Genomic DNA, 42,873 nt, shown 5'->3' with positions numbered 1-42,873 from the left:
GGAGGTTTAATTTTTTTTGAATTTTAGTAAGTTTTTGGCATTGTTAGTTGTTTGTGCTGTTTTTTTAAGTGCGAATGTTGTTTTTGCTAGTGATGTTAGTGATTTTAATGCTACTGATGCAGGTATTAATGATCATATTGGTGCAGTACCTGTTTCTAAGGATGTTGATTCGTATAGTAATTTTGTTAATGTTTCTTCATCTGGTGATTTTAAGAAGGCTATGGGTGATGCGCATAGTGTGCATGTTAAATATGGAAATCATGTTCTTAATTTAACTAAAAAGAATTATAATTTTAACACTGGTGATGACGTTTTATTCCATATAGATCATGGTGATGTGGTTGTTATGGGTAATGGTGCGACTTTGTCTTGTAATGGTAAGACTTTTTTTAATGTTGGTAAAAATGTGAGGTTGTCTTTGTGTAATCTTACTTTTACTGGTTGTAAGCCTGCTATTCGTTCTTATGGTGAAGTTGTAGCTTATAATGTTACTTTTGTTGATAATCAGCGTAGTGATACTCTTAATTCCCATGGTTTGATGCGTGAAGGAGGAGCAATAGATAATTTCGCGGATTTAACCTGTGCTAACTGTACTTTCAAAAACAATAAAGGTAGTTATGGTGGTGCAGTTTGCGGAGAAGACGGATCAGTAAACAAATTCCTTGACTGTAAATGGGGAGGAAATACGGGTACAGGTGAAGATCTCTATATGAGTAACGGTGCTAGTGCGTATGTATTTTTAAATCATGTTAATCAGGTACCATTGTTTGAATGTAGTGATACTGGTCTTGTACGTGTTTTAAACACAAAAAACAACAATTCCAATTTCACTAAAGTAATAAACGTTAGAAACAGTGAAGAACTTAGTAAAGTTTTAGTTCAGTTGACTGCTGCGTCTAAGTATAATTATGCGGATGTTGTTATTAATTTAACTGGTAATAAGGAGTATACTTTGAGTCCTGAGGATTATGGTGGTTTATGGAAAAGAATTGTGAATCATGTTAATGATTTGGATTCATTTTTAGACATTGGTGGTATGTTAGGTGGACTTAAAGACTGGGGTGTAAGTCTTTTCACTAATACTAAAAAAGATGAAGCTGATAAGTTTGTTGATGCTCACTTCTGTAAAATTAAAGGTGGAATGAATGTCCATCTTGTTGGTAATGGTGCAACTATAAGGTGTAATGGTGATAAAAATGCTAATTATCACTTGTTTTATGTTACATCTTCTGGTGTTTTAACTCTTGATAATGTAACTGTTAAAGGTTTTAATAGTGCTATTATTAATCATGGGCGTGTTTTGGCGAATAATACTGATTTTGTTGGTAATGAGATTTCGTTATTTCTTTGCAGAAGACGATAATGGTGGAGCTGTACGTAATTTTGGATCATGTGATTTTGTTAACTGTACTTTTGGCGATAATAGTGCTAAATATGGTGGTGTAATCTACAATGAAGGTAGTGCTAATTTATTAGATTGTATTTTTAACAATAATCGAGGTTACAATAAAGAAGGAAGCGCAATCTACGACTCAAAACTCGGAAGATCTAATATTATTTATTCAGATAATAGTACGGCTTTTAACGGAACTTATTTCTTGGATAAGGGTATTAGTCAGATAAAGAATTGTGTTTTGTCTTATACTGCTAATTGGATGTCTGTTGCTACTATGATTGCAGGTATTTTCTTTGCTCCTTTGGAAGGTGTTTCTGCTGTGATTTCTGGTGCTGTTAGTGTTGGTGCTGCTAGTGCTGCTAGTACTTGGATTAACTCTTACAAAGCAGTATGTAACCATGATGTACATGTTGGTAACTTAGTTTGGAGTTCTGTAAATACTGCAATTGGACATTTAATGATGTATGGATTAGGTAAAACAATCGGTAAAAAATTATTCAAACAAAATAAAGGTGATGTTAAAGCTCCTAAGGAGAAATATGCTAAACGTGATGTGCGTATTAAGGAGGCTGATCCTTATGAAGATATTGGTGAAAAAAACCCTAATGAAAATCCACAAACATCTAGTAAGATAAGAACTATATTGGATGAGGAAAGAGAAAATCCAGTTAGTGAAAGTAAGAATCCTGTTAGTAAAAATAAAAATCCAAAGCCTGTCAAAATTAGTTTATCTGATAGTGATATGGAGTTAGGTAATAACATTATAATGAAAGGTGAACAAATTAAGTGGGAAGATCCTACCGGTGTGGTGGATAAGTTAATGCCAAATTATAATTTGGCAAGTATAAAAAATTATGTTGGACAATATAATGATTTAATACGTGGAGGGTGTAAAAATCCTGCTAGGTTAGTTAATGTTGTTAAAAATATCAATATGTTTTAATAATATTAAATCCGTTTTATCAAGTAGAGGGATTAGTGTTTCTCACGTGAGTAATTTCATGTCATTTTCTGCTGTGGATTCAATTTTTGAACCTCTTTGTGTATATTTAGACAATATGATGAATAGTATAAATATTGAATTTTGTAGAATTGGTTATTACCCATACGGTTAAGGTATTGAGAAATAGAAAGTAATATTATCCTTTGATTAAGGGGTTAATATTGCTTTTAAATACTTAAAATTTAGGTAGTGTTTTGAATAATTCTTTTTTTGTTATTCAAAACTAATTATTTTTTTTTGTAAAAATTAGAACTTTTTTTTAGTTAATTTTAAAATAAAAAAAGAAGGTTTTTGTAATTTAGTCATTTGCTAAATTATCAAAATATCCTTGAATAAATACAACTGGTGTTCCTTTATCCCCAGAACCACTAGTTAAATCACATAATGAACCTATTAAGTCGGTTAATTTTCTAGGAGTTGTTCCCTGGGTAATCATTTGACCAGTTAAATCTTTATCTTTGTGTTTTATTTCTTCTTTAATAGCTTCTTTTAATTCGTCACCTTTAAGGTCTGCGAATTTATTGTCAGAAACATATTTTAATTTAATTTCATTAGGAGTTCCTATTAATCCACTTGTATGTGCTGGTGAAACAACAGGATCTGCTAATTCCCAAATGTGTCCAACAGGATCTTTAAAAGCACCGTCTCCATAAACCATAACTTCAATTTGTTTTCCGCTTATTTCAATTAATCTTTTTTGAACTTCTTCAACTAATTGCTGACCGGTTTTTGGGAATAACTTTAATCTTTCTTCGGTTGCTTTGTTTGAACCAAGTAATCCATAATCTGGGTTAAATCCTGAATTTCCAATTGGTTTGGTTAAAACGTTGTGTAATCCGTAAACATTAGCTCCTTCATTTTTAAGTAATTTTGTTGTTTTTTCTCTTGTATGGATATCACAACTTAACACGTCACTGGTGTAGTCAAGAATTGTTTTAACATCATTTGAAAATACAAATTCAACTTCACAATCTTCACTTTCAATTAATTCCTTGTAAAAGTCAATCATGTTAATTCCAGTAAATGGATGTTTCCATGATCCAAATGTCTTTTTGTATTCTTCTTCACTAATAACGCTTGCTAAATTATATTCACTATTATCTAAAAGTTCTTCATCTAAAATACCGTTTCCAACTTCATCTGATGGGAAAGAAGTTAAAAGAGTGATTTTATCCATTCCTCTTGCAATACCTTTTAAGACAATGGAAAATCTGTTTCTACTTAAAATAGGATTTGTTACTCCAATATTTTTTGATGGGAATTTTTCCTGTAAATCCTGTGCAATATCATCAACAGTTACGTAATTTCCTTCAGAAATTCCAACAACTGCTTCTGTAATTGCTACAACATCTTTATCTTTAAATTCAAATCCTTCACTTTCTTTTGCAGCCATAATTGAGTCTACAACTATGGTTGCTAAATCATCATTTTCTTTAATAATTGGTGTTCTTATTCCACGAACAACTGTACCAACACATCGCATATTTTATTGCTCCGAATTATCATAATATAGATTTGGAATATTCATTATTCCATTAATTTTTTATATTTTTTTAATTATAAATATCTTGAGATTGTTTTTAGGCTTGTTTTTTAAAAATTGTTAAATACTATTTTTTAAAGATTAATATATTAAGAAAAATTTATGGAAGAGGTAATTTTTATATGATTTTTGCAGCAATTTTGGCTGGCGGGATTGGTTCAAGAATGAGTGGAACTGATGTGCCTAAACAGTTTTTACCATTAGGAAATAAACCTGTTATTATTCACACTATTGAAAAGTTTGTTATTAATGAAAAAATTGATAAGATAATTGTTTTAACACCTAAGAATTTCATTAATCATACCAACCATTTAATTGAAGAACATATTGGGAAAAATGATAATATTATTGTTATTGAAGGTGGTAAAACAAGAAATGATACATTAATTAATAGTATTAAGTATATTGATGAGAATTTTGGAATTGATGATGAGTCAATTATTCTTACTCATGATTCCGTACGTCCATTTGTAACTCACAGGATTATTGAAGATAATATTGATGCTGCAAAAAGATATGGTGCATGTGATACTGTAGTTCCTGCTACTGATACTATTGTTGAGAGTATTAATTCTAGGACTATTGAAAGTATTCCTGTAAGGGATTATTATTACCAAGGCCAAACACCACAGAGCTTCAATATAAAGAAACTTTTCAACTTAATCAATAGTTTAACAGAAGAAGAATCCAATGTACTTACAGATGCATGCAAAATATTTGTTCTTAAGGACGAAGATGTATATCTAGTTGATGGTGAAGTGACAAATATTAAAATTACTTATCCGTATGATTTAAAATTAGCAAATACAATACTTGAGGATATTCATGATTAATATTGTTTATAGATTAAAATCGCCGAAATTCTTTGAAGAGGCAATTGATGAAATTGAACTTGGTGGGGTTATTGTTAGACCTACCTATCTTTCAATTTGTCAGGCAGATCAAAGGTACTATCAAGGCTCACGTCCTGCTGAGGTTCTTGAAGAAAAATTACCTATGGCATTAATCCATGAAGCAGTAGGTGAAGTTGTCTTTGATGATTCTGGTGAGTTTAAATCTGGTGATAATGTTGTATTGATTCCAAATACTCCTGAAGGCGAAGATGTCTACAGGGCTAATTATTCATATAATTCTAAATTTAGAGGCAGTGGTTTTGATGGATTTACATCTGATTTAATTAAATTGGATGCAAGTCGTGTTGTTAAAATACCAGATGATTTTAACCTTCAGGTTTCTGCATTTATTGAACTACTCTCAGTAGCTTATCAGGGAATTTCCAAGTTTGATGAAATAGCAATAACTCCAAAAGATGTTTTAGGAGTATGGGGTGACGGTAATTTAGGTTTTATCACTGCTTTATTGCTAAAAGAAAAGTTTCCCGAATCCAAGATATTTGTTTTTGGAAAACACATGGAAAATCTTAGTTTATTTTCATTTGCTGATGGGATATATCCAATTCATAATGTTTCAAAAGATGTTACAATTGACCATGCATTTGAATGTGTAGGTTCAAGCGCATCACAATCTGCAATTGACCAGATTATTGATTTAATAAATCCTCAAGGAACAATAAATCTTTTTGGTGTAAGTGAATATCCAATACCACTTAATACTCGTATGGTTTTAGAAAAAGGACTTACAATTCAGGGAAATAGCCGTTCTGAAAGAGAAGATTTTGTTGGAGTTGTAGAAACTCTTAAACAAAACCCTAAACTTTTCGAATACCTGGAAAAATTAGTTACTCAAATATATGAAATCAATTCTCTAAATGATTTAAAAGAAGCATTTGATAGAGACTATATTTCCCGTTTTGGTAAAACTATCTTGAAATGGAACAAGTAATTAATTAAAATTATTAATTATCTTGAAATATTCCTTTCTAAAATAGTTTCTCTCTTCTTTTTTACATATCATTGGCATCATTGATAGAGCATATAAATCATCATTATCAAGAGTTTCTCCTTTTTTTAGTTTATTTTTAATTATATTGAGTAGCATATGTGCTGGATTTTCTTCAATTGCTGCAAGTTTGATTGTAAAGTCTGCTTCTGATTTAATTTCACATTCCTTAACACATATGTCAATTGTATTTGGACATATTATGTATATGGAAACGTGACAGTTCTTTTTTTCATATAATGCTTCTGCAAGTTCAACATATTTTACAAGTTCGTCTTCTGTAAAGTCGGTTAGCTGCAATTCAAGATATATAATTTCGTTATTTTCACTAATAAAGAGATTTCCTTCCTGGTGGATGTTGTCTTCTAATTGTAATTTATCAATTGGTAGTTTGCATCTGATTTTTCTTTTGTCGTTAAATGTTTCTTGTATGATTTTTGTTTGCATTATAAAATTTTGTTCTTCCATGATTTAACCTTATTAATTGATTTGCATTGCTTATATATAATTTTAAGATTAATAAAGTAGTAAGTTATTTTTTAAAGCAATTTTACAAGGTTAAATCAATATTTTTAAAAAAAGAAGTAGTATTAAGAGTAATTTAACTCTTAATTTTTAAATTGAAATTTAAGTTTTCTGATTTCATGTCTTGCAAATAGGTAATTCAATATACTTGTAAATCCTCTTCCAATAGCTAAACCTAACCAAACTCCAATTAAATTTAAGTTAAATACGTATACGAAGATTATAATTAATGGAACTACAAATACAATTTCACGTAGAATAGTAAACATTAAACTATATGTTCCTTTTCCAATTCCCTGATAAAAGAAACTGGAAGGTATTCCTATTCCAATTAATATTAATGCAGGACATGCAATTTGAAGATATGAAGCGATTCCTGGAACAAGGCTTGCAGTTTGCGGAGTATATGCAAATAATGTTGCAAGTGGTGTTGCAAAGATTACTAAAATTAATGTGATTGCTGTTCCTAATGCTAAACCAAATTTAACACCGTATTTGTGTGTTCTTGAAAGATAATCACCATTTTTAGCACCAAATGCGCTACCTGATACTGCAATTACTGCTGAACCGATAGCTGTAAGTGGCATTATTGCAAATAAGTATAGTCTTTGACCTGATGTGAATGTAGCGATTCCGTAATCTCCCCCAACCATTGAGATTATAAGTAAGAAAATAGACATTGCAATTGCCATTATTAACATATCAAGAGATGATGGAATTCCAACTTTCAATATGTCTTTTACTAAACCTAAGTCAAATTTAAACTTTTTAATAGCTACCTGGACATAGGTGTCTTTTTTAACTAAAATCCAGTATAACATGATTAATGCTGCAATAGCAGAACTTGTGATTGTTGCTAAGGACGCTCCAGCAGAACCTAATCCTAATGTGTAGATAAATAATGGATCTAAGATTGCATTTAAAACAACAGTAGCTACAACAACATACATTGCTCTTTTCATATCTCCTTCTCCACGAAGGATTCCACTACAACCATTTGAAAACATAAATGCAATTAATCCTAAAAACATTGGTGTTGAATATTTCAATGCTTCAGTTAATGTTGCTCCACTTGCCCCATAACTCATAAGTAGTGGCTCTTGAACCATTAACAATGCAACGGTTAAAATAATTGATCCGATTAAAAAAATAATTATTGAGTGTGTTGCAGATTTATTTGCCATATCATGGTCTTTAGCACCAATAAATCTTGAAATACTACTTGTTGCACCATTTCCAAGCCCTACACTTGCTCCGTTTAACACCATAAAGATAGGTGTTACAAATCCAATCCCTGCAATAGCTGTCTGTCCAAGACCTGCTACCCAAATACCATCAATAATATTGTACATTGCAGTTAAAATCATTGATATCATAATTGGGATAGCCAATTTTTTAACAGCTATCTCAGGTTCTCCTCTCATTAATGCTACATTTTTATTACCCATAGTATTTTATATTTGATTATGACCATATTTATTAATTATGTTTGAAGTGGATTATGAGAAAATAATTAAAGAAAAATTTCCAAATTGTGATGTTGAAGTTTTAACAGAAGATATATTTGAATTAGACAAATTACTTGAATATATTACTGATGATATTGTCATTTATAATCCAGAATCCATTAGTGTACATAGGCATTTGATGAAATTTGTTGTAAACGATGATAAGTGCAAGATTTATTATTTAAAAGATTTTTCAGACGATAATTTAAAAGTAATATATGGTGTGCTTTTGGATTTTGCATGGAACTTGGATGTTAAAATTAATTTACATAAAAATGCAAATCCTGATAAAGATATATTGAATTTATAAATTAAAAAAATAAAAAAAGAGAAGTTAAAAATTAACTTCTAGAATAATCCACTTTCTTCTAAGCGTTCTTCAAAGTAATGGGATACTTTATCTGCTTTTTGTTTAATGATTGTTGCAACAATAATTGTAGCAATTCCAATTCCCACAAGAACAACCAATGCAAATAAGTAATTAGGCATAACAAGTCCTAATTGTGCTTCACGAATTAATGTGATTGCATAAGTCATTGGTAAATATGGATATAAAATCTGGAAGAAATGTTGCATAATTTCAATAGGATAAATTCCTCCGGTTCCAGATATTTGAAGTACTAATAAAATTACTCCAATTGCTTTTCCAACATGGCCTAATGCTGAAATAATTGAATAAACTAAAATCATGAATGTTGCAGATACCAATATCAATGAAAATATGAATAATGGCAGGTTACTTACATAAATTCCAAGTAATAATGTTCCAATTATTGTAACAATAGCTTGAAGGATACTTAAAACAATAAATAATGTTAATTTACCAAAGTACATTTCAGTTGGAGTGTATTTTGTTCCAGCACTTGTTCCAGGAGCAATCATTACACAGGTAAGAATTGCACCAACCCACATAGATAGTACAATGTAAAATGGAGCTACTTCTGATCCGTAATCAGGAACTGGGAACTCTTCATGTCTATCTAATTTAATTGGGGAGTAGAAATAATCTCCAAGTTGTGATTCATTAATTCCAGTAACACTTGAGAGTGAATTTGCAGATGAACTAAGTGATGCAGCCGCCATGTATAATGCTTGAGCTGCAGAAGTTGAAAGCATTTGAGAACCTGCAGCAAGACTTAATGAACCTTCTGCCAATTGTGCTGAACCGTCAGCTAAACTGCTAGCCCCATTTGCAAGTTGTGATGAACCGTCAGCTAATTGTGATGAACCATCTGCTAGTTGTGATGAACTTTTTGCTAATTCTCCACTTCCATTTGCAAGTTTAATATTTCCTTCCACGTATTCTTTTGTTGGACTTGGAAGTTTTGATGGGTCAATTTGTGATTGAATTTCTTTAGACCCTTGTTCAATTTCACTTGCTCCCTGTTTAATTGCTGCAGAGCCTTTTTGCACATCTCCTGCACCTTGTGTAATTGCTGAAGATTTGTCTTTAATTTGTGAAGCACCTGACTGAACTTCTCCTGCTCCTGCAGACACCTGACTTGCTCCTGCAGATATTTGGGATGCTCCTGCTGAGATTTGACTTCCACCACTATATAACTGAACTGCACCTGCAGAAAGACCATCTTTTAACTCACCAAGTTTTCCATATGCTGCAAGGTTTATAACTTCAACAATTTTAGCATTAACTGTTGTATAAACAGTATTTGCAGCAGTATCAGTTAATTTAGAAGCAACAGGATTTGACTTAATATTAACAATATATTCAAGTTTTGCCTGTTTTGGGTTATCTGTTAGAATTGAAGCAATGTTTTCACTTAGATTTTTAGGTATTACAATACCTGCATAATACTTTCCGTCGTGAACTCCATTACGTAGTTCCTCTTCACTTACAAATTTCCAGTCAAATTTCGTATTGTTTTCCAATTTCTTTACAATCTCATTTCCAACATTTAAAGGAGAACCTTCCATTGTTGTTCCATTATCTAGATTAGCTATTGCAAATACTACCTCATCTGTATTTTCATAAGGATCCCAACACGCTTCGATATTTAAAACAGCGTAAAGGGAAGGTAGAATTACAATTGCAAATAAAACGAATATTACTATAGGATTTGAGAATGCTGCATGAAAATCATTTTTCATTATTTCTTTAATATTTTTTAAATTAAATTTGCTCATTTTGCACCTCATCTATAATTAAGATAATGCATAGGTTAGTTTAAGTTAAAATAAATTATTGGGGACTTTTAAACTGTCCTCATATTAATTAACCATTATCTAATTTATGTTAGTGAATGTTTAAAAAGGTATTCATATTTTAAAAAATTCATCGCAATATTCACAATAATAAGTATGCTCATCAACATAACAATTTCCAAGAATAATTTCATTGTCCAGTGATTCAAGAGCCAACTCATCACCACTATCGCTATTAAAAACCTTTTTTAATTCTCTCATACATTTCGGACAAGTTTTCATATACTATTATTCGTTGGTCTAAATATTAATAATTTTGAACAATTTAGCCCTTTTTTATGCAAAACATTAAATTAACTAAAATATAAAATATCATATATTATATTTACATACTTTCTTAATTGGAAGTTTTATTATTAGATTTGGCAATTTTGATTGTTGCTAATGAAATATTAAAGGTGTTTATGTGAGTGAACAAAAATTAGAGATATTTAATGTTTTAAATTTTTTAGATAATGGCTATGAACTTGATGATATTTTAAATGAGGGTAATTTTGGAACTTTCCCATCAGCACAAGACTGTATTAAACATTTAGTCGATGAAGGATATCTTGAAGGAGATTTTGAAGTAAGTGGTGTTGGTAATGAAGAATTAACTGCTGAAGAAGTATCTAAAAAATACACTGTTGCTCAATTAAAAGATATTTTAAGAGAAAATAACTTAAAAGTTTCAGGTAAAAAACAAGAACTTGTTGAAAGAGTATTAACTGTATTAAATACTGATGATGCTGAAAGTGACGAAGAAATTTCTGCAGATTTAGATTTAACTGATAAAGCAAAAGAATTCTTAAAAGAGAATGAATGGATGGATTTATACATGTTTGCACTTGTTGCATTCAGATTTGAAGATTATGAAACCTATATGAAAAATTCATCTGAAGACAATGTACAAACTGCTTTAAACTTCTGTGATGAAATCATTTCAAGAGCATTAATCTCAAATCAATTTTTAGTATTCATTGATGCATTATCTGCAAAAGCACACGTATATGCATATGATAAAGATTATGAATCATTCTTAGAATATGACTTACAAAGATTCATCTTAGGATTAAACCCTATTATGATGGATCCACAAACTTATGCTACTTATGAAGTTATTAATTATGCAAACGTAATTAATTTAAAAAATGTAGTTGAACAAGTTAATATTGGAAGCTTAAAGAAAAGATTTGATAGAATCTGGAATAAATCCAATATTAAAAGCACAACTGTACCTAAAAAAGCTTGTTACAAAATCTTACAAAAAGCTATGTCTGGTGCAGACATCGAAGAGCTTAATTTCGATTTAAGACAAAAATACTTTGATAAAAAGTTTGGAATTTAGATTAACTAATTTTCAACTTTTACCACTTTTTTTTTATTAACCAGCACCTGAAATCTTATTTACGTGCGGAATTTTACTTAAAACCCAAATTATAAACCATGAAATTCCAATAGTCAATATTAACACCAAATTAACATAAATGAAATAATTTTGATCTTGAAGAGGTGTTAAAATGTATTGAAATAACACAAAAATCATCATATGGCATAAATAAATACCAAAACTTGTAAAACTTATTGAATTTATTGCATCTCCAAGTTTTGAATTTTCAATTTTATCAAATGTATTTCCAAGTAAACCTCTTGATTTTGAGAAATATCTTGCAAATAAAAATGTTGAGCATAATATAACTACGTTTAAAAGTTCAAATTGAGAGATTTCAGCATATTTATTTGCAGCTAGTGATGATGATGATGCAATAAGCAATACTTCAAGAATGTATAAAACAACACTTACAACAAAAAATATGATTGTTAGTTTGTTTTCGTCTATTTTAAATCTATTTTAGATAGATAATATCCTATAACTGCAAAAATATCATAAAAAGGATAATTTGATGGTCTCTCCAATGGTATTATATTCAAATTATATGCAGCTATAATGATTAAACCTAAAACTAAAGCTATTTTTAAAGTATTTGGATATCTTTCATTTAATTTATTTAATATGAAAATAACGATATATACAACAAATATCATCTGAACAAACCAGAAATAAGTTGGAATTCCAACTAATCTGATGGTTGCAACACTTGAAATAATACTTTCTAAGCTTAAATTAGGTTTACCAATTCCAATTTGAGAGCACATGTATGTAAATAGTATAAAAATTATTGTCCAAACTAAATAGGGTATAATAACTCTGTTTATTCTTTTTTTAGTAAATTTAGTTAATGTTTCTTTTTTATCTAAAAGAAGAGCACCACTTATTAAAACAAACATTGGAACAGCAATGTCTCTGAGAGTATTTAAAAATAATGAATAATACCAAAGCCCTGAACCGAAATTACTAATTCTAACAACTGGAATTGCAAAAACATGGCATGCAATAACTGATAATATTGCAAAACATCTTAAAAAATCATAATAAAAAATTCTCTTTTTAGCATTTCCAGTTGAGGTCATATTAATGTATTTATTTAAAGTTTTATTTAATAAGTTATTTTTGTGATTTATTTTTTTTATAAAAGTATTTATGCTATTTAATTAAAGTATTATGTAAAGGTGATAATTATGTCAAACTTAGACAAAGCTGTTGAAGAAGAAATCTTAGCAATTGTTGAAAAATACCAAAAAGAGGACACAAAACTTTTAAATTATCTCATTACAGATAATGAAATTACCTTTTTCTCTCCATTAGCTAATGGTAATTCCGTTACTGCAGAAGACTTACAAAAAGTTGCAGATATTTTAAAAGGTTCCTTTAAAGGAATGCAAATTATCAACCAAGAATACAGATTTACTTTTGAACTTGGTTTATAGATGGGATTTAATTAAATCCCCTTTTTTTATTTTAATTTAGATTATTATGAATTTTAAACGGATTAGAATATTATTTTATTATTAATAGTAATTCAATTACTTAGAATTTGCTTTAAGTTTATAATATTCGAGTTTGTTAATCGAAGTATATTTGTTGATACTTTGGTAAGTATTGTTTTTATGGTTATAATGACCATTGCAATTTTAGTTTTTGCTGTAAAAAAAGATATCAAACTAAATATTTTTCCTGAAAAATTCAATAAAATCTATTTAATAGCATCTATTGTTGTATTTGGCATATTTGCATTAACACCCCTAATAACACAAAATTATGAAATATCTTCAATTGTTTCATTGATTTATGGTGCTTTTATTACTGTTATATTTGAAGAAATATTGTTTAGAGGACTTGTTTATGAGGAAATCTCCAATAACAAAACATACAAGTTTCTTTTGTCTACTTTAGTGTTTGGGTTCTGGCATTTAGGTTATATTGACACAATTATATTTAGAACAAGTCTATTCAATCCAACTGCAGATATTTTCAATATTATGGTGTGGAAAGTGATAACTGGGCTTATCTTAGGTTTAATATTTGGATTTTTAAAATATAAGACTGATAACACTTATTCTTCCATGTTGGCTCATATGTTGGTGAATGCAATTGGAAGTTAGCTTGAATTAATAACTTTTAAATCTTATTATCAAAATATTATAAAATAGTGTATATTATGTTAAATTAATATTTTCACAATATGCTGTTTTGAATAATTGATAATGATTTGGGGAAAATAAAATGGAAAATAGAGATAAGATTTTAATAGCTATTCTTGTTATAAGTATTTGTGCTTTAACCTGTGCAATATTCATATCTCTTTCCAATTCTATTAGTTACGAAAGAATTGAGTTGGTTCCTAATGGTACTAGTATTGAAATTCCAACATCACAAGCCAAGTATCTTGGTGAGGAATACGGTATCAAAATGTGGAATTGGTCAGATGGAGTATTGATTTCTTTTAATAGTCAGGAAGGAGATAATGCTAATGAATTAGGTGGAGCATTGGGTTTCTATGCAATTAAAGAGATAATTGGAAGTTGTGATTCACAAAATATTGATGGGTATACAGTATATAAATTAAGTGCTGGTCAATTATCTGATAATGTAAAGATGAAGGATAATGATGAAATTTACTGTATCTGTTTGGGTAATGATACTACTCATGATAATATTATAATCTGCTGTAAAAATAAAGATGTAGTCATTCATATGGTAAAATCTATTCAATTTAAAGCCGTAAATTCTACATTAACTGCTAATAAGGTCGCTGATTCATATAGTAATTCTGAACAGAAGACTTTCCCAGTATACTATGATGATGGTACTTTGATGGGTTATTATCCTCCCGGAGCAATAGTTCATCCGGCACCAAATGATGATTCATATATTGTCAATTCAGATGGTAGTCTATCATTATATTCTAGAGGTAATGATTATTACAATAGTCTAAATGATGATTTTGATGATGATTTTGATGATGATTTTGATGACGATTACGATGATTCTGATGATTGGGATGAAGACTATGCTATGGATTTTAACTGATATAGTGGATATAAATCAATGATTTATATTCTACTATTATTCATTATAAAAAAATAAAAACCAACTATTCATAGTTGGTTACTTGTTTAAAGTTTTGCCAAATTTTAATCATAGCTAATGTGTCAAGTTCACAATATTTTAATAATGCATCTCTGATTATTTCTTGTTCTTCAGAATTTTTATCTTTTAGACTTAAAAATGCTTCTGATGCTTCATCACCTTTATGAACTAATGGGAGATTACTATAATCAAGTTCGGGATCATCAGGATATAATGCGGGTAATACGTATTTAATGGAGTATGATCCTTTCATTTCTTTTGTATAATAATCTCTTGCTCTAAATGGTGCCATCAAATCAACCATGTTATTGTTAAACATCTCCATTTGTGAACTTAGGTCAGGAAACATTTCTCCAATTTCTTTGTTACGTGTTGATTCAAAACCACTATTATAAACAATAACACTACCTTCCTCAGGCATGTCTTTGATCATATTTTCAGCAAATGTTCTAATCATATTCTCGTCGTTAATGTCTGCAAGGAATTCTTTATGTTCTAATGGAGCTTCTTTTTCTTTAATTATATGTAATGAGTACTGGAATGGTATTTGCTGGTATGGTTTGGTCCCATCATAAACTGGAATTGCAGGTTGGATAGATTCATAGTCAATGAAATATAATGGATATTTAAGGGAGTCCAATATATCAACTAAAGTCTTTTTATTTATTTTTGGTGGTCTGTTGTTTAATTCAAAATCAATTTGTTCTAAATATTTCTCATTGATATCTTCATTTTTTAAGTCTTCAAAAGAGATTTTACCGTTATAATAATTTTCGAATTTTTTACTAGTCCACATGCCTGCAATATCAAATACATTAGGTTTTGGTAAATCTTTTGTACAGTATTGCCAGAATGCACATTCATATGGATCAAAACAATTAGGTCCAATATTGCTATCTGGTTCATTTTCACAATCGCATGATTGGATAAGTTCTCTTACATTTTCAATATTTGTTTTTACACTATTTTGCATTTCTTTAACAGTTTCTGTAACATTTTCATTTTTAAAATACTGTTCAATATCTAATTCACCTATTTTAATGTATTTATTATTGACATAAACAATATATGCTCCATTAACAGTCAAACCAAGATTTGACAATACATAATACTGGTATGCAATATCTTCATAGTAGATGTTTTTTATTTCAGTTGAGCTTTTAACTTCATATATTTCTACGCCATCTGGATTGATTTTTAAAAGATCAACACTGCAAAAATTATTGTCATAGTTAAATGATGCTTCAGCAATGACATTCTGATTATTTTAAGCAATTCCTTTGTTTTTTCTATTCTTTTATTAATGCTTAAATCATATGGAACTTCCACATAATCTCCAAATAATCCTTTTGCAAACTCGCCAACTTTACGACCATTTTCTAAAATATTATCATTAACATTAACAACAGCAAGGTCTTTTTTATATTTATTCAACCAGAACATCTTATTACATTGAATACAGTCACAATAACTAGATTTTGATAAAAATAACTTATCCATAATGCACACCTATATAATAAAGTTTAATAATTTTCAGATTTAAAAATTATGATTTCTTCAAAATAAATAAAACTGGAATTAATATTATAATGAGGTATAAAATGGGAGAGCTATCTAAACTGCCAAATATTGGTAAAGTAGTTGAAAAACAATTAAATGAAGTTGGAATAAACACTGTTGATGATTTGATTAATATTGGCAGTAAGGAAGCATGGCTAAAAATTAAAAAAATAGATGAAAGTGCATGTATAAACAGATTAATGGCTTTGGAGGGAGCCATACAAAATATTCGTTGGCATAATTTATCTGACGATGATAAAGAAAATTTAAAAGAATTTTACAATTCGAAAAAAAAGACATTGATTAAGAAATGCATAACTTAAAAAATACATATATAATAGTGAGTATTATAAAATTAAATATCAAATGAAATTAACTGGAGGAAAAACAATTGGCTAAAACCAATAAAACATTAGAAGATATTTTAGATGTAATTGTTTATGATAATCCATCTACTCAAGACGAAATTGCTGAAAAATTAGGAATTAGTCGTAGATACGTTACTCAATTACTAAAACCATTAATTGATGAGGATATCGTTAAGAGATCATATGTTGTTGATATGAAAAAATATGATGAAGTTTACGGTTCTTCAGATCCTAATTTTAACTCAAAGCAGAATTCTGCATATTCATTAGTTGAAAATATGTTAAGAAATATGGCTGACCATGTTAAAAGTGAAGTTGAGCTATCTTTTGAATCAATATTAAATAATGATAATGATATGGCTGAAAGAGCATTGGAATTGGATTTTACTACAAACAACATGTTTGAAAAGGTCCGTTCTACTGTTGATGCTGTTGTTAGTGTTAATCCTCACTTTAAACTTTCAAAGATAATTCTATTTAATGAAGCAGCATATAACTATGAGCGTATTGGTGATTATTCTGGTCATATTGCTAAATTTGTTATAAATGATGAAACTCCAGTTGATGATGAACTTTTAGCAATTTTAAAAAAAATGCATAAATATGCTCAAAAATCAATTTCATATGCAACTGATGCATTTATAAATGGTGAATTGGAGTTGCGTGGAGATTTAATGGATTGTGAAGAAAAAATGCATGAAAAGCAGGAAAATGCTATGGCAAAAATTGCTGGTCAGATGGCTGAAACTTCTTTTGACGATGTTGAAAAATCCAATTATTATATTTACATTTCTCGTGTGGTAAAATCATTTGAAAGAATAGGGGATATTTCAGTAGAAATTATGGAATTGGCTGCTGAGTTTCATAAAGATATTCCAAGACCAACAGTTCCGCGCACATTTAGGGAATAATATTTGCTCATTTATTAGCATATTATTTCTGTTTATTTTTTTTATTTTTATTAATTTAAAACTTAAATTTCTTATTTTAGTTAAAAACAACTTACTTTCTTTTTATTTTTAAATTTTTTACATTATCTGTACTTTTCATGATTATGTGTTCACATTTTAGGAATGATGTATTATATTGTTTATATTTTTTAAATAATATCATTCACTTTTTGTGAATAATAATTCTTATTTAGTTACCTTTATATATGTGAAAAATGAACTTTTTAATTGTGTGAACAATAAGGTTTGCACAAATAATAAAAAAAGCATGATTCAAAATGAAGAAAAAAAATATCGTAATTATAACAATCATATTACTTTTAATTATCGGAATTACTGCTGTTTCATTTTTTGGAAGTTCCACACAATTTAACATAGTAGGATCTTCCTCAGTTCAGCCAGTGGCTGAAAAACTTGTAGAATCTTATAAAGAAACACATCCTGATGTTCGATTTAATGTACAGGGTGGAGGTTCTAGTGTAGGTATTAAAAGTGTCCATGAAGGCATTGCAGATATTGGAACAAGTTCAAGAGAATTAAAAGAAAATGAAGATGAAGGTCTTACTCAATACAATATCGGTCAAGAAGGTATTGTGATTGCAGTAAATAATCAAAATACTGTTACTGATTTGTCAAAAGAACAATTAAAAGACATATTTTCAGGAAAAGTCAAAAACTGGAATCAAGTTGGTGGTCCTGACGGAGAAATTCACGTTATAACTCGTGAAGAAGGATCAGGTACATTAGATGCATTCAAGAGTATCGTGTTAGGAAAAGATACAGACATTAGAAGTGATGCAATTGTACAAAGTTCAACTGAATCCGTAAAACAATCAGTAAAACAGGATGAAAATGCAATTGGTTTTGTATCTTTTGCCCACATGTCAGATGATGTAAAAGCATTGTCCGTTGATAAAGTAAACCCAAGTATAGAAACAATATCAGATGGTTCATATGAATTACAAAGACCATTTTTATTCCTTGTTAAAGGAACACCTTCAAAAGATTTAAAAGACTTTATTGATTGGGTAAACGGAGAAGAAGGTCAAAAGATTTTAAGTGAAGAAAAAATTATAAGACCAAGCAAATAATTATAAAAATGGATTTTTTAAAAAAGAGAGATTAAAATGAGTAAAAATAAATTTTCAGAATTTTTAATAGAAAAAGGACTGCTAATAACGGCAGTATTTTCTATTTTCATAATATTGGTCATTTTAGGATTTATTTTCATTGAAGGGCTACCAACATTTCAGGAAGTTGGATTTTTCCAATTCTTATTTGGATTGGATTGGGCACCTAGTGATGAATTATTCGGTGTATTGCCAATGATCGTAGGAACATTATGCGTTACCTTACTTTCATTAATTATTGCAGTCCCATTATCAATTTTATGCGCTATATTTATGGCTGAAGTAGCTGATGAAAAAGTTAGAAACTTCTTAAAACCAGTTATTCAAACATTATCTGGAATCCCATCTGTAGTTTACGGGTTTTTCGGACTTGTTGTATTAGTTCCATTTGTAAGAACATACTTCGGAGGTAGTGGTTTTAGTATTTTAACAGCAGGAATTATCCTTGCAATAATGATTCTACCAACTATCATTTCCGTGTCATTTGATGCATTATGTAGTGTTCCACAGGTATATAAAGAAGCATCCCTTGGTTTAGGTGCAACAAACTGGCAAACAATTAAAAATATCATATTTCCAGCAGCATTACCTGGTATCATTACTGCTGTTATTTTAGGTATGGGTAGAGCAGTAGGTGAAACCTTAGCTGTAATCATGGTTGCAGGTAACGTATCCCAAATTCCAAACTCCATATTTGCTCCAGTTAGAACATTAACATCAAACATCGCATTAGAAATGAGCTACGCAACTGGAATTCATTACAATTCATTATTTGCAACTGCTGTAATATTATTCATAATTATAGTATTGTTATTGATCATTGCAAACTACATAAAACGCAAATATAAACTCGACATTGGAGGGGAAACATTATGAAATTTGATTTCATTAGCGCTAAAACTTCCCAAAAGATAATGAACAACGTTTTCAAGTTGTCAGGTGTACTTACATTATCCATTTTGGTTATCATTTTAGGATACATCATTATTAATGGGATTCAGGTATGTAATTTAGAATTCATTTTTGGTGAAGTGGTTGATTCTGGAAAATCTGGTGGAATTTTCCCTATGATCATATCCAGTTTATATGTAACATTTATTGCAATTTTAATAGCTACTCCATTAGGAGTTGGTGCTGCAATATATATGGTTGAATACTCTAAAAATGGATTATTATCAAGATTAATCCGTTTTGGTGCAGAAACATTAGCATCAATTCCATCAATCGTTTATGGATTATTCGGATTATCATTTTTCGTAATATTCCTCGGATTAGGATGGTCTGTTCTCTCAGCAGGATTAGTACTTGCAATTATGGCAATTCCAACAATTTTCCAAGTTGCAGAAGTATCCTTATCTTCAGTCCCAATCCAATATAAAGAAGGAAGTTATGGTTTAGGAGCTACAAAATGGCAAACAATCGCAAGAGTAATTTTACCTGCCGCAATTCCTGGAATAGTTACAGGAGTTATCCTAGCAATCACAAGAGCAATTTCAGAAGCAGCAGCAGTTATGTATGCTGTAGGATCTGCTACATCAATCCCGATTTCAATGTTTGACCCAGGACGTCCTTTACCATTGCACTTGTATGTTTTAGCAACAGAAGGAGTATCCCTTCCTAATGCATATGGTACTGCAACAGTGCTTGTACTTATCGTTTTAGTAATAACATTCCTTACTAACTACTATGTAAACAGATATCAAAAGAAAATGATGGGAAATTAAATAAAAGAGGTTAATATTATGGATAAAATCACAGTTAAGAATTTTAACACCTATTTTGGTGATAATCAAATTTTAAAAAATATAAATACGAACATACCGGAAAACTCTGTAACAGCATTAATTGGACCTTCCGGTTGTGGTAAATCAACATTTTTAAGATCAATCAACAGGATGAATGACTTAATTTCAACATTCAGCTGCAAAGGAAATATCCTCATTGACGGTAAAGATGTATATGACTCAGATGTTGATGTTGTAGAATTAAGAAAAAATGTAGGTATGGTATTTCAAAAAGCAAATCCATTTCCAAAATCAATATTTGAAAACGTAGCATATGGATTGAGGATTCACGGAATCGATGATGAAGATTACATTGAAAAAAGAGTAATAGAATCCTTAAAAGCATCAGCTATCTGGGATGAAGTAAAAGACAAGCTTGATCAATCTGCAATGGGATTATCTGGAGGTCAGCAACAAAGATTATGTATTGCAAGAACAATTGCAAACAATCCAAAAGTTATTTTAATGGACGAGCCATGTTCTGCTCTTGACCCTATTTCAACCCTTAAAATTGAAGATTTAATCCATGATCTTAAAAAAGATTATACAATTATTATTGTAACCCACAACATGCAACAAGCTTCAAGAGTATCAGATTATACCTCCTTTTTCTTAAATGGGGAAATAATTGAAACAGGTAAAACAGAAGAACTATTCATCAATCCTAAAGAAGAAAAAACTGAAGAATACATTACTGGAAGATTTGGATAATTAAAAAAGTTGGTGAAAATATGGATAATGAATACCCAAACATTACATTTGAAAACAGAATGAGAAAAATTGAAAATGACATTAAACAATTAGGAGATTTAGCTATTAAATCTAATGAGGAAGTTATTAGTTTGATTAATGCTCCTGATGAAACATTATATGAAGCTATTGCAAAAAGGTCCGGTGAAATTGATCTTAAAGCAGTCAATTTAGAAAGAGACTGTATTACATTTATGGCAACAGAAAAACCTGTAGCTCACGATTTAATATTTGTTGAGTCTTCAATTAGAATTATAAGTCACATTAAAAGAATTGGTCGTTTATTAATGAAAATCTCCCAATCCCTTAAAAACATCCAAGATATTGAAATCCCTGAAAAAACAAAAACAGACTTAGATTCTATTGCAAAATATGTTAAAGGCATGCTTGAAAAATCAATTGAAGCATTCTTAAATGAAGACATCCAAAAAGCAAGAGAATTAACAATTGATGATGATGAAGTTGATGATTTGTATGACTCAATTTTAGAACAATCCATGATAATGATTGAAAACAGCAAATCTGTTCCTAAATTCATGGATCTTATCATGATTGCAAGAAACTTTGAGAGAATTGCAGATAAAACAGTAAATATCGGTTCTAGAATTGTATTTATGCAAACTTTAAAAAGACCTGATATTGAACAATAATAAAATTACACCAATTTTATTATTATCCTTTTTTAATACAATTTCAACCTCACCACTCAACCCCTTATAAAAAAATTATGAATTTGGTTTTATAATAAATAATACAATAATTATTAATATTACCAATATAAGTTCTATTTGACTGTATAATTGTGGGCTTCCAATGATTGTTTTAATAAGAAGAAGTATTGCAATTACAACTAAAACTATTTGAGCTATTTTTAAATATTTTTTCATCATAACCTTAATTTATATTGAATATGGATTTTAAATATTGGTATTGAAATCTCTAATTTTTATAAGAATATTCTAAACTATTATAAATGATAAAAATAATATTTAATTTAGTGATTAAATGAAAGATATAGATGTTTTAATTGAAGCTTTACCATATATTAAGAAGTTTCATGATAAAAAAATTTTAATTAAGTATGGTGGACATGCGATGGTTGATGAAGAAGCTAAGTCATCTACTGCTCGTGATACTGTTTTACTTAAATATGTTGGGATGAAACCATTAATTGTACATGGTGGAGGTCCTGAAATATCAAAATCTATGGATAAGCTGGGAAAAGAATCTAAATTTATTAAAGGTTTAAGAGTTACTGATGAAGAAACTATGGAAATTATTGAAATGGTTTTAGTTGGTAAAATATCTACTGAAATTGTATCAGAACTTATTAAACACGACGGTAAGGCAATAAGTTTATCTGGTAAAGATTCAAGTTTAATATTTGCACATAAAAAAGGCGCAAGTAAAATTGATGAGGAAATTGTTGATTTAGGTCTTGTAGGTGAAGTTGACTGTGTAAATACTGATTTATTAAACATGTTTTTAGAAAATGATTACATTCCTGTAATCTCACCAGTAGGTATTGCTGAAGATGGTACTAGTCTTAACTTAAATGCAGATACTGCTGCAGGTGAAGTTGCAAGTGCTGTTGATGCTGAAAAATTAATTATTTTAACTGATGTTCCAGGTGTTTTAAGAGATCCGTCAGATCCAACATCTTTGATTCAAAAAATTAGGGTTGATGAGATTCCTTCACTTATTGAAGAAGGAATTATCTCTGGTGGTATGATTCCAAAAATAGAAACCTGTGTGAATGCTATTAATAATGGTGTTAAATCCTGTCATATTATTGATGGTCGTAAGAAACACTCATTACTTTTAGAAATATTCACTACAAATGGTATTGGAACTATGATTTTTAAATAAATCATAGTCACTTTTTTTATTCTTTATAAATTCTTCTAAGCTCTCTTCTAAGAAGTTTCCAACCGTTTACTCTTGGAAGTTCATCAAGAGTATATATTTTTCTTGGAACTTTGTATCTTGAGAGATTTTCACGTGCGTATTCTAATAATCCTTCGATATCTTCGTTTTCCTCCCAGACAACTGCTGCAACTGGAATTTCTCCTCTGTGGCGGTCGCTTATACTGAAAATAGCTATTTCTTTAACTTCAGGATATTTGATAAGCACTTCTTCAACTTCTGTTGGGTAGATTTTCCATCCACTCATTACAATCATATCTTTTTTACGGTCAGTAATGAATAAACGGTTATCATCATCAAGATATCCTACATCTCCTGTTAAAAACCAGCCGGTTGGTGTAAGTGTTGATTTTGTTTTTTCTTCATTTCCCCAGTATCCTTTAGCTATTGCAGGACCTCTAAGTGCAATTTCACCTTGTTCGTATTTTGGTAATGTTTTTTCAGGGTCATTTTCATCAACGATTTTAACTTCTGAAAAACAAACTGGATGACCTACACTTTCAAATCTGTCTGCTTCTCTGTAATCTTCTGGTCTAATAACAGTTCCAGTTCCAATTACGATTGTTTCAGATAATCCGTATGCATTTATAATTGGTATTTGGTATGTTTCGTGGAAATCTTTCCATATTTTTTTATGTAATGGTCCTCCACCAGAAACAATTTCACGAACAGTTTTAAGCTGATTGCGAGCATCCATGGTAGTTAATGTATGAATTACTGGAGGCATTCCAGTTAATACACTAACTTTTTCACTTTCACATAACGCCAAATATTCGTTTATTTCGAATTGTTCCATTAAAATGTAATAAGCAGCTGATCTTAAAGCAGCAATTGCCCAGGATAAACCTACATGTGCCATTGGATAGATTCCTAAAAACACATCGTCCTGTTTTAAGGTTAATACATCACATTCATTATGAATTGCAGTGAAATAATTTCCATGGGTAAGCATTGCACCTTTAGGTTGTCCGGTAGTACCTGAAGTATATTGTAATTGACATAAATCATCCCAATCAGTGTTTTCTGATTCTAATATTTCACAATCTTTATAATTGAGAATGTCTTTTGGAACATATGTGTCAATATCGATGATGTCTTTTGCTTTATCATCAGTAATCATTAATTTTGCTTTTGAGTCGTTAACAATGTATTCGAGTTCGTGTGGGGTGAAAACTCTGTTTGTTGGAATAGCTACTGCTCCTATTCTCCATATTGCAAAAAGTGAAAATAAATATTCTTCTGAGTTTTTTAAATATACTAAGACTCTGTCACCTTTGTTTATTCCTAATTCTTTTAAATTTCTTCCTATTTCAGAAACAATTGATAGGATTTCACCAGAGTTGTATTTCTCCCCATTTGTTGGGTTATATAAAACATTTTTATCTAAACGTTTTGAGTTTGCATCTAAAAAAGTTGTAATATTTAACATTTATATTAGCTCCTTAACAATTGCTTTTGTAAGTTCCATGGTTGAAGCATCTCCTCCAAAATCAGGAGTTTTTATTTTACCATCACTAATTACTTTTTCAACGGCTTTGTTTATGTTATTTGATACTTCCCATTCTCCTAAGTAATCAAGCATCATTGATGCGGTTAATATCATTGAACATGGATTTGCAATATTTTTTCCAGCTATGTCGGGTGCTGATCCGTGAACTGGTTCAAATAATCCATTAGGGTCTCCTATATTTCCGGATGGGGCAAGACCAAGGCCTCCAACAAGTCCAGCACTTTGATCAGATAATATGTCTCCAAATAAGTTACTTGCAACAATAACTTCAAAGTTTTGAGGTTGTGTAATTAGATACATTGACATTGCATCAACATAAAAGTCTTCAGCAGTAATTTGAGGATATTCTTTTGCTACTTTGTAAAAGCTTTCTTTAAATACTCCATCAGTCTTTTTTAAGACATTGCTTTTATGAACACAGGTAACTTTGTTTTGTCCTCTTTTTTTACAAATGTTGAATGCTGCTTTGGATATTCTCTCGGATGCTTTATGAGTAATTATTCTTTCGGCAATCATTTTATTTTCATCGCCGTATTCAATTTGAGAGTATAATCCTTCAGTATTTTCTCTAACAATTACAAAGTCAATGTCATCACGTAGTGAGTTTGCTCCTTTGTATGACTTAATCGGTCTTATATTCGCATAAACGTTAAGTTCTTTTCTTAAATTTATAATTGGGCTAGGTTGGCCCGGTGTTGAAGTTGATGCTCCGAATAATGTTGCATCACTATTTTTAGCTATTTTGATTGTTTCTTCAGGTAATGTAGTTCCATTTTTATTAAAACAATCAAAACCTGCTTCACCATACTTGAAACTTAATTCTAAATCTAATTTGTCAAGTAAATATTCGCAGGCATCCATTACTTCTTTACCTATTCCGTCTCCACTTATAATTGCAATATTATACATTATTTCACTTATGATAATTTTTTATATTATTAATTATATTGCTTTAATATTATTTAATTATAAAATTTGTTCGTATACTATCGAAATATTTTTATATGGTTAGTAGCATATAATAAATATAATTAGTTAAATATAATCTTGTGAGGAATTAAAATGGAACGTAGTATTGAAGAATTAATTGAATTATTAAATGATAAAGATGACTTTGCTGTTGAAGAAGCTATTGGACAATTAGAATTAAGAGGTCCAGAAGCACTTGATGCTTTAATTGATGCATTATCTCACAGAAAGAAAAACATCAGAATGCATGCAGCTACTATTTTAGGTGCAATCAATGATGAAAAAGCTATTCCTGCTTTAATTGCTGCTTTAAAAGACAACAACAAACTTGTTAGAAGAGAAGCATCTACTGCAGTATCCCGTATGAGTGGCGCTGTTGATCCTTTAATTGAAACTTTAGCTGATGAAGATTGGAAAGTAAGAGGAGCAGCTGCTTGGGCACTTGGAAACTTAGGTGATGAAAAAGCTATCCCTGAACTTGAAAAATTACTTGATGATGAAAGTAGTTTTGTAAAAGCAGGTGCAAAAAGCGCTATTGAATCCATCAACAAATAAATATTATTTTTAATTCATTGAGTATTTCACTCAATGAATATTTTTAACTTTCTAAATAATCAAAAATCTCATCAATGGTATTTGCTTTTTTGAAAAGCTCTTCTTGTTTATATAAAAATCCTTTTTCTCCCATTTCATCAATCATTTTAAACATTGTATCATAAAAACCATTGATATTAAAAACTACTATTTTCTTGTCATGTTTTTTGAGTTTTTTAAGAGTAATGCACTCAAAAAACTCATCCAATGTTCCAATTCCGCCAGGAACAATAATAAAAGCATCAGAATTTTCTACAAACTTATTTTTTCTCTCATCCATTGAATCAACATATATAAATTCAGAACATGTTTCACATAAAGGCTCAAAATTACCAATCCATTCAGGAGCTATTCCAAGACTTTTACCATCATTGTCATAAACACCTTTGGCACATGCACCCATCATTCCAGTGTCTCCACCACCAAAAACAAGAGTATGGTTATTATTTGCAATAGCACAACCTAATTGGTATGCTAATTTTGTATATATTTCATCAATTTTTCTACTTCCTGATCCATAAAGACAAATTCTCATAATTTCTCCTCTAGATGTTTGGTGTTTGTTCAGCAAGACATAAATGACATATTGCGTCGGTATTATCTTTTTGTTTGTCTTTAACTGGACATAAAAATTCTCCATTTTTTACTTCAACTTTTAAACTACCTGGGAATTCACTTCCAACAGGATGTATTGGTTCTTCTAAAATAAATGTAGTGTATAATGCAGTAATTACATAAATTAATGGAAATTTATCATCTTTTGATGTACTTATTCTTTCTTTTTCAAATGTTCTCTCAAGCATAGGAAATGATGTATCAAAAGATTGCTTATCAATATTTGAATCATAATCATAGTCATTTTTTTCAATGACTTCCTTCATACGTAAAATAAAATATTTAATATAAACTTCTAAGTATTTTTCACGATAATTAGCATGAACAAATTCTCCATCTTTTCTCATATGTGCTGTAGCCATCATTAAATCATGCACTGATATAATACGGGCATATTTTTTAAGCAATTCCATTAACTCTTTTTTTGTAATTGAGTTTTCATCGGATAATTTTTTAAGTTCTACTAATATACATTCACTTTCCATAATCTTAATTATAAAATTTAATTAATAAATATTTTAATATTATAAAAAACCTAAATAGAATATGGGGTAAATGAAATGACTGAAGATTTTATGGAGATTACAAAAGAAGATATTCAAAATATTGAAAATGCATTAGAAAGCAATGCGGATTATAAACTAAATAATTCTAAATTTGACATCAAAACCTTTGAAAAAGGTAAGGATATCTGTTTAATTCAATATGTTGCAAATGTAGAAAATGAACTCGTTTTCCAAACTAAAGTAGAAGATGGAAAATACTATATTTCTGAAATATTTGGTTTATTTATCGAGAATATCCTTAATGGAAATGTTTCAAGAGATGTTTTCCAATCTGTAAGCAGTTATTTCCATGATGTTATTGATGATGAATCCAATGACTTTGAAGATGAAAAAGAGGAATTAATTAATTTCTTAGTTTTAACTGAAGAATATGATGCAAATAAATTAGAAATTGATTTAGACCCTGCTAAAATTCGTGAAGATTATAAAAAAGATTATGACAATATTTATGGTGATGATTCCTTAAACAGAGTTCAAAAAAGTCTTGCTTTAAAAGAATTGCTTCACATGTCAATTTGTCAGGTTGTAAATGATCTTGATTTGTTTTTCACAAGACCGTTTGATTTAACTCCTGAAGAACATGCTGAGAAAAATAAACAAGAACAAAAAGCGCTTGAACAGGAATTACAAATGTCATAGATGTTTTAATAATAAAATTAAAGTTCCTGATTATATGATTAACATTACTAAAAAAGAAGAAGTTGTTTTAGACCAAATTAAAATATTCAACATTGAATATTCTGAAGGAATTCCTGTCAATGTTTTAAGAAAAGAATTGGGTTTTCATGAGTATGATTTAGTCCAGATTCTTGAAGAGCTTAGTGATAAAGATTTGGTTATTTTCAAAGATAATAAAGTTAGTTTGTCTGACAGTGAAAAAGAAATCAACACGGTTAATTCTAAAAAAGATATTGAAGAGTTGGAATTAAATTTAAAAGAAAAAGAATCCTATAACTTAATTAAAAGTTTAGTTGATGAAAAAAATTTAATTTCAAAATATACTCTTGAAGGACACTTGCTTTACGGCGAGCTTGGCCTAACAAACTTTAGAATGTATCATATTATTCTATCACTTCAAAATAAAGGTCTTCTAAAACCTATTGATAGGGACGACGGAGAATATTATTTGCTTGTTGAATAATATTTTCTACTTTTTTTTATACTGAAGTATTAACATTTTGCTAATTTATCATAATATTTATATAAGTTAATTATTATACATAATGTTGTTAATTAATATTTTAATGTGTTTTATTATGATGAGAATAAGTATGTCATTACCAAAAAAATTACTAGCTGATTTTGATGAAGTATTAAAGGATAGGGGATACCAATCCCGTTCAAAAGGAATTCGTGATGCTCTTCAAGATTATATTGTTAGATACCAATGGATGAATGCTATGGAAGGCGAAAGAATTGGTATTGTAACTATTATTTATGACCACCACTACACTGGGGTTATGGAAAACTTAGCTGAAATTCAACACAGTTTCAGAAATGAAATCAATACAAGTATGCATATTCACATGACTGACAAGTATTGTATGGAAATTGTAGTGGTTAATGGAGATATTGCTGAAATTCGTGAGTTAACAGAAAGAATTATGAGACTTAAAGGTGTAGAACATGTAAAACTCACAAGTACAGCAAAAGGTGAAGATTTCCATGAACCTGGACATTCACATGACCATGGTCATCATCACCATCATTAAGTCATATGAAATTTAAAACAACACATTATCATTTTGACTTATTAAAAGATACAGATAGGCTATCTGCATTCTTCGAAGCTATTGAAGATTATGGGGGTAATACGGATTTAGCTTACGATTTGGGATGTGGTAGTGGAATCTTATCTTACTTTTTAAACAGTCATTTTGATAATACTATTTCTCTTGAAATTGACAGGCAAGCTTATGAATGTGCCTGCGAAAATCTAAATTCATTTGAAAACATTGAAGTTATTAACAGTGATGTTTTAGATTATGAATTTACAAAAAAAGCAGACTTAATAGTTTGTGAAATGCTTGACACTGCACTAATTGACGAAGAAGAAGTGCCTGTTCTTAATTATGCTAAAAAATTCTTAAAAGACGATGGAATTATTATACCTCAAGCTATTATAAACACTGTTGAACTTGTAAATCTTGAAAGGCATTATATTCATTGGGATGAGGGAGTAAACTATGAATCCTATTCAAAACCAATAGTTTATAGTGAATTTAATTTTTTAAATGATATTAATCCGGAATTTGAAGCAGATTTATCTTTAAAATCAGATAAATCAGGTATTATTAATGGATTAAAGATTACAAGCTACACTAAACTTAATGAAAATTTAATTGTAGGTCCACTTCCTATGTTGAACCCACCATTATTAATTCCTTTAGATGAGAAAACAGTTAATGTAAATGATTTAATAAATATAAAATTAAAATATATAATGGGTAATGGAATTGGTAGTATTAAAACCAAGTATTACTAAGGTGATATCTTGTCTTTTGAATTACAATTAAATGAATTTTTAAAAGGTTATGAAAAATTACTTATTTTAGGCGTTGGTAATGAACTTAAACGTGATGATGGTGTTGGACCTTTCATTGTTGATAATCTTGATGAAAAAGATAATGTAATATGTATTAATGCTAAAACAGTTCCAGAAAACTTTACTGGTAAAATTAGAAAAGAACAACCTTCTCATGTAATCATTGTTGATGCATGCTTGATGGGTGGTGAAGCAGGGGATATTAAAATAGTGGATAAAGATGATTTTGTAAACATTGGTATTTCCACTCATTCAATGTCTTTATCATATTTTGTAAAATACTTGGAAAGAGACAATGATTTTAAAATAATATTTGTTGGAATTGAACCTGAAACTATGGAATTTGGTGAAGAGCTATCTGAAAAAATTGAAAAAACTGCTTTTTATTTCATTAACTTATTAAAAGAGGCTATATTATGAAATTATTATTTATTGGTTCTAGATTATATGATGATATTGACTGGTATGTTAAAAGAAAAAACATTGAAAGTATTTTAACTGAATCTAATGAAAATGCAATTAATTTAGATTTACCCGATCAAGTGTTTATTGTCCCTCGTGGAATGGATGGTCCAAAACAGGTTGCAGTAATGCAAAATGTTGATGCAATTGTACCATTAATTGGAATTGACCCTCCATTAATAGATGTTGCACACATGAAAGAGGAAATAGAACAAGAACATGGAATTCCAGTTATTGCAGCAAATGTTAGGGCTGTTGAACTTACTTCCAATAAAATCAAAACCAAAAAATTCTATGATGAAATTGGTGTTGTAACTCCTGAATATCAGATTTTAGATAGTCCTGATGATTTGACCTTGGAGTTTCCAGTTGTATTAAAACAGGGTGAAGGTCAAGGTGGAAAGGATATTAAAATAGCTAAATCCATGGATGATGTTGAAGAATACTTTGAAAACTTCAATCAGGCATTATGCGAACAATTCATTGAAGGATCTGAAATTTCTATTGAAGTATTAGGATTTAATGGAGAATTTGTTGCATTACCTCCAATTTATAAAGGTGAAACTACATTGGAAGGAACACATCCATTAAGCAAAGTTAAAACTGGTCCATGTATGGTTCAGGGATTAGATAATAATCTTGTACAGCATACTGCATATAAAGTTGCTAAAAACTTGGATTCTGATGGTATTTTTGAGATGGATTTCATGTACTCTCCTGAAAAAGACCAGTTATATGCTATTGAAGTTAATACACGTCCTAATGGAACCAGATATTTAACAACTGCAACTTGTGGTGTTAATTCATTATGTGAATTGGTCAATATGGCAATTGGTGAGTTTTCACCTGCTAATATTTCAGATAAATTGGAATATCACTATTCTACTGAAATTCCAGTTGGAGATTACAATGGACCTTGTCCAAATGAGCCTGTAAAATCTTTTGATGATAATGATTTTGTTGTTCATGGTCCTGAAGGATATCAAAGACTCACTGCAAGAGCAGATTCTAAAAAAGATTTGGATAACTTAATCTCAAAATTATTATAATTCTGTATTATAAGTTATAATTATATACTACTATCAATAGATACTTTATTAGTTTAAAGATTTATTGTGTGGTAAAATGAATAATACAGATATGTTAATTCTTTTTTTGATAACATTATTTGGAACAATATTCTTTACTTGGTATATTAAAAGAATATTGCTCAAAGCAAGGATTTCTGATAATCCTATAGTTAGTGAACATAGACATAAAAGCGGAACTCCAACAATGGGAGGAATTGCTTTTCTATTTACAATTTCATTGGTAATTGCATTATATTACCAAAACACTCCTGTTTTACTTGTATCTTTCATAATGCTTGCTGGTGGAGTTGTAGGTTTAGTAGATGATTTAATCGGACTTAAAGTTAAAGAAGTTCAAAAAATTGTTGTAAATATTTCTAATGAGGTTATTACTCTTGGAAGATTGGATGTTGAACCTAACGAAGAAGTTCGTGTAGCTACTCCTAAAGCAAAATCTGAAGTAAATGATTTGCTTAAAGAAGGTAAAGTTGAGGTTGTCGGTGAAGTTCCAATTAAAACAGAACCTGAAGAACTTGAAAAAATTATTTGTCAAATTGTATTAGGTTTATTCTTTGCACTAACAGGTATTGTTACAACTTTAGGTGGTTTCCAATTAGGTATTTTAGCTATTCCTGTTGTTATAATTGCAATTCTTGGATCTATTAATTCAGTTAATCTTATTGACGGAATGGATGGTCTTGCAGCAGGTATTGTTGGTATTGCTTCCATTGCTTGTTGTGTATATGGTTACTTATTTGGACCAGCAACAATTATTCCACCATTCTTACTCCTTTCAGGATTATGTTTAGGATTCTTAGTATTCAACAAACACCCTGCTTCAATATTCATGGGAGATACTGGATCATTTGTATTAGGTATAGGTTATGCAGCAGCAGTATTAGTCTGTGATATCCCATATTTCGGAGTACTTGCATTAGGAGTACCTATCATATCAGTTGTTGTTAGTTTACTTCACAGAGCAAATATTATTAAATTACCTGTTGAACCATTACATCACACTTTAAATCATTATGGAATGTCTGAAACAAAGATTGTTCTTAGTTATTGGGGAATTACACTTTTATTATGTATAATTGGTATTCTTGCTAAAATGTACATATTCTAATTTCCTTTTTTTTCTTTTTTTTGGTGATATTTATGAAAATTGATGATATAGTTGAGTTAGTTAACGGAAAAATTTTTGGTAATGATGATTTTTTTTCAATAGATGGATTTTCTGGTAGATTTACTTTTTTAAATGATGCTCACACTGGAGATATTGTTGTAAGACACTGGATTAATGGTGATGGAGTTGCAATGGCATTTAAGAAAAATATTGCATGTTTAATTACTCAAACTCCAAAAGACGGAGCTATTGAAATGGCGAATAAATTAGGATTCCCATTAATAGTAACTGATAAAATTGAACTTGCTAATTCATTTGCACTTTCACACTCAATTGAAAAATATTCTCCTAATTCAACAAATATTGTAATAACTGGTACTAATGGTAAATCAACCACATCTCATTTAATTTATCATATATTAAACAATGCTGGATATCATGTTCTTACTAACACAGATAGTGAATCCGAATTTAACACATTAATTGACCCAATGGTATCTAAATTAATCTCTGATGAAGTTATTGAAAACGGAGAATTAGATTATTTGGTTATTGAAGTATCTGAGGTCCAAGGTTGGCTTGGAAAGTTAATGAAAAACCACGCAGCATTAATGAGTAGAGCTATTAAACCTAAAGTTGGTGTAATAACCAATATTGCAATGGATCATATTGGTCTTGTAAATTCTATTGATGATGTTTTTGATGAAATAGTTGAAGTTCCAAAAGCAATTGGTGATGGAATTTGTATATTAAACCACGATGATGATTTGGTAATGAAATTAGATGCAATAAATCCATTTTACACTTCAATGTCTAAAATTAATGAAGAAAATTCAGTATTTTTCGATGATGGGAAAATTTACTATAAAAATAATCCAATTTTAACTGTTGATGAATTACCATTTAGTGGTAAACATTTCATACAAAATATTTTATCAGCTATTGGAGCATGTATTTCTTTAGATATTGATATTGAAACTATTATTGATGGAGTTAAATCTTATAAAGCTCTCAATAGACGTTTTGCAAAATTACATAAAGAACCTTTAATCTTTGATGATTTTGCTCATAATCCTGATGGAATCAAAGCAACAATTTCTGAAACTTACAAATTACTTGATGAAAACCAGACATTACATATTGTCTGTGCTATTAGGGGTTCTAGAGGAGTTGAAATCAATCAGTTAAATGTTGAAGCTATTGTTGAAGCTATGGATGATGGCATGAAATTAATCTTATCCTCAAGTAATGATGTTGTTAACTCTCTAAACTGGGTTAATGATGATGAAAGAGAGGTATTTTTCAATGTTTTAAACGAAAATAACATTGAATACACTCATTTTGATGAGTTAGATGATTGTTTGCGCAATGTCTATAATAATGCAGATAAAAATGATATTATTTTATTAATTGGTGCTCAGGGAATGGACCCTGCAGAGTCCCTTTTAAAAGACATAATATAAATTTAAATATTAAATTAATTTAATATAATAAATGTATAATTTTATTCTTTTTCTAAAAGAATAATAATAATACAAGAGGAAAAACATGTTTATAAAGATTAGAAGAGACACATTAATAATTTTATTATTAGCGTTTATGTTGATTCTTTGTGGCCGTTTAATTACCTATGTCGCATTTGCTTCTTCTGATGAGATACATGATGGTATTGCGATTTCTGGAGTCATTATCAAAGGTAATGATGTAGTTCCAGTAGATACTATTAGATCAAATGTTATGCAAGCTGGTTTTAGGGACGGTAGTGTAATCTATGGTGATGTTTTAAAAACTTCTAAAAGAGAAGTATCACTGCAAGATGCCCTTCAGACGGCCCAGGAATTTGCAAAACAGTCAACAGTACCAGGTACATCTGTTCAACCAATTACTGCTGCTGATGTTCAAGTAGATAAGAATACAGGTGTAGTTACCGTTACTGTTATTGAAGACTTCTCGTCAGTAGATTTAACAGATAAAACAAAAAGTGGTGTGGAAGGATGAAATTCAGTAAATCAAAACTTTCATTAGTAGCATTTTTCTTTATCTTTTTGCTGACTATGAGTAGTGTGGCTGCTACTTGTAATATTGTGGTAATTACTGATCCTTCTGGTAAAGACCCAAATGGTGCAGCTGCTGGAAGTATGTCCTTTGCGGATAATATGTTCCAGTCAACATTTCTATTATCTAGAAATAATCAATTTGCTGTACTCTCCGGGGGTACTGGTAGTTCAGATTCAAGATTAGATTCTATTGTTGAAGCTATTGCAAATTTGGAAAACAATGCTTCTGCTGCATCTGCAGCATCTGTTGCATCCCATTATAATGGTAACCGTATTCTTGTTGGTGGTCCAAATATTGGTGCTGCTGTTGGAGGATACTTCAGTGCATATGTAATTACAGTTGATGATGATAGTCATGATATTAAAGTAACTCCTTACACTAGTGGTGTAGCTACTTTACCACCTGGTCAAAAAGGGGCTATTATTCACTTGAGAAATACAGCGGGAAATCCATTATATGGTACTGCTGATGCAGTAAGAAAAGAAACTGCAATGAATATTGGTAAAATGATTAGGGATGGTTATCCTGCAACCACAATTCTTTCAGAAGCCATGGGTGAAGTTGCTCGTGACTCTGGTGAGAAATACGGTGGGGGTGGAGTAAACCTCGTATCAGGTATTTCAACTTCAGACATGTTTACACCAAAAGAGATGAACAGTACTGGGTATCCTATGGATGAAGAATACTCAAAAGTTTGTGATAATTGTGGATGGGCAGTAGGTTATCCTGCTGCGGAAGCTCACGAAAGATGTCCAATTTGTAATTCTGAAATCCGTACGGTTTATGCATATCAGGCATTAGGTGAAGCATTAACAATTAGTTCGAATGCGGTTGCAGTATCAGTATATGGAAGTGATAGGCCAGGTTTAGCAGATACTACTAAAGAAATTGTAGAAGCATCTGTTGCTAAAAATGGTTATGATGCATCAGCAATTGCAGGTTCTATCAATAGGGGTATTGATAATGGTCTTATTGTAGGTGTGGATCATGTTGAACCTAAAGATCTTAATGTAAAACAAGGTTCAAAAGCTGTTGGTGTTTATTATAAGGCACTTCCTGCGGATAAATCTTCTCCAGCATGGAATTTGCCAATTGATGGCAATCTCTTAACAATTCTTGGAAGTATACAGACCGCTGTTGGTATTATATTAATTTTATTGGTCTTGTTTAGAAGCAGATTGCTCAAATCTTTCCAAAATAGGTGATTTTTCACCTTTTTATTTTTTTTATATGGTGATCTAATATGGCATTAATTTTAATTAGGGGGGAAACAAATTCAAAATTACTTAATGCAATTGCAGATATGGAACGTCATGGTAATTTGAATTTAGTTACTAAACCAAAAGTTGTAGATTCTAATTTTGCTGATTCAATTGTTGAAAAAATTTTAAATTCAAAACTTAGAACAAAATCTAAAGTTGCTACTGCATTTTTTGTTAAAGAGGATACTACATTAAGTATTATGCAAGTAAAAAAAATTCATCCTCCAGCACATGTTGTTGTTATTAGTAATGAGTATGATGATTATCATAAATTAAAAAAGATACTTGATAATGCTAAAGCGTTTCAGGGTTATTACTCACATAAAGCAAAAAATGATGGTTTAATAGATTATTCTATTAAAGGCAAAAAAAGACATGTTAAAAATGAAAAATTAAACAGTTATGTAAAATAACTGCATAGTAATTGTAATGGTTAATGTTTTGGATTTCTATGGTGGAAACTGAAACATTATTACAAACCTATTTTTTAATTATATTCTACTTTTTATATATTCAAATAACCTACAATTATATTTGAATGAATTGGTTATCTTCTTATTTTAATTGACTCTAAATATTATTATTTTATATTTGTTTTAGTTTAGCCAATATTTTATTTGTAATATCCATATCATTTGCAGGATTTGTTAAAAATTAGATTATAAAAAAGTGTTGTGAGATGATGGTTTTAAGTTGGTGTTATGTAAATAATTATTTTCTTTTAATTTTCATTATACTTCCTAAGGTACGTTCACCAGTAGAAGTGTTGATGAACTGATTTAAATCAACATTGTTAATTTTGTTTAGAAGTTTAATGTTTAATGTTTTTTCGAATTTTTTGGTTAATTTGATGTCTGGAGTCATTTTTCCAGTTTCAATTCTGCTGATAACTGATACTCTTTCGTTAATTTTTTTACCTAAATCTTCACGAGACCAGTCTTTTGCTTCTCTAGCATTTCTTATTTTTAAACTGAAATCTTCAACCAATTCTTCGCTAGGTTCATCATTTCTTGTATAATTATTACGTTTGACATTATTTTTGGATTTTCTTCCTTTAGGTTGTTGCCTAAACTTTGATTGTGGAGCTGCTTTTTGTATTGTTCCTAATTTGGAACACTCTTTACATACAACCATGACTGATCCTTCAATTTTTGCTCTAATAGGATTATTTTCAGGTACTGGTTTGCCACAAATTTCACATTCCATATTAATCAATTTCCTTATATTTTCTTTTAATAAGTATTATATACCATTAAGTTATTAAATGTTTGTTAGTAAAAGTTTTAAATGAATAATTTTATATACTTTAAAGTTACAAATTGTTATTAAAGTAGACTGTTATGAAAAATTTATTCTAAAATGGAGATGATTCCTATGGATAATTTCGACGATTTGGAAAACACTTCTAAAGAACAATTAATCGATACTGTAGAAAACTTACAAAATGAAATCGATTTGTTAAAAGAAGAAAACTCCAAAGCTAGAAGCAACCTAATGTTTAAAGTTAGGAAATTAGAAAAAGATAAAGTCTTAATTGAAAATGAAAAAATTAGACTTGAAAAAGATAATAAATCATTACGTTCAGAAATTGATAGATTTAGGTCCCCACCTTTAGTGTTAGCTACTATTACTGAAATCTTAGATGATAATAGAATGACTGTTAAAAGTAGTACCGGACCTAGTTTCCTTGTTAATTATTCAAAATTTTTAGATGAAAAATTATTAGTCCCTGGTTCCAGGGTAGCTTTAAATCAACAAACTTTTGGTATTGTTGAAGTTTTACCATCAGAAAAAGATGTTAACGTTTCCGGAATGGAAATTGAAACTAAACCAGATATTACATTTGAAAAAATTGGTGGTTTAGAAGAACAAATCAGAGAAGTTAAAGAGACTGTTGAATTGCCTTTAACTGAACCTGAATTATTCGAAAAAATTGGAATTGAACCACCTAAAGGAGTATTATTATACGGTCCTCCTGGAACTGGTAAAACTTTACTTGCTAAAGCTGTTGCAAATGAAACCAATGCTACTTTCATTAAAGTTGTAGCTTCCGAATTTGTTAAAAAATACATCGGAGAAGGTGCAAGATTAGTACGTGAAGTATTTGAACTTGCTAAAGAAAAAGCACCAGCTATCATATTTATTGATGAACTTGATGCTGTTGCAGCTAAAAGGCTTAAAAGTTCAACCAGTGGTGACAGAGAAGTTCAAAGAACTCTTATGCAACTTTTAGCTGAACTTGATGGTTTTGAATCTAGAGGAGATATTGGAATTATTGGTGCAACCAACAGACCTGATATCTTAGATCCAGCATTATTACGTCCTGGTCGTTTTGATAGATTCATTGAAGTTCCACTTCCAAATCTTGAAGGAAGACGTGAAATTCTTAAAATCCACACCAAAAACATGTCATTTGATGAAGAAGCAGATATTGACTTGCTTGTTGATTTAACTGACGGATTATCTGGTGCAGATTTAAAAGCAGTATGTACCGAAGCAGGTATGTTTGCAATCCGTAACAAACGTGATAAAATTGCTGTTGCTGACTTTATGGATGCTGTTGACAAAGTCATGAGCAAAAATAAAGAAGATGAAATGTTTAATACTGAAGCAGGAGTAATGTTCGGATAATCATATTACTAAATAATAAGCCAATGATGAACCCTATGAGCTCTGATATGTGATGAATGATGGGCGAGCTGAGGCTTATTCTATTTAATCTTTTTTTATAAAACTTTATTTAAAAGTAAATTCTAATATTAATATATGTTATTTAATAAAAATGAGAATAACACTAATGAGAGAATTATCCATAAAACAAAATCAAATATGCTTTTTGGTTGTAAAAAAGCTATTTATGGGTTTATTTTATTGATTATTGTTTTATGTGTTTCACCAGGAATAATTCAATTCATTGCTAAGATGCAGGTTTATTTAATTTCTCAAATTCAATTGCCTTTAACAAGGTATGCTGCAATTGCGTTTTTTGTTATTATTCTTGTTATTGTAACATATATCATCTGGCAAATTATTAGTTGGTATTCTATTGAATATACATTAACTGATTCAAGAATTATTGTTAAAACAGGTGTAATATCAACTAAAAAAAATTATATTCCTTATTCAACAATTCAGGATATTAATACTTCTCAAAACATCATTGAGAGAATATTTCAAATAGGTACTGTGTCTGTTTTCAGTGCTTATGATAATAATCAGCTTGAATTAAAAAATATTTCAAACCCTTCAGAGATTGAAGATATGATATTTTCTAATATGAGAGGATTTAGAAGTTTCCAGACTCCTCCTAGACAATATAATAATTTCCAACAGGAAAGTTATTTTGATGATGGGGAATATTTAGGCAGAAATGAGTTTTATGATGATTTTGAAACTATTACTCCTATAACTCACGAAAGAAATGATCCTCCAAGAAGAGATTATAATAATCCTGTGGATAATTTAAATTATAATGATAAAAAGTATGAGTATGAAGGTTATAATGACAGATTTGATGATTCTCAATCTTTAAATAATTATTCAAATGAAAAATTTCAGGATAATGTCCGTAATAATGATTATTACTCTGAAGATATTGAGCCACAAAGAACCTATGAAGATAAACATAATGAAAAATCAAATTATGTAAAAGATGACTCAAGTGAAAAAGTTATTAGGAGACATTTCGATAAATTCAAAAAATAATTTTTTTATATATTTTTAGGTGAATCTAATGGAATTATTATGTATACAGTCACAGGAACATCCAGAATTACCTCTTGCTGAGTTAAAGGCAGTAATGGAATGTGAAGAAATTAATGCAGATATTGATGTGATAACTGAAGGTTTAGTTATTTTAAAAAATATTTCTAAAGAGGATATTAATTCCTATTATGAAATTTTAACCAGAAGATTAGGATATACTCATGAAGTGCATGAACTTATAAAAACAACTACTGTTGATGATTTTGATGAATGTATGTCAGCTATTGACTGGTCAGATTATATTAATGAAACCTTTGCTGTTCGTGTTAAAAGATTTCATACTGACATTGATACCGTTGCAACAGAGAGAAAATCAGGTTCTTTAATTCTTGCTAATTGTGAAAATATTAAGGTTAATCTAACAAAACCTAATTCTTTAGTTCGTGTTGTTGTTCATCAAAGTGATGTTTATATTGCAATTGAGAGAATTAAACTAAACAAAAAACACTTTGAAGAAAGCAAACCACATAAAAGACCTTTCTTCTATCCAGGTTCAATGAGTCCAAAACTAGCAAGGTGTATGGTTAATTTATCAAGAGTAAAAGAAGGTCAACTTTTACTTGATCCATTTTGTGGAACTGGTGGTATTCTAATTGAAGCAGGATTAATTGGATGTAAGGTTGTTGGTTCAGATATTTACTGGAAAATGAAAAATGGAACTTCAATTAATTTGGATTATTATGGAATCACTGATTATAGAACATTTAATCTTGATGTACGTGAACTTAAAATGTATGAAAAAGTAGCTAGTGTAGTTACTGACCCTCCTTATGGTATTTCTACATCCACTGGAGATATTGAAGGAGATGATATATTTAATGAATTTTTCAAATCTATATATGATAATATGAGAGATGATGCTTATCTATGTATGGCAAGTCCTCACTATGTAGATTTACATCCTATTGCTGAAGAAGTAGGATTTGAGATTATTGAACAGTATGGAATTAAGATGCATAGAAGTTTAACCAGAATCATTACTGTTATTCGCAAAAAAATTTCACAATAATCATTAAATCTTATTTTTTTCTTATTTTTTTTTTAAAAATTTTATTTTTTTATTTCATCTAACTTTTTTAATAATAATATTTTTCAAAAAATTTATTTTCTAAAGCTATTTTAAAATTTTTATTTTCAAAAAATAAAGTATTATAATTTTTATTTTTTTAAAAATTTTGTTTTAAGTTATTATTTTAATTTTTCAAAATATATTGCAATATTTTATAATTGATTTTGTTAGTAAAATCTCTCTGTCTAATAGATGTGCTATGTGTTATATGGCGATGACCTAAGTATTATTGTATGGAACAATTATTACTATGATGGTTGCATTCCACATATAGCGATACAATTTATGAGTACTTGAATTATCTCAAGTATGATGTTAGTTTTGTAGATGTGGTGAATTAGTTACAATTTATTTTGTTTCAAATTTATGTGTATACTCGTCTATATTTTTTAGCGTACTTCATAATTTCAATCTTATTATGATCTGTTATGTGTTCAATTCTGTTTGATCCTGGCAGATGCTACTGCTATTGGGATTCGATTAAGCCATGCAAGTCGAACGAGTTTAGACTCGTGGCGTACGGCTCAGTAACACGTGGATAACCTACCCTTAGGACCGGGATAACCTTGGGAAACTGAGGATAATACTGGATAGGCAATTATTCCTGTAATGGTTTTTTGTTTAAATGTTTTTTCGCCTAAGGATGGGTCTGCGGCCGATTAGGTAGTTGGTTAGGTAATGGCTTACCAAGCCTTTGATCGGTACGGGTTGTGAGAGCAAGAGCCCGGAGATGGAACCTGAGACAAGGTTCCAGGCCCTACGGGGTGCAGCAGGCGCGAAACCTCCGCAATGTGAGAAATCGCGACGGGGGGATCCCAAGTGCCATTCTTAACGGGATGGCTTTTCTTTAGTGTAAAAAGCTTTTGGAATAAGAGCTGGGCAAGACCGGTGCCAGCCGCCGCGGTAACACCGGCAGCTCTAGTGGTAGCAATTTTTATTGGGCCTAAAGCGTCCGTAGCCGGTTTAATAAGTCTCTGGTGAAATCCTGTAGCTTAACTGTGGGAATTGCTGGAGATACTATTAGACTTGAGACCGGGAGAGGTTAGAGGTACTCCCAGGGTAGAGGTGAAATTCTGTAATCCTGGGAGGACCGCCTGTTGCGAAGGCGTCTAACTGGAACGGTTCTGACGGTGAGGGACGAAAGTTAGGGGCGCGAACCGGATTAGATACCCGGGTAGTCCTAACTGTAAACGATGCGGACTTGGTGTTGGGGTGGCTTTGAGCTGCTTCAGTGCCGAAGGGAAGCTGTTAAGTCCGCCGCCTGGGAAGTACGGTCGCAAGACTGAAACTTAAAGGAATTGGCGGGGGAGCACCACAACACGTGGAGCCTGCGGTTTAATTGGATTCAACGCCGGACATCTCACCAGAGGCGACAGCTGTATGATAGCCAGGTTGATGACTTTGCTTGACTAGCTGAGAGGAGGTGCATGGCCGCCGTCAGCTCGTACCGTGAGGCGTCCTGTTAAGTCAGGCAACGAGCGAGACCCACGCCCTTAGTTACCAGCTTATCCTTTTTTGGATGATGGGCACACTAAGGGGACCGCCTATGATAAATAGGAGGAAGGAGTGGACGACGGTAGGTCCGTATGCCCCGAATCCTCTGGGCAACACGCGGGCTACAATGGCTAAGACAATGGGTTCCGACACCGAAAGGTGGAGGTAATCCTCTAAACTTAGTCGTAGTTCGGATTGAGGACTGTAACTCGTTCTCATGAAGCTGGAATGTGTAGTAATCGCGTATCACTATTGCGCGGTGAATACGTCCCTGCTCCTTGCACACACCGCCCGTCACACCACCCAAAAAGGGCTTGGATGAGGATGTAGTGTTTTGTTATATTCGAATCTAGGTTTTTTAAGGAGGGTGAAGTCGTAACAAGGTAGCCGTAGGGGAACCTGCGGCTGGATCACCTCCTAATACTTAATATTAATTTGTGTGTAATGGATAGATGTACACAATTGAACTGTTTATCAGTTTCTACAAAACTAACTTATGGGCCCGTAGCTCAGACTGGGAGAGCGCTGCCCTTGCAAGGCAGAGGCCCCGGGTTCAAATCCCGGTGGGTCCACTTAATACTTTATGTATTTTCTTATTAGTGCAGCATTGTTTCGTTTTGAAATTGATGTGAAGGGGAAAAATAATTTTGTTTTTTCCGTGCATAAGTAACCCTAACTGGCACTAACTAACCAGATTGTGTTAGATTTATAGTGTTAATTAATTGAGAAAAGAAT

46 protein-coding genes, 1 tRNA gene and 1 rRNA gene are annotated in these 42,873 nt (G+C 30.5%); 34 read left to right on the top strand and 14 right to left on the bottom strand.

Annotated elements, in window-relative coordinates; genetic code table 11:
• Positions 1-16: 16 nt before the first annotated feature.
• Together PUD86_06525 and PUD86_06520 are read left to right on the top strand one after the other, a co-directional pair.
• Entirely contained in the window at positions 17-1,363 is a 1,347-nt protein-coding gene (locus PUD86_06525) for a hypothetical protein (GenBank protein ID MDD6776929.1), read from the top strand.
• The gene (locus PUD86_06520; protein ID MDD6776928.1) at positions 1,329-2,339 is read left to right on the top strand and encodes a hypothetical protein; all 1,011 of its coding nucleotides are present in this window, start codon (positions 1,329-1,331) and stop codon (positions 2,337-2,339) included. The genes PUD86_06525 and PUD86_06520 overlap by 35 nt, the downstream gene beginning before the upstream one ends.
• 358 nt (positions 2,340-2,697) lie before the next feature.
• Here PUD86_06520 and PUD86_06515 read toward each other — a convergent pair whose 3' ends face one another.
• Entirely contained in the window at positions 2,698-3,882 is a 1,185-nt protein-coding gene (locus tag PUD86_06515; protein ID MDD6776927.1) for a coenzyme F420-0:L-glutamate ligase, read from the bottom strand.
• A gap of 182 nt (positions 3,883-4,064) precedes the next feature.
• Between PUD86_06515 and PUD86_06510 the strand changes: the two genes are divergently transcribed.
• Both PUD86_06510 and PUD86_06505 read left to right on the top strand, forming a co-directional pair.
• Complete coding sequence (locus PUD86_06510; protein ID MDD6776926.1) at positions 4,065-4,775, top strand: 2-C-methyl-D-erythritol 4-phosphate cytidylyltransferase; 711 nt, start codon at positions 4,065-4,067, stop codon at positions 4,773-4,775.
• A complete protein-coding gene (locus PUD86_06505) occupies positions 4,768-5,784 on the top strand; it encodes a zinc-binding dehydrogenase (protein MDD6776925.1) in 1,017 nt (338 codons plus the stop codon). Before PUD86_06510 ends, PUD86_06505 begins: the two co-directional genes overlap by 8 nt.
• Here the strand turns inward: PUD86_06505 and PUD86_06500 are convergent, their stop codons facing one another.
• Together PUD86_06500 and PUD86_06495 are read right to left on the bottom strand one after the other, a co-directional pair.
• Entirely contained in the window at positions 5,785-6,309 is a 525-nt protein-coding gene (locus tag PUD86_06500) for a hypothetical protein (GenBank protein MDD6776924.1), read from the bottom strand. It lies immediately after the preceding gene.
• Positions 6,310-6,449: 140 nt separating this feature from the next.
• Complete coding sequence (locus PUD86_06495; GenBank protein MDD6776923.1) at positions 6,450-7,814, bottom strand: MATE family efflux transporter; 1,365 nt, start codon at positions 7,812-7,814, stop codon at positions 6,450-6,452.
• A 37-nt stretch (positions 7,815-7,851) separates the two neighbouring features.
• Here PUD86_06495 and PUD86_06490 point away from each other — a divergent pair, with 37 nt between their 5' ends.
• A complete protein-coding gene (locus tag PUD86_06490) occupies positions 7,852-8,184 on the top strand; it encodes a hypothetical protein (GenBank protein ID MDD6776922.1) in 333 nt (110 codons plus the stop codon).
• Positions 8,185-8,222: 38 nt separating this feature from the next.
• Here the strand turns inward: PUD86_06490 and PUD86_06485 are convergent, their stop codons facing one another.
• Positions 8,223-10,016 (bottom strand): YhgE/Pip domain-containing protein, encoded by a 1,794-nt coding sequence (locus tag PUD86_06485; protein ID MDD6776921.1) that lies wholly within the window; start codon positions 10,014-10,016, stop codon positions 8,223-8,225.
• 132 nt (positions 10,017-10,148) lie between these two features.
• A complete protein-coding gene (locus PUD86_06480; protein MDD6776920.1) occupies positions 10,149-10,316 on the bottom strand; it encodes a hypothetical protein in 168 nt (55 codons plus the stop codon).
• Between the two features lie 184 nt (positions 10,317-10,500).
• Between PUD86_06480 and PUD86_06475 the strand changes: the two genes are divergently transcribed.
• Positions 10,501-11,421 (top strand): SAP domain-containing protein, encoded by a 921-nt coding sequence (locus PUD86_06475; protein ID MDD6776919.1) that lies wholly within the window; start codon positions 10,501-10,503, stop codon positions 11,419-11,421.
• 36 nt (positions 11,422-11,457) lie between these two features.
• On the opposite strand, the gene PUD86_06470 is transcribed toward PUD86_06475, so the two are convergent.
• Together PUD86_06470 and PUD86_06465 are read right to left on the bottom strand one after the other, a co-directional pair.
• The gene (locus tag PUD86_06470; protein MDD6776918.1) at positions 11,458-11,847 is read right to left on the bottom strand and encodes a hypothetical protein; all 390 of its coding nucleotides are present in this window, start codon (positions 11,845-11,847) and stop codon (positions 11,458-11,460) included.
• Between the two features lie 62 nt (positions 11,848-11,909).
• Positions 11,910-12,545, bottom strand: a complete 636-nt coding sequence (locus PUD86_06465; protein MDD6776917.1) for an acyltransferase — start codon at positions 12,543-12,545, stop codon at positions 11,910-11,912.
• A gap of 108 nt (positions 12,546-12,653) precedes the next feature.
• On the opposite strand from PUD86_06465, the gene PUD86_06460 reads away from it, so the two are divergent.
• The 3 genes from PUD86_06460 (at position 12,654) to PUD86_06450 (ending at position 14,505) form a co-directional block, all read left to right on the top strand.
• Positions 12,654-12,902, top strand: coding sequence for a hypothetical protein (locus PUD86_06460; protein ID MDD6776916.1), 249 nt, complete (start codon positions 12,654-12,656; stop codon positions 12,900-12,902).
• Between the two features lie 162 nt (positions 12,903-13,064).
• Positions 13,065-13,577 carry a CPBP family intramembrane metalloprotease gene (locus tag PUD86_06455; GenBank protein MDD6776915.1) on the top strand — a complete coding sequence of 171 codons (513 nt, stop codon included), beginning with the start codon at positions 13,065-13,067 and terminating at the stop codon, positions 13,575-13,577.
• Positions 13,578-13,698: 121 nt separating this feature from the next.
• Complete coding sequence (locus PUD86_06450) at positions 13,699-14,505, top strand: hypothetical protein (GenBank protein MDD6776914.1); 807 nt, start codon at positions 13,699-13,701, stop codon at positions 14,503-14,505.
• Positions 14,506-14,569: 64 nt separating this feature from the next.
• Here the strand turns inward: PUD86_06450 and PUD86_06445 are convergent, their stop codons facing one another.
• Both PUD86_06445 and PUD86_06440 read right to left on the bottom strand, forming a co-directional pair.
• Positions 14,570-15,667 carry a DUF2779 domain-containing protein gene (locus PUD86_06445; GenBank protein MDD6776913.1) on the bottom strand — a complete coding sequence of 366 codons (1,098 nt, stop codon included), beginning with the start codon at positions 15,665-15,667 and terminating at the stop codon, positions 14,570-14,572.
• Positions 15,668-15,762: 95 nt separating this feature from the next.
• Positions 15,763-16,065, bottom strand: coding sequence for a hypothetical protein (locus PUD86_06440; GenBank protein ID MDD6776912.1), 303 nt, complete (start codon positions 16,063-16,065; stop codon positions 15,763-15,765).
• Between the two features lie 89 nt (positions 16,066-16,154).
• Here PUD86_06440 and PUD86_06435 point away from each other — a divergent pair, with 89 nt between their 5' ends.
• From PUD86_06435 to argB, 8 genes are all read left to right on the top strand, one after another.
• Positions 16,155-16,448 carry a TfoX/Sxy family protein gene (locus PUD86_06435; GenBank protein ID MDD6776911.1) on the top strand — a complete coding sequence of 98 codons (294 nt, stop codon included), beginning with the start codon at positions 16,155-16,157 and terminating at the stop codon, positions 16,446-16,448.
• A 68-nt stretch (positions 16,449-16,516) separates the two neighbouring features.
• Complete coding sequence (locus PUD86_06430) at positions 16,517-17,404, top strand: PhoU domain-containing protein (GenBank protein ID MDD6776910.1); 888 nt, start codon at positions 16,517-16,519, stop codon at positions 17,402-17,404.
• A 317-nt stretch (positions 17,405-17,721) separates the two neighbouring features.
• Positions 17,722-18,534 carry a phosphate ABC transporter substrate-binding protein gene (locus PUD86_06425; GenBank protein ID MDD6776909.1) on the top strand — a complete coding sequence of 271 codons (813 nt, stop codon included), beginning with the start codon at positions 17,722-17,724 and terminating at the stop codon, positions 18,532-18,534.
• A gap of 36 nt (positions 18,535-18,570) precedes the next feature.
• Positions 18,571-19,449: a phosphate ABC transporter permease subunit PstC gene (gene pstC, locus PUD86_06420; protein ID MDD6776908.1), complete on the top strand. Its 879-nt coding sequence runs from the start codon at positions 18,571-18,573 to the stop codon at positions 19,447-19,449.
• A complete protein-coding gene (pstA, locus tag PUD86_06415) occupies positions 19,446-20,297 on the top strand; it encodes a phosphate ABC transporter permease PstA (GenBank protein MDD6776907.1) in 852 nt (283 codons plus the stop codon). Before pstC ends, pstA begins: the two co-directional genes overlap by 4 nt.
• A gap of 18 nt (positions 20,298-20,315) precedes the next feature.
• Entirely contained in the window at positions 20,316-21,068 is a 753-nt protein-coding gene (gene pstB, locus PUD86_06410) for a phosphate ABC transporter ATP-binding protein PstB (GenBank protein MDD6776906.1), read from the top strand.
• Between the two features lie 20 nt (positions 21,069-21,088).
• The gene (locus tag PUD86_06405) at positions 21,089-21,757 is read left to right on the top strand and encodes a phosphate uptake regulator PhoU (protein MDD6776905.1); all 669 of its coding nucleotides are present in this window, start codon (positions 21,089-21,091) and stop codon (positions 21,755-21,757) included.
• Positions 21,758-22,112: 355 nt separating this feature from the next.
• Positions 22,113-22,976, top strand: a complete 864-nt coding sequence (gene argB / locus PUD86_06400) for an acetylglutamate kinase (GenBank protein ID MDD6776904.1) — start codon at positions 22,113-22,115, stop codon at positions 22,974-22,976.
• A gap of 16 nt (positions 22,977-22,992) precedes the next feature.
• Here argB and PUD86_06395 read toward each other — a convergent pair whose 3' ends face one another.
• Together PUD86_06395 and aksF are read right to left on the bottom strand one after the other, a co-directional pair.
• Complete coding sequence (locus tag PUD86_06395; protein MDD6776903.1) at positions 22,993-24,462, bottom strand: AMP-binding protein; 1,470 nt, start codon at positions 24,460-24,462, stop codon at positions 22,993-22,995.
• Entirely contained in the window at positions 24,463-25,452 is a 990-nt protein-coding gene (gene aksF, locus PUD86_06390) for a homoisocitrate dehydrogenase (GenBank protein MDD6776902.1), read from the bottom strand.
• Positions 25,453-25,605: 153 nt separating this feature from the next.
• Here aksF and PUD86_06385 point away from each other — a divergent pair, with 153 nt between their 5' ends.
• Positions 25,606-26,067, top strand: coding sequence for a HEAT repeat domain-containing protein (locus PUD86_06385; protein ID MDD6776901.1), 462 nt, complete (start codon positions 25,606-25,608; stop codon positions 26,065-26,067).
• A 43-nt stretch (positions 26,068-26,110) separates the two neighbouring features.
• On the opposite strand, the gene PUD86_06380 is transcribed toward PUD86_06385, so the two are convergent.
• On the bottom strand, positions 26,111-26,641 hold the full coding sequence (locus tag PUD86_06380; protein ID MDD6776900.1) for a TIGR00730 family Rossman fold protein: 531 nt from the start codon (positions 26,639-26,641) through the stop codon (positions 26,111-26,113).
• A 10-nt stretch (positions 26,642-26,651) separates the two neighbouring features.
• Entirely contained in the window at positions 26,652-27,206 is a 555-nt protein-coding gene (locus PUD86_06375) for a DUF2115 domain-containing protein (protein MDD6776899.1), read from the bottom strand.
• A 75-nt stretch (positions 27,207-27,281) separates the two neighbouring features.
• On the opposite strand from PUD86_06375, the gene PUD86_06370 reads away from it, so the two are divergent.
• From PUD86_06370 to PUD86_06320, 11 genes are all read left to right on the top strand, one after another.
• The gene (locus PUD86_06370) at positions 27,282-27,926 is read left to right on the top strand and encodes a hypothetical protein (GenBank protein MDD6776898.1); all 645 of its coding nucleotides are present in this window, start codon (positions 27,282-27,284) and stop codon (positions 27,924-27,926) included.
• A gap of 34 nt (positions 27,927-27,960) precedes the next feature.
• A complete protein-coding gene (locus PUD86_06365) occupies positions 27,961-28,428 on the top strand; it encodes a hypothetical protein (GenBank protein MDD6776897.1) in 468 nt (155 codons plus the stop codon).
• A 115-nt stretch (positions 28,429-28,543) separates the two neighbouring features.
• Complete coding sequence (gene nikR / locus PUD86_06360) at positions 28,544-28,999, top strand: nickel-responsive transcriptional regulator NikR (protein ID MDD6776896.1); 456 nt, start codon at positions 28,544-28,546, stop codon at positions 28,997-28,999.
• 5 nt (positions 29,000-29,004) lie between these two features.
• Positions 29,005-29,772 (top strand): methyltransferase domain-containing protein, encoded by a 768-nt coding sequence (locus PUD86_06355; GenBank protein ID MDD6776895.1) that lies wholly within the window; start codon positions 29,005-29,007, stop codon positions 29,770-29,772.
• A 9-nt stretch (positions 29,773-29,781) separates the two neighbouring features.
• Complete coding sequence (gene hycI, locus PUD86_06350) at positions 29,782-30,252, top strand: hydrogenase maturation peptidase HycI (GenBank protein ID MDD6776894.1); 471 nt, start codon at positions 29,782-29,784, stop codon at positions 30,250-30,252.
• A complete protein-coding gene (locus tag PUD86_06345) occupies positions 30,249-31,343 on the top strand; it encodes an ATP-grasp domain-containing protein (GenBank protein ID MDD6776893.1) in 1,095 nt (364 codons plus the stop codon). The genes hycI and PUD86_06345 overlap by 4 nt, the downstream gene beginning before the upstream one ends.
• Positions 31,344-31,407: 64 nt before the next feature.
• A complete protein-coding gene (locus PUD86_06340) occupies positions 31,408-32,490 on the top strand; it encodes a phospho-N-acetylmuramoyl-pentapeptide-transferase (GenBank protein ID MDD6776892.1) in 1,083 nt (360 codons plus the stop codon).
• A 32-nt stretch (positions 32,491-32,522) separates the two neighbouring features.
• Positions 32,523-33,953, top strand: a complete 1,431-nt coding sequence (locus PUD86_06335; GenBank protein ID MDD6776891.1) for a Mur ligase family protein — start codon at positions 32,523-32,525, stop codon at positions 33,951-33,953.
• An 85-nt stretch (positions 33,954-34,038) separates the two neighbouring features.
• Positions 34,039-34,488 carry a hypothetical protein gene (locus PUD86_06330; GenBank protein ID MDD6776890.1) on the top strand — a complete coding sequence of 150 codons (450 nt, stop codon included), beginning with the start codon at positions 34,039-34,041 and terminating at the stop codon, positions 34,486-34,488.
• Positions 34,489-34,535: 47 nt separating this feature from the next.
• A complete protein-coding gene (locus tag PUD86_06325; protein ID MDD6776889.1) occupies positions 34,536-35,753 on the top strand; it encodes a hypothetical protein in 1,218 nt (405 codons plus the stop codon).
• Between the two features lie 38 nt (positions 35,754-35,791).
• Positions 35,792-36,223: a DUF356 domain-containing protein gene (locus PUD86_06320; protein MDD6776888.1), complete on the top strand. Its 432-nt coding sequence runs from the start codon at positions 35,792-35,794 to the stop codon at positions 36,221-36,223.
• A 298-nt stretch (positions 36,224-36,521) separates the two neighbouring features.
• Here the strand turns inward: PUD86_06320 and PUD86_06315 are convergent, their stop codons facing one another.
• On the bottom strand, positions 36,522-37,016 hold the full coding sequence (locus tag PUD86_06315) for a multiprotein bridging factor aMBF1 (protein ID MDD6776887.1): 495 nt from the start codon (positions 37,014-37,016) through the stop codon (positions 36,522-36,524).
• Between the two features lie 186 nt (positions 37,017-37,202).
• Between PUD86_06315 and PUD86_06310 the strand changes: the two genes are divergently transcribed.
• The 5 genes from PUD86_06310 to PUD86_06290 all read left to right on the top strand — a co-directional run bounded on the left by PUD86_06310 (position 37,203) and on the right by PUD86_06290 (position 42,710).
• Positions 37,203-38,441, top strand: a complete 1,239-nt coding sequence (locus PUD86_06310) for a proteasome-activating nucleotidase (protein MDD6776886.1) — start codon at positions 37,203-37,205, stop codon at positions 38,439-38,441.
• 135 nt (positions 38,442-38,576) lie between these two features.
• Entirely contained in the window at positions 38,577-39,515 is a 939-nt protein-coding gene (locus PUD86_06305; protein ID MDD6776885.1) for a PH domain-containing protein, read from the top strand.
• A gap of 28 nt (positions 39,516-39,543) precedes the next feature.
• Complete coding sequence (locus PUD86_06300; GenBank protein ID MDD6776884.1) at positions 39,544-40,584, top strand: TIGR01177 family methyltransferase; 1,041 nt, start codon at positions 39,544-39,546, stop codon at positions 40,582-40,584.
• A gap of 497 nt (positions 40,585-41,081) precedes the next feature.
• A 16S ribosomal RNA gene (locus PUD86_06295) occupies positions 41,082-42,557 on the top strand.
• 79 nt (positions 42,558-42,636) lie between these two features.
• A tRNA-Ala gene (locus PUD86_06290) sits at positions 42,637-42,710 on the top strand.
• Positions 42,711-42,873: the final 163 nt, after the last annotated feature.

The organism is Methanobacteriaceae archaeon, from assembly GCA_029219465.1.
In the GTDB taxonomy this organism is placed as follows: domain Archaea; phylum Methanobacteriota; class Methanobacteria; order Methanobacteriales; family Methanobacteriaceae; genus Methanocatella.
This window is presented reverse-complemented; position numbering and strand designations above follow the sequence as displayed.

Coding starts and splice junctions, on each gene's coding strand:
- PUD86_06375 (MDD6776899.1), bottom strand. CDS start 27,206: ATGGAAAGTGAATGTATATTAGTAGAACTTAAAAAATTATCCGATGAA.
- PUD86_06330 (MDD6776890.1), top strand. CDS start 34,039: ATGTTTATAAAGATTAGAAGAGACACATTAATAATTTTATTATTAGCG.
- PUD86_06305 (MDD6776885.1), top strand. CDS start 38,577: ATGTTATTTAATAAAAATGAGAATAACACTAATGAGAGAATTATCCAT.
- PUD86_06480 (MDD6776920.1), bottom strand. CDS start 10,316: ATGAAAACTTGTCCGAAATGTATGAGAGAATTAAAAAAGGTTTTTAAT.
- PUD86_06320 (MDD6776888.1), top strand. CDS start 35,792: ATGGCATTAATTTTAATTAGGGGGGAAACAAATTCAAAATTACTTAAT.
- PUD86_06385 (MDD6776901.1), top strand. CDS start 25,606: ATGGAACGTAGTATTGAAGAATTAATTGAATTATTAAATGATAAAGAT.
- PUD86_06465 (MDD6776917.1), bottom strand. CDS start 12,545: ATGACCTCAACTGGAAATGCTAAAAAGAGAATTTTTTATTATGATTTT.
- PUD86_06380 (MDD6776900.1), bottom strand. CDS start 26,641: ATGAGAATTTGTCTTTATGGATCAGGAAGTAGAAAAATTGATGAAATA.
- PUD86_06515 (MDD6776927.1), bottom strand. CDS start 3,882: ATGCGATGTGTTGGTACAGTTGTTCGTGGAATAAGAACACCAATTATT.
- PUD86_06500 (MDD6776924.1), bottom strand. CDS start 6,309: ATGGAAGAACAAAATTTTATAATGCAAACAAAAATCATACAAGAAACA.
- PUD86_06495 (MDD6776923.1), bottom strand. CDS start 7,814: ATGGGTAATAAAAATGTAGCATTAATGAGAGGAGAACCTGAGATAGCT.
- PUD86_06520 (MDD6776928.1), top strand. CDS start 1,329: ATGAGATTTCGTTATTTCTTTGCAGAAGACGATAATGGTGGAGCTGTA.
- argB (MDD6776904.1), top strand. CDS start 22,113: ATGAAAGATATAGATGTTTTAATTGAAGCTTTACCATATATTAAGAAG.
- PUD86_06370 (MDD6776898.1), top strand. CDS start 27,282: ATGACTGAAGATTTTATGGAGATTACAAAAGAAGATATTCAAAATATT.
- PUD86_06405 (MDD6776905.1), top strand. CDS start 21,089: ATGGATAATGAATACCCAAACATTACATTTGAAAACAGAATGAGAAAA.
- PUD86_06460 (MDD6776916.1), top strand. CDS start 12,654: ATGTCAAACTTAGACAAAGCTGTTGAAGAAGAAATCTTAGCAATTGTT.
- aksF (MDD6776902.1), bottom strand. CDS start 25,452: ATGTATAATATTGCAATTATAAGTGGAGACGGAATAGGTAAAGAAGTA.
- PUD86_06345 (MDD6776893.1), top strand. CDS start 30,249: ATGAAATTATTATTTATTGGTTCTAGATTATATGATGATATTGACTGG.
- PUD86_06315 (MDD6776887.1), bottom strand. CDS start 37,016: ATGGAATGTGAAATTTGTGGCAAACCAGTACCTGAAAATAATCCTATT.
- PUD86_06505 (MDD6776925.1), top strand. CDS start 4,768: ATGATTAATATTGTTTATAGATTAAAATCGCCGAAATTCTTTGAAGAG.
- PUD86_06335 (MDD6776891.1), top strand. CDS start 32,523: ATGAAAATTGATGATATAGTTGAGTTAGTTAACGGAAAAATTTTTGGT.
- PUD86_06440 (MDD6776912.1), bottom strand. CDS start 16,065: ATGGATAAGTTATTTTTATCAAAATCTAGTTATTGTGACTGTATTCAA.
- pstA (MDD6776907.1), top strand. CDS start 19,446: ATGAAATTTGATTTCATTAGCGCTAAAACTTCCCAAAAGATAATGAAC.
- PUD86_06490 (MDD6776922.1), top strand. CDS start 7,852: ATGTTTGAAGTGGATTATGAGAAAATAATTAAAGAAAAATTTCCAAAT.
- pstB (MDD6776906.1), top strand. CDS start 20,316: ATGGATAAAATCACAGTTAAGAATTTTAACACCTATTTTGGTGATAAT.
- PUD86_06365 (MDD6776897.1), top strand. CDS start 27,961: ATGATTAACATTACTAAAAAAGAAGAAGTTGTTTTAGACCAAATTAAA.
- PUD86_06450 (MDD6776914.1), top strand. CDS start 13,699: ATGGAAAATAGAGATAAGATTTTAATAGCTATTCTTGTTATAAGTATT.
- PUD86_06395 (MDD6776903.1), bottom strand. CDS start 24,462: ATGTTAAATATTACAACTTTTTTAGATGCAAACTCAAAACGTTTAGAT.
- PUD86_06435 (MDD6776911.1), top strand. CDS start 16,155: ATGAGGTATAAAATGGGAGAGCTATCTAAACTGCCAAATATTGGTAAA.
- PUD86_06485 (MDD6776921.1), bottom strand. CDS start 10,016: ATGAGCAAATTTAATTTAAAAAATATTAAAGAAATAATGAAAAATGAT.
- pstC (MDD6776908.1), top strand. CDS start 18,571: ATGAGTAAAAATAAATTTTCAGAATTTTTAATAGAAAAAGGACTGCTA.
- PUD86_06425 (MDD6776909.1), top strand. CDS start 17,722: ATGAAGAAAAAAAATATCGTAATTATAACAATCATATTACTTTTAATT.
- PUD86_06510 (MDD6776926.1), top strand. CDS start 4,065: ATGATTTTTGCAGCAATTTTGGCTGGCGGGATTGGTTCAAGAATGAGT.
- nikR (MDD6776896.1), top strand. CDS start 28,544: ATGATGAGAATAAGTATGTCATTACCAAAAAAATTACTAGCTGATTTT.
- PUD86_06300 (MDD6776884.1), top strand. CDS start 39,544: ATGGAATTATTATGTATACAGTCACAGGAACATCCAGAATTACCTCTT.
- PUD86_06355 (MDD6776895.1), top strand. CDS start 29,005: ATGAAATTTAAAACAACACATTATCATTTTGACTTATTAAAAGATACA.